Here is a 57,671-nt window from a genome sequence, read left to right as displayed (position 1 = left end):
ACCTGCCGGCTCGAACTTGATGGCGGCGACAGTGGCGTAAGCCTGGGTCTGTGCCTGTTCGCGGGTCAGCTTGCCCGCCTTTTCCAGTTCGTAGTAGCTCTGAAGAATGGAGATCGCCGATTCCACCTGCGTGCGCAGCATGTCGTAGCGCTCGGCGTAGATCGAGGCGATCGAGGTGCGGATCTGGTAATAGGTCACAGTGGCGAAGGCCACCATAAGGACCGCCACGACGGTCAATAACTGATGAGAAATTTTTAGGTTCTTCATGTTCGCGCGCTTTCACCCGGCCGGATCTCCTTACGGAGCCGGGGCGGAGTAGATGGTCGGAGGGGAATTGCGCTTCCTGCGCTGGTCGCGTGCTCGCATTGCACGAAGCGACCATGCGTCTAAATGATTGAATAAATTTTAATTATCAGGCCAGGATCTGGCACTGGTAGATGGCCGCTGCATTCGACTCGCGGAAGGCGGTCTTGGCTGCAATCAGCGAAGCCGAAGTTCAAACCCATCAAAAGATAGGGGAACGGGAGCCATGGCTGCCTGATCGACTTTCTGTTGATCTGGACCGATAACCGCCCCGGTTGTCGCCTCGATATCGATGCCATCCTTGGAAGCTTCGATCGTGGCGAGCTGGGTTTCCGTCGAAACCTGGGATGTGGTCTGGAGCGTGGCTGCGGCCCTATCTTCGATCATCCATTCTGGAAGTTTGCTGACATGGATGACCGGCGAGCCGCCCAACCAGGCTTCGGTGCGAACGAGCTTCTTCTCGCCGTTGATATCGACGATTTCCATCTTCTGGGTCCCCTGCGCGAGCTCAGGCACCTTGTAGGTGGGCTCTTTCGCTTTCCGCGTAACGTCCGGGCAGTCGGCACAGCGTTTCTGGATAATGCTGGGGCTGGATGGATGCACACCGCCGACGGGCGTAATAGAAGATGCAAAAGTTGCACTGCTGGCAAACACGAGAGCCGTAGTCAGAACAAAACGCATAACCGGAATCCTTCCCTGATCGGCGGGAGGGTAGCGCGGTTTCCTTTCGATCCCGTCAGGACAATCGGTAAATTTTGAATGAATCCCGGGGAGGGGGCGGGCTTAACTCTCTTCGCGCGCCACGGCCTGCCAGCCGATATCGCGACGGCAGAAGCCGTTTTGCCATTCAGTTCGGTCGACCAGCGAATAGGCTCGCGCCTTGGCTTCGGCGACTGTTTTGCCCATGGCCGTCACATTGAGAACCCGTCCGCCGGTCGCAACCAGCGCGCCGTCCTTCAGAGCCGTGCCTGCATGGAAGACTTTTTCACCGGTAGATGTCTGCGGCAGCCGGCTGATCGGTGTGTTTTTTTCGTAGGCTCCGGGATAGCCCTTCGACGCCATGACCACAGTCAGAGCGACGTCATCGCTCCACTCGGTGGAGACCTGATCGAGCGTTCCGGTGGCAGCGGCATAAAGGAGCTCAAGCAGGTCGCTTTTCAGCCGCATCATCAGCACCTGGCATTCCGGGTCTCCGAACCGCACGTTGTATTCGATCAGTTCCGGACCCTTTGCCGTAATCATCAGTCCGGCGAAAAAGACGCCCGCGAACGGGTAGCCGCTTTCCGCCATGCCGCGGATGGTCGGCTCGATGATCTCCTTCATCGTGCGGGACACCATCTCAGGCGTCATCACCGGCGCCGGCGAATAGGCGCCCATGCCGCCGGTATTCGGCCCCGTATCGCCGTCGCCAACGCGCTTGTGATCCTGCGCGGTTGCGAGCGCCAACGCCGTCCTGCCGTCGGAGAGGCAGAAGAAGCTTGCCTCTTCGCCATCGAGAAAGGCTTCGACCACGACTTCCGCGCCGGCTGCGCCGAACGCGCCATCGAAACAGTCGTCGATTGCGGCAAGCGCTTCATCGACCGTCATGGCAACGGTGACACCTTTGCCCGCCGCAAGGCCGTCCGCCTTGACCACGATCGGCGCGCCTTGCTGCTGCACGTAGGCCTTGGCCTCGGCGGCATGTGAAAAGCGGCGATAGGCGCCTGTCGGAATGTCGTAGCGCGCGCAAAGATCCTTGGTGAAGCCTTTCGAGCCTTCCAACTGGGCGGCAGCAGCCGATGGACCGAAAACCATGATGTTCTCGGCGCGGAGGGCATCGGCAAGGCCGGCGACGAGCGGTGCCTCAGGACCGACCACGACAAGATCTATCTTCTTTTCGTGACAGAAGGCTGTCACGGCTTGGTGATCGTCGATATCGACCGCCACGATGGTAGCATGTTCCGCAATGCCGGGATTGCCGGGAGCGGCATAAAGTTGGGTAAGTTTCGAGGATTGGGCAAGCTTCCAGGCCAGCGCGTGCTCGCGTCCACCGGAACCGATCAAGAGAACCTTCATGTCTCGCCCTCGTTTTCTAACCTGACCGGCGGTTAAGGGGCGGGACGGCAAAGGTCAAGTGCCGGGCCACGAGATGCTCTATCATCTCGTGGCCCGGCCGCTGCGATCAGCCTCTAACGGCGCGACGGTGTCGAGGCCTTGCCTCGCCGAATGTTCAACGTCGTCTGGAAGATCATTCGGTTTCGGTACGCAAGGAAGGGTACCGGCTCGTCTCTTGAGGACGCATTGGCGAGTTTTTCGTCCAGATAGGAAATGGCGGCCTCGAGCTCTTCATCCGCAACCGCCGTGTCGAACGCCAGCACTCTGGCAGCTTTCTTGGGCATTCATACCTCCATTCCTGGCCGCATCATGCGGCGGCTGGAATTTAGGTGCTGATTGCGGCGGGTGAGAGAGTCCCCGTTCTTTTCCACAGGTCCATGGTTAGCGGTCTTCCAACGCCCGTCCCGCTTTGGCACATCCTCGGCAACTTGTGGACCTGTCGCGGCCCACGTTGCCTTGCCACAAACTTTCACTATGGTCACGCCTCCAGTTTTCAAAGAGGACGTTCATGGCCGCCGATATCCGATTCCTTGCCGCCGCGATCGCTGCGGAGATAAACGCCCGCCCCGAACAGGCCGCCGCCGCAATCGGGTTGATTGACGATGGCGCAACCGTGCCCTTCATCGCGCGGTACCGCAAGGAAGTGACCGGGGGGCTCGATGATTCGCAGCTGCGGACACTCTCCGAACGTCTGGTCTACCTGCGTGAGCTGGAAGCGCGCCGATCATCGATCGTCGAATCGATCACGTCACAGGGCAAGATGACGGAAGAGCTTGGCGCGAAGATTGCAAAAGCCGCGACCAAGGCCGAGCTCGAAGACCTCTATCTTCCCTACAAGCCGAAGCGCCGCACCCGCGCCGAAATCGCCCGCGAGCGTGGTCTGGGGCCGCTCGCCGATGCGATATGGGCCGATCGGACCGCCGATCCCGCAAAACTGGCGGAAGCCTACATAAAGGGTGAGGTGCCGGATCTCAAGACGGCGCTCGACGGTGCGCGCGACATCGTTGCCGAAACGATTTCCGAAAATGCGGACCTGCTCGGAAAGCTGCGGCAGCATATGCGCAATGGCGCGACGTTGAAGGCCAAGGTGGTCGACGGCAAGCAGGAGGCCGGCGCCAAGTTTTCCGATTATTTCGATCATTCCGAACGCTGGGCAACGGTTCCCAGCCATCGCGCGCTTGCCATGTTGCGCGGCTGGAACGAGGAGGTTCTGACGCTTTCGATCGAAGTGGATCAGGACGATCCGTCGCCGGTGAAACCTGCCCAGCGCATCATTGCCCTGGCTTTCGATATCCGCGACCGGGGTGCTGCGGACCGTTGGCTGATGGAAGCCGCCGGCTGGACGTGGCGCGTCAAACTCTCCGTATCGCTGTCGCTGGACCTGATGCGGGAATTGCGCGAGCGTTCCGAGGAGGACGCAATCCATGTCTTCGCCCGCAACCTAAAGGATCTGCTGCTGGCGGCTCCCGCCGGTTCACGTGCGACGATGGGGCTTGATCCCGGCATCCGCACCGGCGTCAAGGTTGCCGTGGTCGATGGCACGGGCAAGCTGCTCGAAACGACGACGGTCTATCCTTTCCCGCCGAAGAACGACATTCGTGGCACTCAGGCCGAGCTTGCTTCCCTTGTCCGCAAGCACAAGGTGGAATTGATCGCCATCGGCAACGGCACCGGCAGCCGCGAAACGGAGAAACTGGTGGCGGATATGCTCGCCAGCCTGCCGGCGCCAAAGCCGACAAAGGTGATCGTCTCGGAAGCGGGCGCATCGGTCTATTCCGCCTCGGAAACCGCCTCGGCCGAATTTCCGAACCTCGACGTGTCGTTGCGCGGCGCAGTTTCGATTGCCCGCCGCCTGCAGGATCCGCTTGCCGAACTCGTCAAGATCGAGCCGAAATCCATCGGTGTTGGCCAATATCAGCACGATGTCGACCAGACGAAGCTATCGCGCTCCCTGGACGCAGTTGTCGAAGACGCGGTGAATGCGGTCGGCGTCGACCTCAATACGGCCTCGGCCCCGCTGCTTTCACGTGTTGCCGGCCTTAGCCGGTCGATTGCCGAGGCGATCGTCCTGCATCGGGATCAGAACGGCGCGTTCGAGAGCCGCAAGGAGCTCCTCAAGGTCGCCCGGCTCGGCAACCGCACATTTGAGCAGGCCGCAGGTTTCCTGCGCATTCCAAACGGCAAGGAGCCGCTGGACGCCTCTGCCGTCCATCCGGAAGCCTATGGTGTCGCCAAGAAGATCGTCGCCGCTTGCGGCCGTGATCTCAGAACCCTGATGGGCGACAGCGCAACGCTCAAGAGTCTCGATCCCCGTAGGTTCATCGACGAGCAGTTCGGCCTTCCGACGGTCAAGGACATCATTGCCGAACTTGAGAAGCCGGGCCGCGATCCGCGCCCGGGCTTCAAGACGGCGACTTTTGCGGAAGGAATCGATGAGATTGGCGATTTGAAACCCGGCATGCTGCTGGAAGGCACGGTTACCAATGTCGCCGCCTTCGGCGCCTTCGTGGATATCGGCGTGCATCAGGATGGGCTCGTGCATGTCTCGCAGCTCGCAGATCGTTTCGTCAAGGATCCGCATGAGGTGGTCAAGGCCGGCGACGTCGTGAAGGTTCGCGTGGTCGAGGTCGATGTAAAGCGCAAGCGCATCGGGCTGACCATGCGAAAGGACGGCGGCGAGGCACCCCCCGTTTCCGGTAGCGGCGCTCGCGACAAGCCGGTCAATTCCAAATACGCGAAGACTGAAAAACAGGCCTCTCAAGGTGCATTCGGGGCGGCTCTCGCGGAAGCGTTGAAGCGCAAATAGAAGTCGCCAGATGCCTGCAGCCGGATTAAGGCCGTCAAACAAGATTTGACGGCCTATCTTTTTGTGGCATTTTTGAGGTTCCAATGTGCTTGCATGTTGCGAGGAAAGTACTATTTTTCAAAAATCATAAGGCAGCCTTAGTATCTTTGGAGGTGAGTCTATGGCCTCGTCCCTTCACAATCTCTTCAGCAAGATCATCAGGATAGGAACGCTTGTCGTCAGAGGCTCAGGCGGTGAGCAGCGTTATGGCGGAGGAGGGGGGCGGTCCGTCACCATCCGGTTTACAGACGAGGCAGCCGAGCGGGAGCTTGTCGCCGACCCGCAGCTGAAGCTCGGAGAGCTCTATATGGATGGTCGGCTTCTTATCGAAGAAGGCGACATCTACGAGTTCCTGGCGCTCGTCAAGGACAACACCCTGAAGGAAGGGCTGACCTTCGGCATCCTGTTGCGCTCTTTGGCGCGGATCGCAATAACGCAGTTTCGCAATCGCGTACCGATCAACCATAACCGGCGCAACGTCGCCCACCACTACGATCTCAACGCCAAGCTCTTTTCCATGTTCCTGGATGAGGACTGGCAGTATTCCTGCGCCTATTTCAACCCGCCTGGGATTTCTCTTGACGAGGCACAGGTCGCCAAGAAGCGCCACATCGTGGCGAAACTGCGGGCCGAGCCTGGCCAGCGGGCTCTTGAAATCGGCTCCGGCTGGGGCGGCATGGCGATGTATCTGTCCGAGTTCTGTGGGGTCGACGTCACTGGCATCACGCTGAGTGAAGAGCAGCTCAAGGTATCGCGCGAACGAGCGGCCAAGCGTGGCCTCGCCGGCAGCGTCCGGTTCGAGCTGCAGGATTATTATTACCTGCCGCCGCGCAAATATGACCGTATCGTCTCCGTCGGCATGTTTGAGCATGTCGGGCGGCAGAACTACCGCAAGTTCTTCAACAAGGTGAATGACGTGCTGGCCGATGACGGCGTCATGGTGTTGCATTCGATCGGTCAGCCCTATCCGGCGCTGATCAACAACCCGTGGATCGAGAAGTACATTTTCCCGGGCGGCTACATTCCCTCCATCGCCGAAGTCATGCCGGCGGTCGAAAAGGCGGGCCTGCTCGTCTCCGACATCGAAATCCTGCCGATGCATTATGCCTACACGCTCCGTCATTGGCGCGAGCGCTTCATGGCTCACAAGGCGGAAGCTGCTGCCCTTTATGACGAGCGCTTCGTTCGGATGTGGGAATTCTACCTCGCAGGCTCGGAAATGGCCTTTACCCACGAAAACTTCTTCATCTTCCAGATGCAGATCGTCAAAAAGCGGATGGCGGTCCCGGACAACCGTAACTATATCCAGGGACGGGAGGCCGAGTTGAAGGCTTTCGAAGCGAGCCGGATGCCGCTGGACCAGATCGCGGGTTAGGGAAACGAGGAGCCAGCCGGGGTAGCCCTGCTTGACCGCCGGCTCGGTCGAGAGCTAGAACCTCGGCCATGACGAACGCCGACAATTTCAGCGGCCGCGTGGCCGATGCTCCTTCGGACAATTGGGTCTACCGCGTGTTGCCGCGGTCGGCCTGGCCCTATGCGCAGCTCGCTCGCTGGGACCGCCCGATCGGCTGGCAACTCCTGATGTGGCCCTGTTTCTGGTCGGCAGCGCTTGCCGCCAATGCCGCGCATGACGAGGGCGTGTTTTCGGCCTCGCTTTTCCTGTTCCACCTGATCGTGTTTTTCATCGGTGCGGTTGCGATGCGTGGAGCCGGCTGCACATATAATGACCTCGTCGACCACGACATCGATATGGAAGTGGCACGCACCCGTTCGCGACCTTTGCCGTCCGGCCGCGTGTCCCGCTTCGAAGCGAAGACATTTCTGGCCGTGCAGGCCCTGGTGGGTCTTCTTGTCCTGATTCAGTTCAACACCTTCACGATCGTGCTCGGTATCCTGTCTCTGGCAGTCGTTGCGGTTTACCCCTTTGCCAAGCGCTTTACGGATTGGCCGCAGTTTTTCCTTGGCCTCGCCTTCTCATGGGGGGCTTTGATGGGATGGGCCGCGGTATTCGGCAGCCTTTCGGCGGCGTCGATCTGGCTCTATCTCGCCGCGATCGCCTGGACGATCGGTTACGACACGATCTATGCCCATCAGGACAAGGAGGACGATGAGCTGATCGGAGTACGGTCCACGGCCCGCCTCTTTGCCGAGAACACCAGGGCCTGGCTCGTCGGCCTTTATGGCTTCACTCTCGTCTTCCTGTTGTTTGCTTTCGCCGCCGCAGGCGTCGGATTTTTCGCTTATGCCGGCCTTCTGGCGGCGGCCGTGATGTTCGCCTGGCAGGTGGTAATCCTCGATATCGACAATGCCGACCAGTGCCTGAGGCTTTTCAAGTTCAACACCCGCATCGGCGCCATCCTGTTTCTTGGGCTCACCCTCTCGATAGTCCTATAGCTCAAAAAGCAAGAAGCCCGATCGGCTGACGATCGGGCTTCTTCGTTATCGCGAGAAGCGGTGGACAAAGGGACAAACAAAGCCCTAGCGGCGCGCGATAATTTCCTTGCCTTCGATCTTCATCGAGATGCCCAGGCTGCCGGTCGTCCTGCGAACCAGGAAGCGCGGCCGGCGGGCTGCGAAATAGGAGTGGCGGCGGCGCGGCTTGGCTCCTTCGGAGCGAATGTCGCCAAGGTGGGTTTCCAGCGGTCGGGCGACGCCGTCGGCCTCCACCATCAGCATGGGTATGCGGAAGGCATTCGCCCAGCTGCGCCAGTCTGCGGCGATGTCGCAGAGGTCGTGGGCGACCAGAAGCGGGATGCAAAGATCCGGGTCTTCATGGTGCAGTTCGAGCGTAACGGTCACTTCTCCATCACCGTGATCGATGGCTCTTGCGGCGACGCCTTTGAAAGCCCGAGCGGGAAGTGCGACGGACAGCGGCAGGCCGCTGGCCGGAAGTATTTTGCGGAGAACGGCACCGCGCTTGTCGATGGTAATGGTGACATCTCCTGATGCCTCGCGCAGCGCATAGGTAACCTGCTGCGGGAAACGAGACGGATCGAGCCTCAGTGTCGACCCTGCCCATACGGGCTTCAGAACTGTATTGTTCATCGATATGCTACCCTTGTTTTACCTGAGAGCCGTTGCCGGTTTCTCCACGGGACTTTTGTCCTCTGATAGCCAAAGCATAGGGCGGGCCTGTTCGAGACTGCTTAAAAATTGCGGTTAAAGAAGGTTTGCCTGACCTGATGGTTAGCGAAAACGAACCGCTTTGGGTTTCCGGAATGTGAATCGGCAAAACCTGTGCGGAGGCGGGACAAGAAACGGGTGGCGAGGGAAAAGCCCCGTGCAAGGCAAGTCGGGGATGATTGCACGAGCATCATTCCGACTTGCGGGGCCAGCCCATGGTATCGACCTATCTCACCTTCGATCTCGTCAATCGCGATATCCTGAAGAGCCTGAAGCAGATCTCCGGACAGACGACGGTCGCAAACGATACCAAGTATTACCAGGACAATATCGGCAAGGTGAAAACCGTCGATGAGTTCCTGGACAACTACCGGCTCTATTCCTATGCGATGACGGCCCACGGCCTTGACGAGATGATCTACGCCAAGGCTTTCATGAAGCAGGTGCTGGAAAGCGATCTCGGCGACGAGAACAGCTTCGCAAACCGCCTGACGGATGATCGTTACAAGAATTTCGCGGCATCCTTCAATTTCGCTTCGTCCGCGTCGGATACCGCCGTTGCCCAGTCGGGCGGCCAGATGGACGAGCTTTTCGAAACCTACGATCAGACGATCGCGGCTCAGGAAGAGCAGATCGAGGACGACACCCGCTACTTCAAGGTCATGCTGAGCGAGACGGGCAACATCAAGAACGTCGACGAATTTCTCCGCAACGAACGCCTGCGCAATTATCTCTTCACCGCCTATGGCATAGACGGAAGATACTACAACTACACAGCTATTCGAGGAGTTCTCGTCAGCGATCCGAACGATCCCGCGAGCTACTACAACACCGCCTATGGCGGTAATCTTGATCAATACAATGCGGCCAAGACGGAAGACACCGAGCTGACGGAACGGCTAAGCCTGAACGGGACGGTTCCCCAGCTGCAAAACTCCATAACGCTCGGTCAGGAAAAAAAGGCCGATCTGGAAAGTCAGATAGCTGCCAAGCAGGCGGAGCTCGATAACGGCGGCGATCCGGCGGTGCTACAGCCCGAAATAAATACCCTTCAGACGCAGTTGACCACCACCAACAACCTTCTGCAGGAGGATCAGAACAAGCTCACGACGCAGCAGACACGGCTCGATGAACTGAATGCGAGGCTCGTCCCTGTGGATCAGACGGCCCAGCGGCGTGCAGAGCTTGCTGAAATCATTAATGGTACCAAGGCCGACGCAGCCTATCTCGGTGTCATGAAGGCGTTGGCGGAAGATTTCAACTTCAATGCCGACGGCACTGTGCCGGTCGGGGGCGCCGTCACCGAGGACAAGCTTGAAGCGATCATAGCGGGTTTTTTCAACAAACAGACGCGGGTGACTCATGCCGAAGCCATGTTCAATCAGCAACTGTTCGAAGAGAAAATCGCGACCGCAACGAATGTCACCGACATCACGAGCGATCCGCGTCTTCTGAAATATATCAAAGTCGCATTCAACCTCGACAAGGCGACGGTCGTCAAGTCCACGATCGAGCAGATCCTCACGAGCGATCTGGATGATCCGAACAGCTACGCGAACAAGTTCGGAGCAAACAACCCGCAATATCTGGAGCTGGCCAATGCCTTCAACTTCAACACCGACGGCACGGTCGCAGCTGGAGATGCGCAGACGACGCTGCAGAGCAGCCGCACGCGCGACTACTACATGAGCCGTTGGGACGACAAGCAGGAAAGCGACTACGAGAAGGCGGTCAGGTTCTACAAACTGGATCTGGCGGCCGTCAAATCCCTCAATGACTTCCTGAGCAGCGATGCCCAGACGAGCTATGAATTCGCACTGACCGCAGTCGGCATAGACCCGTCGTCGGTCTCCAAGCTGACTGTGAAGAACGCGCTGAAGAGCGACCTGTCCGATCCCAACAGCTATATTTACAAGTTGAAGGACGAGCGGTTCCTGACGCTGGCAAGATTGTTCAACTTCAGCAAGGACGGCGAGGTCACGGCACCTGTTCTGGCCCAATCGAATTCAGCAATCACCAATGTGGCCAAGGATTACATCCTACGCCAGACCCGCTTCCTCGAGGGCGATGAGCTGGAGGCCAAGAAGAAGAAGGCCCAGGAGGAAGCCAAGTACTACACCGACACGATACAGCGCATCGACAGCCGCGATGAGCTGCTTGCCGACCGCAAGCTCCTCGATATCCTCCTCATCTCCAAGGGCATCGATCCTGCCACGATCACCAACGATGTCCTCAATAGGGCGTTCAATTCCGACCTCAGCGATCCGAACAGCTTCGTCAACAGCCAGCCCGACAAACGGTTGGCCCAGATCGTCGGCACTTTTAATTTCGACGCGAAGGGCGATGTCGATCGCAGCACGGCCGGACGCGCTCAAAACGGCGGCGAGGTCGCGGCAACCCAAAGCCTCTATGTGCGACAGCTTCTGGAGACCCAGCAGGGCGAGGAAAATGCCGGCGTCCGCCTGGCGCTCTATTTCCAGCGCATGGCCGACACCATCACCGATCCCTACGTGATCCTCGGCGACGAGGCGCTGATGGAGTTCTTCCGCATCACCTTCAGTCTTCCTTCGGAGATAGGCAACATGGAGGTCGATCAGCAGGCAAAGCTGATCGAAAAGAAGCTCGACCTGAAAGATCTGGCGGATCCGGAAAAACTGGAGAAGTTGGTCAAGCGCTTCACGATCATGTACGACATAGAGAACGATACATCGGCAACGGCATCGGCGGCGAGTATTCTCGGCGGCAGCTCAGGTGGAATCAGCGCAGACACGCTTTGGGCGCTATCCCAGATCAGGATGGGTTAATCCGAGTTCTCAGCGACGCTTTGCGCATCCACGTTTGTTCCCAGGGCTTCGAAATCCGGATCGGTATTGGCGGCCAACCAGTCGAGGTCCTTCTGGATGCTGTTCCGGCTTTCCTCTTCCATCCGTCGGTAGCGTGAAAGCAGTTCCTGTCCGAAGTCCGTAAGGCCGGCGCCGCCGCCGCTCTTGCCGCCGTGGCGGGTGAAGATCGAAGGCTCGCGAAACATTCGGTTGATCTCATCGCCAAGCAGCCAGGCGCGTCTGTAGGACATGCCGATCGCGGCTCCGGCGGCGCGGATCGATCCATGCGCGGCAATGAGCTCGAGTAGCTGCGCCTTGCCGGGCCCCAGCCGCACGCCGTTGTCGAGATCGATGCGGATCGTGATTTTCGGTTTCGGGCTCAAGGGATTGCCACCACCTTGTCGGGGTTCATGATGCCGGCCGGGTCGAAAGCTCTCTTGATCCGCCGCATCAGATCGAGTTCGATCGGGGAACGGATGTGAGCGAGCTCGTCCCTCTTCAACTGGCCGATACCGTGTTCGGCCGAAATCGATCCGCCCGCTGCCAGTACAATGCCGTGGACGATCTCGTTGATCTCGCGCCAGCGGCCGATGAAGGCAGCCTTGTCGGCACCCATGTTGGCACTGATCGGCTGCGAGATGTTGTAGTGGATATTGCCGTCGCCCAGATGGCCGAAGGCGCAGATGCGTGCGCCCGGAATAGCTGCCAGTACAGCCTTGCCCGCTTCTTCCATGAAGGCTGGAATTCTGGAAACGGGTACGGAAACGTCATGTTTGATAGAACCGCCCTCCGGCTTCTGTGCATCCGAGAGGCTTTCGCGCATATGCCAGAGCGCCTTCTGCTGGGCGACCGACGAGGCGATGACCGCATCACGGATGAGACCTGCCTCAAAACCCTGTTCCAGCAGCGATTGCACCATCGACTGCGCGGTTTCTGCCGAATCTGAGGTGGAGATGTCGATCAGCGCATACCACGGATGCGGTTCGGAGAGCGGATCGCGAACGCCTTCGATATGGCGGGTGGTGAACTCGACGCCGATGCGGGGCATCAGCTCGAAACCGGTCAATGCCGTGCCGCAGAGGTTGGAGGCCCGTTCGAAGAGCTTCAGCGCATCCTGCGGCGAATTGATGCCTGCAAGCGCGACCTGATGCCCGACCGGCTGAGGGAAAAGCTTCAACACGGCCCCGGTGATGATGCCGAGCGTGCCTTCAGCACCGATGAAGAGATCGCGCAGGTCATAGCCGGTATTGTCTTTCTTGAGACGCCTGAGGCCGTCCCATATTTCGCCGGTCGGCAGCACGACTTCGAGGCCGAGGCAGAGCTGGCGCATATTGCCATAGGCAAGCACCGCGGTGCCGCCGGCATTGGTGGAGAGATTGCCGCCGATGCGGCAGGATCCTTCCGAACCGAGAGACAGCGGGAACAAGCGGCCCACGGCTTCGGCGGCCCTTTGAACGTCGGCGAGGATCGCACCGCCATCCGCGACGAGGACGTTGGCAACCGGATCGACGTCCCGGATGCGGTTCATGCGCTCCAGCGAGACGATCAGATCGCTGCCGCCGCTGCGCGGCGTCTGGCCACCGACAAGCCCTGTATTGCCGGTCTGCGGCACGACCGGCGTGCCCGTCTCGCTCGCAAGCTTGAGGATTGCCGAAACCTCCTGCGTCGTCCCCGGCTTCAACAGCATCGGCGACGAACCGACATAGAGCCCCCGGCCTTCCACGAGATGCGGAGCGAGGTCCTTCTGGTCCCGCAGGACGTGGTTGTCGCCGACGATGGCCGCGAACCGGTCGAGAAGCTCTGGCTTTGGCCCGGAAATATCCATCGGCGTCTCCTCCTCCTAGTCCCGCGGTGCCGCTGCGCGGGCCAGCCGGTCGTTGATCGCTTCGCCAAGCCCGTGATCGGGTATCGGGGTGACAGCAATGCGTATCGCACCGGTTGCGTCGGCGCGCTTCAGATAGTCGAACAGATTTGCCGCCGCCTGCGCAAGATCGCCGGAGGGGCTAAGATCAAAGACTTCCTTTGCAAGCTCGATGCCTTTTATCGGGGCGGAACCCAGCCGGATCAAGGCTTCTCCGCTTTCCACATGCTCGGCATTCAGCCGCACTGCGGCTCCCGGAGCGTAGTGGGAGGCGAGCATGCCAGGCGCCTCGATGATCGCTGACGGGCCATCCGGCCGCATCACGGCAAGGCCGGTTGCCTTCTCGATCTCTTCGGCTGCAACTCCGCCGGGCCTCAAGAGGCGGATCATGCCGTCCTCGACCCGCACGATGGTCGACTCCACCCCGACGGGAGCTGCCCCGCCGTCGATGATCAGCTGCAACTTGTCGCCCAGATCTTCGGCCACGTGCTTCGCGCTGGTCGGGCTGACCTTCCCGGATGTATTGGCGCTGGGGGCTGCAAGCGGTTTTCCAAAGGCGCTGATGAGGTCGGCAGCAAAGCCTTTAGGAAGGCGGATGCCCACTGTGTCGAGCCCCGCCGTCGCCAGCGAATGAATGCCGCTCTGCGGCTTCAGTGGCAGGATCAAGGTCAGCGGCCCCGGCCAGAATGCAGCTGCGAGCTTTCGCGAGATGGGATCGAAAACGGCGTAGCGCTCCGCCATGGCGACATCGGCCATATGGCAGATAAGCGGGTTGAAGCGAGGCCGGCCCTTGGTTTCATAGATGCGCGCGATGGCGGCGGGATTGGTGGCATCCGCTGCGAGCCCATAGACCGTCTCTGTCGGGATCGCTACGGGAAAGCCGTCCGCCAGCACCGCGCAGGCGCGCGCTATGGCGTTCTCGTGGTCCGCGGTGATGTCGATGATCTCTGCCGTCATGTCCGCTCGTCAATAGCGCGGACAGCGACCTGCTTCAAAGCTTTTTGATGATCTCGCGAAGCGCATCGTTCGACGCGCCGAGCAGAAGCACGTTCTTGATGGCCTCCATCGGGTCGCTGGTCTGGAAAAGCAGCCCATTCTTGCGGATCGTCCGGCTGACCTGAAATGGTTGGCCTGGCTCACCTTCGATCGCGACGGCGAAATACATGCGCGAATAGGAGGTGTGGATGCGCTCGAAGAATCTCTCCTCTTCCCCGATTTCGGAAAAGAAGTTCGCGATATAGAAAGACCAGCTGACAGGCACGCGGCGTGCCAGAAGGGTCCGCGCGGCCGTCACGTGGCAATAACCGAGATGCGGGCTTCCTTCGAGCGTTCGATGGAAAACGATCTTTGGAAACTGAATGGAACGGTGAAAGGCGTTGATGCGCTCGTGGCTTTTTTCGCCGGCGGCTTCAAGCCGCTTGCCGGTTCGCTCGGCGACTTCCTCATGGCTGATATAGCGGCGTTCCTGCGGCAGCCAGATGGGTTTGTGGCGGACGATCCGTCCGGTTCTCAGAAATTCAGAATGAGCAGCGGATTTCGTTGCCGCCGGCACGGGAGGGCTTGGCGGGGGAGCTTCGAAATAGCGGATTTTTTCTTTGGCCTGCACTGGCTCCGCTCCGGTTGATGCCGGTATTTTAGAATTTAGCCGTTAATGACAGGTTTCCCTTATGCGAGGCTGGAAGGGCTTTTGGCGTCGTCGTCAATGCGGTTGTCGATGTCGCAATGTCGCCTATGCGACAGCCGGGGCGGATGCTTATATCCGCATCAAGCTCAAGGTGCCGCCTGGCTAGGGAGGGCGGAGAATTGGGAAGCCGGTCAAAGCCCGGCGCTGCCCCCGCAACGGTGGTGGAGTTTAAAGGTTTGGCTAGAGCCACTGGGAAAGAGCCGCAAGGGCCGCCCGGGAAGGCGCCGGACCAGCCCCGAAAGGGGCAACTCCTGAGCCCGGAAACCAGCCTTGGGGAAAAAAACGTTACCGATCGCGGCGGGCGTTCGGGGCAGGAAACTGGCAGGCCTGAGCCGGCCCGTTTTTCCATGTCCTTCCGCATGCCCGCAAGACAAGGAAGGCAAGATGGACATTCGCAACCAGGCGCTGCGACAGCTCAAGAACCGCCGCGAAGGCTTCAGTCTCGAACAGGCGTTTTATACTGATCCCAACTATTACAAGCTCGATCTCGAGATGATCTGGTATCGCGACTGGCTATTTGTTGGCCATGATTGCGAGCTGCCGAAGAACGGCAGCTATTTCACCCTTCAGATCGGCGATTATCCGGTTGTCGTGGTGCGCGGCCGCGATGGCCAGATTCGCGCCCTTCACAATACCTGCCGCCATCGCGGCAGCCGCGTCTGTACCAAGGAAAGCGGTTCGGCGGTACGGCTGGTCTGTCCCTATCATCAATGGACTTACGAACTCGACGGCTCGTTGTTGATCGGGCGCCATATGGGCAAGGAATTCGACAAAAGCCAGTTCGGAATGAAGAAGGTGCATTGCGAAAGCGTCGCCGGCTACATCTTTATCTGCCTGGCTCAGGAAGCGCCGGATTTCGCACCGGTCCGCGCCGCGATCGAGCCCTATATGGCGCCGCACCGCCTGTCGGAAGCTAAGGTTGCGCATCAGTCGACGATTATCGAGAAGGGCAATTGGAAGCTCGTCTGGGAAAACAACCGGGAATGTTATCATTGTGCCGGAAATCATCCGGAGCTCTGCCGCACCTTTCCGGAGGCGCCGACGGTCACGGGCGTTGCCGGCGCGATCGATGATCCTGTTATCATCGAGCACTGGCAGCGGTGCGAGGCGGCCAATCTGCCGAGCGAGTTCCGGATCTCACCCGACGGGCAGTTCCGTGTCGCCCGCATGCCGCTGATCGAGGGAGCGGAGAGCTACACCATGTCCGGCAGGAATGCCGTGCAGCGGAGGCTTTCCGACGACGTGAAAATCGACGGCATCGGCACCATGCTGCTCTTCCATTACCCGACCACCTGGAATCATATGCTGGGCGACCACGCGATTTCCTTCCGCGTCACGCCGCTCGGGCCGGAGGAGACCGCTGTTACCACCAAATGGCTGGTCCATAAGGACGCGGTCGAGGGCGTCGATTACAATCTCGAAGAGCTGACGCATGTCTGGAACATGACCAACGACCAGGACCGCCAGATCGTCGAGGAAAACGCCTTTGGCATTCGCTCTCCGGCCTACGAGCCGGGACCGTATTCGGCCGAGCACGAGGGCGGCGTCATGCAGTTCGTCGAATGGTATTCGAACTTCATGGTCAACCGTCTGCAGGGGGATCAGGCAAAACTTTCGATCGTCGCCTAGCTCAACGAGCGGCCGATCTCCTGTTCGTGATCGGCCGCATCGCATCCTTGCCGGGGATCCTAGGAACAAAGTCCTCGATCTGGCGTTGCTTTGCTCACCAACGACAGAGGAAACACCATGATGAGGTACCGTCTTCGCTTGACTGCATTGGCCGTTGCCCTTGCTTCCACGTTGACCAGCTTTGCCCCTGCCCAGGCACTCCAGATGCCTTCGGCACCCGCCTTTTCGGCGCATTCCGCCGTCACGGATGTCCAGTATCGCGACCGCCGCGACTGGCGCCGTGATCGTTACGGCTGGTACAGGGGACATCGCGGCTATCGTGAACGCCGGCCCGGATATCGTTACTACAACGGCTTCTGGTTCCCGCTTGCCGCCTTTGGCGCGGGCGCGATCATCGGTGGTGCTATAACGGCCGATCGGGGCGGTTATAACAGCCGTCATTATGCCTGGTGCGAAAGCCGTTATCGCACCTACCGTGCATCGGACAACACTTACGTTGCCAGTGCCGGTGTGCGTCGGATCTGCCGCTCACCTTACTGACCCGGTAGCATCAAGTTATCGGTCGCGACCTGGTCTCGGGCATGACGCCCGAGACCAGGTTTTTCATGCCTGAAACGTTAATCGCCTATTCAGGATCAATTTCCTAAAGGAGTGTCGAATATCCGGTCTGTCCGATATGGAAATCATCGGCTGCGGCTAAGAATTCGATGCACCGACTAAGGAATGGGGCTCAATATGACGTTCAAGAAGATGGCGCTTGCGGGAATCTCCGCCGTGGTACTCATAGTGTCGCTGACGCCGGCCCATGCCATGCCCCTTCCGGCCGGGCCGACGGTGGCAAATTCTGCCGTCACCGAGGTCCAATACTGGGAGCGCGATCGGTGGGAACGTCGCGAGTGGCGCCGTGATGCCTATCGGGATGGATATCGCGACGGCTATTACAACGGCCACCGTGGCTACCGGGAACGCCGACACGGCCATCGTTATTATAACGGTTACTGGTTCCCCTTGGCCGCTTTTGGCGCAGGCGCCATCATCGGCGGGGCGATTGCCGCTCAGCCGCGTTATGTAGAACCCGCGCCGCGATATGTCGAACCTGGTCCGGCCTATGTCGAGCGCGGCGACATCAATCCTCGCCATTACGAATGGTGCGCCGACCGCTACCGGTCCTATGACAGTTATTCCAACACGTTCCAGCCGAACTACGGCCCCCGCCGGACCTGCTTGTCGCCCTACTACTGATAGGCAGCTTTCTCTGCGGGCGATCAGAGAATGCCTGCCCGTCTCAACAGCCACCAGGCGGCGAAAACTGAGACGCCCATCAAGCTGAATGCGTAGACCGTACCGTCGCTTCCTTCTGCAAAAGGAAGCGACGAGGTGTTCATTCCGAAGAAGCCGGTGACCAGCGATGGCGGCAACAGGAATGCCGTCATCAGTGACAGGATGTAGAGGTGCCTGTTCGTTTCCGACGACAGCTTCGAGTCGATTTCCTCATGCAGCAGCCGCGCACGCTCCTGCAGGGCATAAACGTCGTGATCCACGGCCTCGAGCCGCGAGATGAGCCGTGAGGCCGCATCGTCGAAACCCGGCGGCATCTCGTCGTCATCGACAGCCGCTGCTCGTCGCATCAGCGTCAGCACGGTCCTCAGATGGCGATGCAGCCTAACGACCGTCCGCCGCACCGGTGCCAGTCTGCGGCGCTCGTCGCGTGGCGCATTGTCGTAGACGAAGTCCTCGATCAGGTTCAGCTCTTCCGTCAGCTCCATCACCAGGCTGATCATCGTCCGTTGGAACTCGGCGAGGAGCGTCTCGAACACGTCGATAGGCTTCTGGTAACGCGACGCGTTCTTCTCGATCGCCGCCCGCACCCGGTCCACCGATCGCAGCGGTTGGAGACGCGTGGTGATGATCACTTTGCCGGACGCGAAGAAATGCAGCCAGCCGATGTCGCGCGTCTCGCTGTCGAACTCGCGCTGGAAATCGACGAGGGTTCCGTAGACGACCTGTTCGTCGAGAGTGACGGCCGCATGCGTGTCATGGGTCGTGAGTGCGGCGACCGCGGGCGGCGGGAGGTCGGGAAAACTTTCCAGGAAGGCAGCGACCCGCGAGTCGGCGAGGTTCAGGTGGAGCCAAAGGAAACCATCGGTTACTTCAAGATCGCTGCGGCCCGCATCAAGCGGCAGTCGGGTGCATGGCGCACCAGGCCGGAAATGGTAAGCCCAGACGAGACCGGGTACGACGGGCGCTATAAGAGACATCGGCGTGGCATCCGGAAGCATGAAAATCACTCCATAGGTTCCTTTTGTAACGCCAGTTCAACAAAACTTTCTGAAGCGCCTTCGCACAAGCAGGAACCTAGCAGCAATTGACAATCACATTTACGTTTACGTAAAAAGCAAACAGGCATGCGGCCGTGTTGGAATCGGGTAGCATCAGGCAGGCGGAGCTGCCGTGGGAGGAGAGCATCATGTATAAGGCACCGGTCGAAGAGATCGCTTTCACATTGAATCACGTAGCAGGCCTAGCGGAGGCGGTGGAGATGAGCAGATTTGGCGATCTCAGCGCCGATCTCGTCGAAGCCATCCTCGAAGAAGCAGGCCGTTTTGCTGGCAACGAAATGGCGCCGCTGGGAGAGATCGGCGACAGGCAGGGCGCGCGGTTGACCGACGGGAAAATTAAAACGCCGGACGGGTGGCCGGAACTCTACCGCCACTGGCGGGAAGGGGGCTGGAACGGGCTGACGGCGCCGGAAGCCTTCGGCGGTCAGAACCTGCCGCATATGCTGAACGTGGCGGCGCTCGAAATGTGGAATTCCGCTTCCATGGCTTTCGCGCTTGCCCCGACGCTGACCATGGGCGCGATCGAGGCGCTCGTCACGCACGGCAGCGACGCGTTGAAGGAAAAATATCTCGCAAAGATGGTGTCCGGCGAATGGACCGGCTCGATGAACCTGACCGAACCGCATGCGGGCTCGGACCTCGGCGTCCTGAAAACGCGCGCCGAGCGTCGCGACGACGGCACCTACCGCATTTTCGGCCAGAAGATCTTCATCACCTGGGGTGAGCATGATGTGGCCGACAACATCATTCATCTGGTCCTGGCGCGGCTTCCCGACGCACCGGCGGGCACGCGCGGCATCTCGCTTTTCCTCGTCCCGAAATTCCTGGTGAACGAGGACGGTTCACTTGGATCCCGAAACGACGTCTTCTGCCACTCGATCGAACACAAGCTCGGCATCCACGGCTCGCCGACCTGCACGATGATCTACGGTGATGGCAAGTTCGGTGACGAAAAGGGAGCCATCGGCTGGATCGTCGGTGAGGAGAACAAGGGGCTCGCCTGCATGTTCACGATGATGAACAATGCCCGCCTAGCGGTCGGCATGCAGGGTGTTGCCATCGCCGAAGCCGCAACCCAGAAGGCGCTCTCCTATGCCCATGAGCGTACCCAGGGCAAGGCTCCCGGCTGGTCCGGTTCCGGCATGAGCCCGATCATTGAACATCCCGACATCGCCCGGACGCTGATCACCATGAAGGCGCTGACGCAAGGCGCGCGCGCCATCTGCTATGCCTGCGCCCATGCGACCGATATGTCGCACCACACCGAGGGTGATGAGGCCCGCCATTGGGCCGAGCGGGCAGCACTTCTGACGCCGATTGCCAAGTCCTTTGCGACCGACATCGGGGTCGAAGTCGCTTCGCTCGGCATCCAGGTACATGGCGGCATGGGCTTCATTGAGGAAACCGGAGCTGCCCGCTACCTGCGCGATTCTCGTATCGCTCCGATCTACGAAGGCACCAACGGCATCCAGGCGATCGATCTGGTGACACGCAAGCTGCCGCTCTCTTCGGGTCAACAGGTGCAAGGCTTCATCGGCGAATTGAAGCAGATCGCCGAGAGGATCTCGGCTTCGAACGACACGGCTTTCGGTGAGACCGGCGACCGGCTGCGTGCCGCGATTGCGGCTCTTGAAACCACGACCCATTGGCTGCTGGAGACGCAGGCTGCCGGAAATGCGGCTGACGCTCTGGCTGGCGCGACCCCCTATCAGCGCCTTTTCGGCCTGACTTTGACCAGCTGCTATCTCGCCAAGGGCGCGCTTGCCAATACCGGGGACGGCGGAGTTGAAAAGCGCGTCGCGCTATGCCGCTTCACGGCGGAGAACCTCCTCGCCGAAACATCGGCCTTGAAGGACCGCGTCGTTTCCGGCGCTGCAAGTCTCCAAGCTGCCCGCGCAATCCTCGCCTGAAGGAGCTTTTCCGTGAGCGACAACCATATCCTCGTCGAGCGTCCGGAAGCCCAGCCGGGCGTCATGGTCGTCCGGTTTAACCGGCCGGAAAAGAAGAACGCCATTACTTCGGCCATGTATAACCGCATGACAGCAGCGCTGAACGAGGCAAACGAGGACGAAGCGGTGAGAGCCGTTGCATTCCTCGGCACGGAGGGGTGCTTTTCTGCCGGCAACGACATGGGCGACTTCCTTGGCTATGCCATGTCCGGTTCGACGGAACCGCCTGCTGCCGCCGTCTTCATCAAGGCGCTTGCGGTTGCGGAAAAGCCTTTGGTGTCCGGCGTGGACGGGTTGGCGATCGGCATCGGTACCACGCTCAACCTTCACTGCGACATGACGGTCGCCTCCTCCCGCAGCCTGTTCAAGACGCCTTTCGTCGATCTGGCATTGGTCCCGGAAGCAGCTTCCAGCCTGCTCGCTCCGAAAGTGATCGGCCATCAGCGCGCTTTCGCCATGCTGGTGGCAGGAGAGGGCTTTTCGGCCCAGGCAGCGCTCGACGCCGGACTGATCTGGAAGATTGTCGAGCACGATGCAGTGGAAACGGAAACGCTGTCACTCGCCGCAAGCCTCGCAAAAAAACCGCCGCAGGCCTTGAAGATCGCCCGCGATCTGGTGCGCGGGCCGCGGGAGGCCATTCTTGCGCGCATGGACGAGGAACTGGTGCATTTCTCAGCACAGTTGAAGAGTGCCGAGGCGCGCGCCGCCTTCCAAGCCTTCATGCGGCGTTAACGCTGACAATCAAGAGAACGGGCGTCCCGACTTCTTTTGGGGCGCGGCCGGGAATAGATTGTGCCGCAAGGAGGACTCATGCGCACTATCTTGCTTGGTCTGATGATCCTGTCGGCTGCCTGTTCAACGACCTCTGCCGGGACGTCGCCGCTTGCAGGCTCTCAGACGCCATGGAGCTTCGCCCAGTATCAGGGTGACACCCATACCCGGACTGATGACCGGCCTCAACGGCCTCAGCGCTACGTCTGCGTGGTCCCGCCGCCACAGAGCGATGATCGCGACCGGCCCTATGTTTGCCGCGTCGACGCCGGACGGGTGGGTGGACGCTGCCGCTGCCCGAATGTTGTCGGCAATGGGCGTCTAGATCTCGACTATTGAGCAAGTGTCGGTTTTCTAAATTCAATTAAATCTTAATAAGCCATCCCTAACTCTTGCTGTAGTACAAGAATCGGGGACGTGCATGCGTAAGAGAACGAATCTGATGACCCGCATCCTCATTGCGGCATCGGTTGTTGTAATGGTCGCGTTGGCAGCTTTTTCGGCGCATATCTATTGGGTTCAGCAGACTGCGACGACAAGGGCGGTCCATGACAACATGAGCTCTTCGGGCCGGCAGGCAGCGGAAAGTCTTGCAAACTGGATGAATGGCCGCATCGTGCTGACAAGCATGGTGGCCGATGCCGTTGCGGCAAATTCCGCAGACGTTCTTAAGGTCCTCGACAATCAGGTGCTGACGAAGCAGTTCGTGAGTACCTATTTCGGCGACGAAGCAGGCGTGTTCACCATGTGGCCGAAACTGCCGATGCCGGAGGGTTACGATCCGCGCAAGCGCCCGTGGTACAAGGACGCGGTCTCAGCAAACGGACCGGTGTTGACCGAGCCTTATGTGGACGCCTCAAGCGGCAATCTGATCGTCAGCGCCGCAGTGCCTGTCAAGGCGGACGGCAAGTTGGCCGGTGTCGTCGGAAGCGATTTTGCGCTCGACGCCATCGTCAATCTCATCAAGTCCGTCGATGTCGGGGTTGAGGCCACAGCCTTCCTGGTCAACAAGAACGGCACCATCCTTATTCATCCCGACAGCAAGCTGATTGGAAAGACGCTTGCCGACATGTTCCCGCAGGATACGCCGAAGCTTGGGGCTGATCTCGTCGATACCCGCCTTGCGGGCAAGGACGTGCTGGTGAGCTTTGTCCCCGTCGCCGGCCTGCCGAGCGTCGAATGGTCCCTCGGCTTTGCGGTCGACAGCGACGCTGCCTATGCGTCGTTGCGCGATTTCAGAAACAGCGCGATTGTCGCGACCGTTCTGGCGGTCGCCTTGATGATGGCCGCGATGGCTTGGGTCCTGAACCAGTTTGTGGTGCGCCCCGTAACCGATATGACGAAAGCCATGGAAATGCTCGCGGCAGGACAGCTGTCCATCGCCGTCCCGGGCGAAGAGCGCCGTGACCAGATCGGCGCCATGGCCGCTGCCGTCGCAGTCTTCAAGGCCAACGCGATGGAACGCGAGCGGCTGGAAGGTGAAGCGGAAACTGGCCGCCGTCTGACTGAAAGCGAACGGCGTGAACGGGAAGCGCAGAGGGCCCGCGAGGAAGCCGAGATACGTTCTGTCGTCGAAGGTTTGGCCGAGGCGTTGAAGGCGCTTTCTGCGGGCGATCTTGCCTATCGGATCGAAAAAGCATTCCCGCAGCATCTCGATCGCCTGAGGGACGATTACAATACCTCTGTCGCCCAGTTGCGTTCGGCTCTTCAGACGGTCGGAGCAAATGCCCGCACGATCGATGCAGGTGCGGCGGAAATTCGCCATGCGGCCGATGGGCTTGCTCACCGCACGGAGCAGCAAGCGGCCTCCGTCGAGGAGACCGCCGCTGCTCTGGAGGAAATCACCACCACCGTCCGCGATACCGCTCATCGAGCCGAAGAGGTTGGTGCGCTGGTGACGCGAGCCCGCGACGGTGCTGAGCAATCCGGCAATATCGTTGCCAAGGCAGTCTCGGCGATGAACGAGATAGAGGAATCTTCCGGCAAGATTTCCAATATCATCGGAGTGATTGACGATATCGCCTTCCAGACGAACCTTCTGGCGTTGAACGCCGGCGTCGAAGCTGCCCGCGCGGGAGAGGCCGGCAAGGGTTTTGCCGTTGTCGCCCAGGAAGTGCGCGAACTTGCACAGCGCTCGGCTCAGGCCGCCAAGGAGATCGAGGCCCTGATCAGCGCATCCAATATGCAGGTCCGTTCCGGCGTGACGCTGGTCGCCGATACCGGCACTGCGTTGAAGAGCATCATGACCCAGGTTCAGGAGATCAGCCGGCATGTCGGCGCGATCGTCACGGCGACGCGCGAACAATCCACCGGCCTCAACGAGATCAATCATGCGGTCAACGCCATGGACCAGGGTACGCAGCAGAATGCCGCAATGGTCGAGGAACAGACGGCGGCAAGCCATGGCCTGGCGGCGGAAGCGGCCAAGCTAATGGAATTGCTCTCGCAATTCAATCTTGGCGGTAGCGAAGGGGCCGGTACAAGGTCTCAGGTTAGTCGCTACGCGGCCTGATTGTCGACTTGAGATTGGTGCCCGCCCGGTGAGGCGGGCATTTTCATTTCCGAAGTAGCGCCACCGTTTCGACATGCGGAGACCAGAGGAACTGATCGATCGGAGTCACTGAGGTGATGCGGTAGCCCCCATCGACGAGGATCCGAAGATCGCGGGCAAGCGTGCCCGGATTGCAGCTGACGGCGGCTATGCTCTTGATGCCGGAGCGGGCAAGTTCCTTGACCTGCGCCTCGGCTCCGGCGCGCGGCGGATCGAAGACCACCGCGTCGTAGTTCTTCAATTCCAGGAGCGTCATCGGCCGGCGGAAGAGATCGCGTTTTTCCACGCTTACCGGCTTCAGGCCTTGTGTGTTTCGAGCGGCATGATCGAGGGCCTTCAGCGATTTTTCCTCGCCTTCAACCGCATGTACCTTGGCCATGCGGGCAAGCCTCAGGGCAAAGGTTCCGGAGCCCGCGAAGAGATCGAGCACGCGTTTGGCCTTTGGCAGATGGGAAAGCACCAGATCGGCCATGGCGTCTTCGGCGGGTTTGGTCGCTTGGGTAAAGGCTCCCGGCGGCGGCGAGACCTTGACGCCGCCGAAGTCGATCAGCGGTTTTTGTGGCTCGATGAGGACCTCGCCATTGACCGAGACACGAGCGATCCCCTTGAGGCCCAGGACGGTTTCAGTCGCGGCGCGACGCTGCTTGTCGGAAAGCGGCTTCAGGTCATGGGCGGCGAGATCGAGTCCGGAAAGCGTTTCCAGCACCGTAATGTGAAAGGTATCGGAGCCGACCGCCAACGCTTGTCCGACCGCCCGGATAGCTTCGAGCCGCGCCATGATGCCGGGTGAGGCGATCGGACATTCCTCGATCGAGACGATATGGTTGGTCTCGGCACGGTTGAAGCCGAGCAGAAAATCCTTTTCTGTCTTGCGGGCCGAAAAGACCGTCCGCCGCCGCTCGCCGGGCTGCGCGACGACAAGCTCGCCCACCTCCGGCGCAAGACCCTTGGATTTCAGCGCCTCGACCACCAATTCACGTTTGAAATCGCGATAAGGGGTCTCGGCCAGATGCTGAAGCGAACAGCCGCCGCAGGCGTCCCGGTCAGGGTCGAAATGGCGACAGAGCGGCGTGATGCGGTCCGGCGAAACCTGCGCGATCGACATCAGTGAACCATGGTTGCCGTTGCGGGCGATTGCCACCGTCTCGCCTGGCAGCGTATGCGGCACGTAGACCGGGCCTTGATCGCTTTCCGCAATGCCATGGCCCTGCGCACCGAGCCGCGTGATCTTGACTGTTTCTGTGCTCATTCCGGTTTCTTTCCTGCGAGCAGGAATTCCTGATTGCCATCGCCGCCCGCTATTGGGGAAGGGATCAGGCCAAGGCTCGTCCAGCCCATATCTTCCGTCAGCCAGCGTTCCAGTTCGGCCGCAACCTGGGGCGCCGTCTCAGGCTCCCGCAGCAGACCTCCCTTGCCGATCGCCTCACGGCCGGCTTCGAATTGCGGCTTGACAAGAAGCACGCATATGGCCCCTGGCGTTGCGAGGTTCAACGCCGGCGGCAAGGCAAGCTTCAGCGAAATGAAAGACACGTCCGAGACAACGAAATCGATCGCACGGCCGCCGATATCGTCCGCGGTGAGATTGCGTGCGTTCAATCCCTCTATATTCGTCACGCGCTGATCGTCGGCAATCTTCTCGTGCATCTGCCCGTGACCGACGTCGAGCGCGGTGACATGGAACGCGCCACGTTCGAGCAGCACCTGCGTGAAGCCGCCGGTGGAGGCGCCCACGTCGAGGCAATTCGTGCCGCGTGGGTCAAGCGAGAAATGATCGAGCGCTGCGACGAGCTTGAGGGCCGCCCGGGATACGTAATGCTTTGCGGGGTCATCGACAGCAATCCTCACATCCGGTGAGAGCAGCTGGCCCGGTTTGGTCACCACCTGGCCGTTCACCGTAACCGTGCCGCGTGCAATTGCGTCGCGCGCCCGGGAGCGGCTGTCGAACAGTCGAAGGGACACCAGGAGTTGGTCGAGGCGTTGGTTTTCTGCGGTTTTGGACATGATATTATGTCAATGCCCGCCCCGCATGTTGCTGGCAAGGCCATCGCCTATGAAAACTTGGGAGACGGTTCAACGTAATTTTAATCGACTTGCGGTTTTCTGCGGATGGAGGAGACGCCCAGGCTGTGTCATCCGGAAAAAGCGAAAGTCGTCATGTCACTAAAAAATCTCTCCCTCAATAAAAAACTGATCATTACCTTCGTGGCTCTGATGTCGGTCTGCCTGCTCGCTTCGGCGGGCGTCTACTGGCAGTCCTTGAGGTCTAACCGCGCCTCCGTGCAGCAGATCACTGCGCAGGAAATCATGATGAACGTCGATGCGGCGCTCGAGGCGATGCTGGAGCAGGCTGTCAACCAGCGCGGCTTCCTGCTCTTCAAGAGCGACAGCACTTACAAGGATGTGTTCGTCAACCGCGACAAGATGATTGCCGCCATCGACGCTGCCAAGAAGGCAGCCGCAGGCATCCCGGACCTCATCGCTTCGCTCGACGCCATGCGCGCAGCCGCCGACGTCTTCCACACCCAGCTGACCGAACCCCAGCTTGCCGCACGAAAGAATACCGATATGCCGATCGATCAGGTGATCGAAATCGGCCGCAACCAGGCCAAGGGCCAGCTCGACGGCTTCCGCGACGCCGCGGCTAGAATCAAGAAGCAGGCGATGGACCTGACGACGGGTACGCGCATCGAGCAGGCCGACGCGTTTGGTGACTTGCTGATGGCGCTCCTCCTAGGTGGCGGCCTCGCCGGCGCGATCGCAGCGGGCCTGGTCTGGGCTTTGTCGCGGGCGATCGTCACCCCGATCATCGGCATGACGGAGGCCATGACCTCTCTCGCCGGCGGCAACCATAACATTGATGTTCCCGCTCTCGATCGCGGTGACGAGGTGGGCCTGATGGCCAAGGCCGTTGCGGTCTTCAAGGATGCCGCGATCGAAAAGCAGCGGCTTGCCCATGACGCCGACGCGCTGCGTGAGACCAATGAGCGCGAACGTCTCTCCAACGATGCGCAGAAAGCCAAGGAAGCCGCCGAGATTGAATTCGCCATGGACTCGCTCGCTTCGGGCCTCGCAAGCCTTGCCAATGGCGATGTCGCCTATCGGCTTGAAAAGCCGTTCTCCGGCCGTCTGGACCGGCTACGGACCGATTTCAACCAGGCGCTCGAGAAGCTCCAGGCAGCCCTCCGCGCAGTTGGCGACAACGCATCCGCAATCAGCGCGGGCGCCGTCGAAATCCGTGCCGCTGCCGACGACCTCGGCCGCCGTACCGAACAGCAGGCGGCTTCTGTCGAGGAGACCGCGGCCGCACTCGAAGAAGTGACGACGACCGTCCGGGAATCGGCCCGTCGCGCTGAAGATGTCGGCCAGCGTGTGCAGCGCGCCCGGATCGGTGCCGAGAAATCGGGCGAAGTGGTTCGTCGCGCCGTCTCCGCCATGGAGCAGATCTCAAAGTCCTCCGGCGAGATCATCAATATCATCAGCGTCATCGACGACATCGCGTTCCAGACGAACCTGCTTGCCCTGAACGCCGGCGTCGAAGCCGCCCGTGCGGGGGATGCCGGCAAGGGCTTTGCCGTCGTCGCGCAGGAAGTTCGCGAACTCGCCCAACGTTCGGCCAACGCGGCAAAGGAGATCAAGTCGCTCATCACGACCTCCAGCCAGCAGGTCGATGCCGGCGTGGCTCTGGTCGGGGAAACCGGTCAGGCGCTGGAAGCGATCGTCGGCGAGGTGCAGCAGATCAACGAGCATCTGAGTGCGATCGTCATCTCCACCCGCGAACAGTCCACCGGGCTGCAGGAGATCAATACCTCCGTCAACACCATGGATCAGGGCACGCAGCAGAACGCGGCCATGGTGGAAGAGCAGACTGCCGCGAGCCACAAGCTCGCCCATGAAGCCGAGGCATTGGATGCGCTCCTGAAGCAGTTCAATCTCGGAGGACCTTCCACTGGCCGCATCGCACGACCGATGGCCGCTCCTGCCGAAGCCCGCCCCGCAGCATCGCCCGTCAATGCATTGCGCTCGACGGTCGCCCGTGCCTTCTCCGGCAAGACGGCAACCGCAGCCGCGGTGAGGGAAGACTGGTCGGAATTCTGATCCCCGAACAATAAAATGCCAAGGCAGGCCGGAATGCTTTTTGGCCTGCCTTTTCTGTTTAAAGGTTCCGGTCTATCGTCCGGCCCAACCAGGCTGGAGGGATGGAAATGCGGTGGACCTTTTTGTTGGGCGGGCTTTTATTGGCCTCCAATTCGGCCTTGGCCAATGATACGACCGCCGAACTGACGACCGGCGGTCTCATCTACTCCCAGACCTCCGAAGTGACCATGGAAGAGGAAAACCTCTACATTTCCCAGGACGAGGTTCTGGTGGACTATGTCTTCAGGAATAGCGGCAAGAGCGATTTTGAAAGCATCATCGCTTTTCCCATGCCGGATGTCGTCGGCGGTTCGCAAAGCGACATTGCTTACGGTGATCCGGAAAGCGACAACTTCCTTGGTTTTTCGGTCATTCAGGACGGCAGACAGATCACGCCGCAGCTGCAGCAGCGGGTGATCGCGATGGGCATCGATCGCACCGAGGAATTGCTGGCTCAGCAAGTTCCGTTTCTGCCCTATAGTGAAAAGACTGGCGAGGCGCTCAAGAACCTGCCCGAGGACGTCAAGAAGCGTTGGATCTCCGAGGGCTTGGTCTATGTCGATCGCTACGATGCCGGAAAGGGCTGGCAGGAGGATCTGCGGCCGGTCTGGACGTTGCGTTCCGTCTATTGGTGGAAAACCACGTTTCCCGCCGGGAAACCAGTACGCGTCAGCCACCGCTACAAGCCGAGCGTCGGCGGCACGGTTGCCATGAGCTTCATCGAGGATGGCAAGCCGGGTTTCAACTACGACACCTACGTGGATCGCTATTGTCTCGATACCGGCTTCATGAAGACCGCCGCCAAGCTGGAAGCGGCCGCAGGCAAATCCGGGCCGCACTATACCGAGCAATGGGTGTCATACATCCTCACCACCGGCGCCAACTGGAACGGACCGATCGGCAAATTCAAGCTGACCGTCGACAAAGGGCGTCCGCAAAACTACGTCAGCTTTTGCGGCAATGGCGTGAAGAAGGTCGGTCCCACGACCTTCGAGATGACGGCGACGGATTTCTATCCGGAAAAGGATTTGCACATCCTGTTTCTGACGACGGCCGACAACTGAGTAGATCCGTCACCCCGCGAAACCGACGCCGATCCGGGTTTGGCCGAGCGCGTTGAAGACGGTGGAGACGATGCCGGCGCGGTCGAGGCCGGCCTTGGCATACATGGCATCCGGGCTCGCCTGTTCCATCCAGATATCCGGCAGGACCATGGAGCGGATCTTCAACCCGTTGTCGAGCAATCCCTCGGAGGCGAGGAATTGCAGCACGTGACTGCCGAAGCCGCCGACGGCGCCTTCCTCGATGGTGATCAGCACCTCGTGATGGCGGACGAGCTGACGGATCATGTCGTGGTCGAGCGGCTTGGCGAAACGGGCATCCGCGACGGTTGTTGAAAGTCCGGCTGCGTCGAGATCTTCTGCCGCCAGCAGACAGTCCTTGAGCCTTGTGCCGAAGGAGAGGATCGCAACCTTTGCTCCCTGCTTCACGACGCGGCCCTTGCCGATTTCGAGGATCTCACCGCGCTCCGGCAGTTCGACACCGACGCCTTCGCCGCGCGGATAGCGAAACGAGATCGGGCCTTGGTCATAGGCTGCGGCAGTGCGCACCATGTGCTTCAACTCGGCTTCATCGGCGGCAGCCATCACCACCATGCCAGGCAGGGTGGCGAGGAAGGTCGTGTCGAACGATCCCGCATGGGTCGGCCCGTCGGCGCCGACGAAGCCGGCACGGTCGATCGGGAAGCGGACGGGAAGGCCCTGGATTGCCACGTCATGTACGACCTGGTCGTAGCCGCGCTGCAGGAAGGTCGAATAAAGGGCACAGAACGGCTTGTAGCCTTCCGCGGCCAGACCGGCCGCGAAGGTCACCGCATGCTGCTCGGCGATGCCGACATCGAAGGTACGCGAGGGAAAAGCGTCAGCAAATTTGTCGATGCCGGTGCCGTTCGGCATGGCGGCGGTGATTCCGACGATCTTCTCATCGAAACCTGCTTCCTGCACCAGTGCTGCGCCGAAGACGCTGGTATAGCTCGGCGCATTCGGCTTCGATTTTGCCTGCGCGCCGGTAATGACATCGAACTTGTTGACACCGTGGTATTTGTCGGCTGCGGCTTCCGCCGGGGCATAACCCTTGCCCTTCTGCGTGCAGACATGGATCAGGACAGGGCCCCGGGCATTGTCGCGGACATTGCGCAGCACGGGAAGGAGGTGGTCGAAGGAATGGCCGTCGATCGGGCCGATATGATAAAAGCCCATCTCCTCGAACATGGTGCCGCCGGTGACATAACCGCGAGCATGCTCAACGGCGCGGGTTATCGCCCGGTCGATCCCGCGGCCGAGATAGGCGGTCAGTTTCTTGCCGAGGTCGCGGAAGCCCATATAGGTGCGGCCCGAGGCAAGCCGCGCCAGGTAGGCGCTCATCGCGCCCGTCGGCGGAGCGATCGACATGTCGTTGTCGTTGAGGATGACGATCAGCCGGGCATCGAGCGCGCCGGCGTTGTTGAGAGCTTCATAGGCCATGCCCGCAGACATCGCGCCATCGCCGATCACCGAAATCACGTTGCGCTTTGACTTCGAAAGATCGGCTGCCACCGCCATGCCGAGGCCGGCGGAAATCGAGGTGGAAGAGTGCGCGGCTCCAAACGGGTCGTATTCGCTCTCGGCCCGCCGCGTGAAGCCCGAAAGCCCGCCTTCCTGGCGGAGTGTCCGGATACGGTCGCGTCGGCCGGTGAGGATCTTGTGCGGATAACATTGGTGGCCGACATCGAAAATCAGCCGGTCGTCGGGCGTGTTGAACACCTTGTGGATGGCGATTGTCAGCTCCACGACGCCGAGACCCGCACCGAGGTGCCCCCCGGTCCGCGACACCGCATCGATCATCTCATCGCGCACTTCACGGGCAAGCTGCGGCAGGTCGCGGTCATCGATCTCGCGAAGATCAGCGGGAAGCATGACCTTGTCGAGCAACGGCGTGATAGGCGTTGATGTCACAGGGGCTGGCCTTTTCTGCTCTTGTCCGGAAGTCTGTCCTTCCACAAGATGAGAAGAAAACAGGCTTTTTCAAGTTGTCGAAACCCCGGTTCTAACCGATTTTAACCCATCGGCAAGGGGACAAACTCCTCCTCGTCGCCCGGCACGATATCAAAACGGCCCGTACGCCATTCCTCCTTTGCCTTTTCGATTCGCTCTTTCGAGGAGGAAACGAAGTTCCACCAGATATAGCGTTTGGAATTGAGAGCAGCGCCGCCGAACAGCATGAGGTGACAGCCCTGCGGGCCGCCGTCGAGCGTGATCGGGTCGCCGGGGCGGAAGACCAGAAGCTGATCGGCAGCGAACCGGTCGCCGGCGACGACAAGTTCGCCGGACAGGATGTAGATGGCTCTTTCCTCGTGCTGAGCGGCGAAGGGAAAGCGACGCCCGGCTTCCAGCCGCAGGTCGACATAGAGCGTATCTGTAAACATCGGGACCGGAGAACCAAGTCCTTCAAACGAACCGATCACTACCCGTCCCCTGGCGCCGGCCGCATCGATCACGGGCATGGCTTCTTTGCCGGTGTGGGCAAAGGCCGGGTCGATCTCCTCCTTGTCGTCCGGCAGCGCCAGCCAGGTCTGCAGGCCGGACACCGAAAGCGGATGGCCGCGCAGGTTTTCCGGCGTGCGTTCCGAATGGACGATGCCGCGGCCGGCCGTCATCAGGTTGATGTCGCCGGGACGGATGACGAGTTCGGTGCCAAGGCTGTCACGATGCTTGATCTCGCCGTCGAAGAGATAAGTAACCGTGGAGAGCCCGATATGCGGGTGCGGCTTGACATCCAGAGCCTCGTCGGCGCGCAGCAGTGCAGGCCCCATCCGGTCGAAGAAGATGAACGGCCCGACAAGTCGCCGCTGCCGGGTCGGCAGGGCGCGCCTGACGGCAAAGCCGCCAATATCGCTGGTCCGTGGAATGATCAGGTTCTCGATCGCATCGCAGGCGAAAGCATCACCGGCAACCGGGTCTGTTCCGGGAAAGAAGGACATGGGCTGATCTCCGTCTCGATTGATGGAGAAGCTAGCCCGAGATTGAGTATTCGAACAACCGAAACCGGAGAAACAGTGTGTTTCTCATCCGAGGGTCTGGTTTACCCGAAATGCCCGCCGATCAGGCGGCTCCATTGTTCGCCTGCCAATCCGTTCAGAAAACCGTCCCCGGACTGGATGGCCTGCCGGATGTGGGGGTCTCGACAATGAAGCACGCTTGATGCGCTGTTGATGAATGCGATCCGCTTGCCGAGCATCGCTTCCATCAGGAAAGGCTGCGTTCGCCCGCGCACCGCATTTGCGCCCTTGGTTGCTGCATGGGCGATTACCGCATCCACAACTGTCTCCTCCTGCGAAGGGGCGGCAAGCATCTGGACGATCCGGGCGGTGATCTGGGGGCGCCAATGGTAAAAGAAGCCTCCGATAGGCTCCTCCACGCGATTGAGAACGGCGCAAAACGCCGGGTGCCCGAACTCGGGTTTCTCCAACGTCTTCGAAATCACCCTCAAAACCTCCTCGCGAGACCAGCCGGGCCTCAGGAGAAAGCGTTCGGTCATCATTGCAAAAAGGTCTGCAAAAGCCTCTTGACCGATTTCCCGGATGGAAATCCCGCCCTTTGTGGAAAGCGTGGCTGAGACACCAAGCCAACGCAGCCGGTCGGGCGACGTACGGCGCTGGAAGAGATTGTCCGCGCGCGACGCGATCTGCTTGAAAAGGCCGAGCCTCGGGTAACGGCGCTCGGCATTCTCCAGCGCGAAGGCGGCGGGCCGGATGACGCGGACCCAGTCGAGACTGTAGGACGGCAAGGCAATTCCGCCGAGATGTTTCCACATCCGCATCGAGACTTCGCTGGCGGTTTCACTGAAAGAGAAATCCTGCGGGCCGTTCAAGGCTGCTCTGAGCATCTTTGCTCCAGCGAGGGGATTGCCGGAGCGCTCGTCCACCATGATGGAGGTCAGGAGCGCGGCTCTGACAGGCCGATCTTCGAACCGCATGGGTAGAACATGCCGTCCTACAAACCCGGAAATCTCGCCGCCCTCGGCAACGTGGACGAGAGAGGGAAGGTCGGCTGCACAGGCTTCATCCTCGATATAAAGTTCCTGGAGGTATCCGATCAACTCCGGTGAGGGGTCATGGCCAGACTGGCGGAATATGCGCTGGAACAGCGCAGCCACGACTGGAATATCGGTGCCCGTCAGCGGGCGTATATGACCCATCCTGTTTCTCACGCCTGCGCCGGCATCCGATCGGCCGCAGGCCCGTTATGGGCAGCCGGCACGTCCTCAGCATATTCATAAGGCCGGTGATAGCGACATCCGGTGAAAAGAGGTTCAAGCGGGAGGCTAAACCTTTAAGGAACTGGTTCTTTTCAGAGCGGCCTCAGATCATCCATCATGGACAGGGCGAAAGAACCGCCGCCTCTCCAGACGTCGCACCGATCGTCAGGCAGCCGCGCTCATGGCACAGCAACCATCCGCCGCCCGTCGCTCCGGATGCGGCGAGCATAAGGCGCGGCTGAGGCGGTAGCGTCGGATGCCACACCCACCAGCCGTCCTGCAGTCTGGCATCCGGTCCTGGTTCCATCCCGGCACCGGAACCTTTGATGGCTGCTTCGCGAATCTCTAATCCGTCGGGCGTCACAGCCCAAGTCTCACGCCATTCGGTCTTCTGGACCGAATGGCTCCAGGACAATGTAAAAAGCATAGCGGCGACGGTAGCCAGTTTGCCGCCGGCAAGGATGCAGAGGCTCATGTAAGCGCTGGTGCGGCGGGCGCTCCGCGATTGCGCCACCAGTGCTGAGCGACCACGATGATGCCGAGCGCCCAACCCAGTTCGTCTGTCCAGGGCAGAGCCATGACGAGGCTCGCGCCTGCGACAAGCAGCCGCTCCCAGATCGCCATGCGCGCGAAAAGAAAGCCGACCACCGCCGTGCCCCACAACGCGATGCCGAAGCACGCCTTCAGGAAGACGTAGATCACCTCTACCGGATACCCCCAGGTGGCTGCTATCGTCCCGGGATCCTGCAGCATCAAAGCCGGGGTATAGACAGCCATGAAGGGTACGACAAAGCCTGACGTAGCGAGTTTTGTCGCTTCGATCGAGATCTTGAAGCCGGAGGTTTTTGCCATGGGGGCTGCAGCAAAGCACGCAAGTGCCACCGGCGGTGTCAGGTCAGCCATGATGCCGAAATAGAAGACGAACATGTGGCTGACGATCAGGGGCACTCCGAGTTCCAGGAGCGCCGGACCGGCAAGCGACGAGGTGATGATGTAGTTCGGGATCGTCGGAATGCCCATGCCGAGGATCAGGCAGGTGATCATCGTCAGCACCAACGACAGGAACATGCTGTGCTCCCCGACACGGATGATGGCGCCGACGAAAGTCGACGCGATGCCGGTGAGCGTCAGTGTACCGATGACGATGCCGACGATGGCGCAGGCAATGCCGACGGGAAGCGCATTCTTTGCGCCTTCCGCCATGGCATCCCGGCAGATGGCAAGCGTTTCCTTGCCGCCTTTCACGAAAAGACAGCCTGCGATCAGCGCCAGGATGACGATCGCCAGAAAATCGACCCCGTAGCGCAGGAAGGACGCGGCGGCGAGGCCGAGAACAATCCAGAAGACGATCCGGAAGGCCAGTGGACCGATACTCGCAGCCAGCGGCATTCCAAGGATGAGCACGATGACCAGCGCCAGCCCCATGGTTCCGGCGAAGATGGGCGTATATCCCGCAAAAAGCAGATAGACGAGTGCGGCAAGCGGAAGAATGAGCGGCCAATGTTCCCTGACTGCCGCCCAAGGGTTCGGGAGATCTGCTCTGCTCATCCCTTTCAGCCCGGCTTTGCCGGCTTCCAGGAAAACCATCCAGAAGCAGACGCCGAAATAGAGGATCGCCGGGATGATCGCCGCCTTGACGACTTCCGCATAGGAAACGTTCAGGGTTTCGGCCATGATAAAGGCAACCGCGCCCATGACAGGCGGCATGATCTGCCCGCCCATCGAGGAAGTTGCCTCGACACCGCCCGCAAAGGCGGAGCGGAAGCCGAAACGCTTCATCAGCGGGATGGTAAACTGCCCTGACGCCACCACGTTGGCGACGCCGGAGCCGGAGATCGTGCCCATTAGCGCTGACGACATGACGCAGACCTGTGCCGGTCCGCCGCGCCAGGTGCCGACCAGGCCCAGCGCAAAGTCGTTGAACAGCGCCAGCATGCCGGCTCTCTCGAGAAAGGCGGCAAACACGACGAAGATGAAGATATAGGCGGCCGAAACGTAGATCGGCGTACCGTAGATGCCTTCGGTGCCGTAGGCGAAGTTTTCGACGATCTGCTCGAAATCGTAGCCGCGGTGGACGAAAGGTCCCGGCGCGTATTGACCGAGGAAACAGTAGGCAAGGAAGATGCCGGCGATGATCGTCAACGGCAGGCCCATCAGCCTTCGCGCGGCTTCGAACACGAGGATGACGAGTGCAGTTCCGACGATGAGGTCCGGCGTCGTCAGGAACCCGGCCCTTTGTATTAGATCCTCGTAGAAGACCCAGTTGTAGACCCCTGTAAGGAAGCCGAGAACACCCAGAGCCCAGAACCAGATTTTACCGGCCTTGGTCTTGGCGACGAGATTGCCGAAAAGCACGAAGCCTAGCAGCAGCAGGAAACCCACATGCATGGCGCGGACGATCTGGCTGGCGAGCGTGCCGTAGGCGGCTGTCCAGAGCTGGAACAGGCTAAAGGCGAAGGCGATCCAGAAGGCTGCGCGTCCTGTCCAACCTTCGCCGAAGCCTGCCGGCAGCCCCTCTATCGCTTCCTCGGCGCTTTGCGGTGTCATTGGATGATGCGTTGCGGATTGGGACATCGTCTCTCCGGAATCGGCCGACTAGGGCGAACTCCCCACGGTCCCCGAACGGGGGGAACTGGGAGCGAATACAAGGCGATAGGAGCGAGGCAAACGCTTTGCTCGCGGCTTGGCTTCTCGTCGCCCCTCGATCCGCCTTCTCCCCATCGGGGAGAAGGCGGATGCGCCGCTCTTACTTCAACAGGCCGGCTTCCTTATAGTAGCGCTCGGCACCGGGGTGCAGCGGCACCGGCATGCCGTCTAGCGCCTTCTTCGCATCGATCGCCTTGGCGGCGGCATGTGCCGCGGTAAGCTTTGGCAGGTTTTCGAAGAGAAGCTTGGTCATCTGGTAGACCGTCTCGTCGGAAACGCCGGAATGGGTAATCAGGAAGTTTCCGACCGCTGCGGTTTCCACGTCAGCGGTCTGGCCTTCATAGGTGCCCGCCGGAATGACGGCGGAAAGATAGGGCGCGCCGATTTTCTCGACTTCTGCCTTCGGGATCGCCACGACATTGATCTTGAGTGAGGTGGCGAGGTCGCGGATGGAAGCTACGCCAAGGCCCGCCGACTGCAATGTCGCGTCCAACTGCCGGTTCTTGATAAGCTCGACAGATTCGGCGAAGGGCAAGTATTCGGTCTTGCCGAGATCCTTGTAGGACATTCCCGCTGCCTCGAAGATCGCCCGCGCATTGAGCTCGGTACCGGATTTCGCCGCACCGACGGACAGGCTCTTGCCCTTAAGATCGGCAAGCGTCTTCACGCCGGAGTCGGCGCTGGCAACCACCTGGATATAGTTGGGGTAGATGGCGGCGATGCCGCGCAGCTTGTCGAGCTTGCCGGGAAAGCCTGCTTCCTTGTTGCCCTTCCAAGCTTCCTGCACCGAATCTCCAAGCGAGAATGCGATCTCGCCGCGTCCGGCCTGTAGCAGGTTCAAGTTTTCGACCGATGCCTTGGTGGCCTGCACCTGCGTGCGGACATCCTTGATGTTCTGGCCGTAAATCTCCGAAAGCGCGACGCCGAGCGGATAATATACACCCGACGTCCCGCCGGTCAGCACGTTGATGAATTCGGCAGCCCTCGCGCCGGAAGCCGAAAGCACCGTCGACATGGCCATCGTTGCGGCAAACATCAAATTGATTTTGTTGGATTTCACGCCAAACGTCACGATTGTCTCCTCCCAAAGCAACCCTTCAGATGACGGCTATCATGGGGAGGCGGCCACGGGGCGTCAATCGCTTTATGACGTGATCGCGGCGATGGTCGTAAGACTTTGGTTTTAGAGTGCGTGGTCGTTTCCGAGGCACGCAGCCACCTCAAGGATATCCAAAACCCGGACCAAGCCCGGCCTTTACCCGGTCGATGAACGCGCTTTTGAGCTCATTGTAACGCGCCCGGCTGTCGGGGGCGCTGGCAACAGCATTTTCCTTGATGGCGATATAGCTTTCACGCAGATTTTGATCGCTGCGCAACGCATCCCTGAGCGCCAGGTTCGAAACCCACGAATATCCGCCGAGTTGCACAAGATGGACGAGGTGCGTCCGCTCGGTGTGGTCCCGTCCCCGCCCGAAGATATGATGGCCCGGCACGCCGGCATGCGCCGCATAATCGTATCCGAGCGCCAGAAGCGGGTCATAGCAGGCTTGCCAGTCTGAAAGGGGGGCCAGGCCGATGATGATGTCGAGGATCGGTTTGGCGCGCATGCCGGGTACGGAGGTCGAACCGTAATGCTCTATCTCCTTCGCCAAACCGCCCAGTGCAACAGAAATTCGCTGATGTTCCGCCGCGAATTCCACCGGCCATTGCGGATCGTAATCGACGAGGACGTTCGTGTTGTGCTTGAGGCCAAGCACCATGTCCTCTCTCCGCAATTATTCGCCGTCAAGCGGCTCGACGCCCTGCGGCTTGCCGGCGCGGTCCAGGCGGATCTTTTCAATCCGGTTCTCGGCAGCGGCCAGCAGCTTTTCGCAATGCTTTTTCAAGGCTTCGCCGCGCTCGTAGATGGCGATCGATTCATCGAGCGCCACATCGCCGCGCTCGAGCCGCGCGACGATGCTTTCGAGCTCGGCCACCGCCTTTTCGAAGGAATAGCCGCTCACATCGACGGTCTCGTTGCTCTCGGTCATTTCTATCCCCTCATCAGTCTGCAGATATGCATGCCGGCCGATTCGGCCAGTCCTTCCAGATCATAGCCGCCCTCCAGCAGGCTTACGACCCGGTTGTTTGCGTATTTGCCGGCGATCTCCATCAGCCGTCCCGTCGCCCAGTCGAAATCGTCGCCGACGAGGTTGATCTGCGCCAGCGGATCGCGGTGGTGGGCATCGAACCCCGCCGAGATCAGAATGAAATCCGGGCGGAAGTTTTCGAGTGCCGGCAGCACCCGGCTCTTGAAGGCTTCGCGAAAGTGCTCGCTGCCGGTGTCGGGCGAAAGCGGAGCGTTGACGATATTGCCGTCCTTGCCGCTTTCGTCCTTGGCGCCGGTGCCGGGATAAAGCGGCATCTGGTGCGTGGAGCAGAACAATACCGACGGGTCGTCCCAGAAGATGTCCTGAGTGCCGTTGCCGTGATGCACGTCCCAGTCAACGATCGCGACGCGTTCCAGCCCATATTTTCGCTGCGCATGACGCGCGGCGATCGCGACGTTGTTGAACAGGCAGAAGCCCATATATTTGTCTTTTTCGGCATGATGGCCCGGCGGACGAGCCGCGACGAAGGCATTGTCCACCTTGCCGGTGAGCACGTCGTCCACGGCCGCCATGGCTCCGCCGATGCCGGTCAGTGCCGCCTGCAGGCTCTTCGGCCCCACATAGGTGTCCGCCTCGATCTGGCGAATGGTGTCTTCCTCGGGAATTTCCCGCATCACGGCGCGCAGGTACCTTTCGGGATGGGCGAGCAGCACCGTATCCTCGTCCGCCTGAGGGGCCTGCTTGCGATCCAGCTTTTCGAAATTCGGGTGCTGCAGGGCGATCGCCAGCGACCGCAGCCGGTCTGCACGTTCCGGATGCCCTTCGGGCGTGCGGTGTTCGAGGAAGATGTCGTGTTCGTAAAGGCGCGTGGTCATGCGGCGGCCTCATGAGGTTGTCTGCCCGACATGGCGCAGATGGCGTGATTTTTCAAGCATGCTCCTTTTGTCTCGGAGCTTGTTTCGAATGAAAGAATGGTCTTACATGGGAATACAAGCGAGGAAGTAAGGTGGCCAAGGACACAGTAAAATCGCAGGAATTCCGGGTGCCCTTTCGCGATGTGGACATGAATGGGGAGATGTTCCGTGCTGCCTATGTCGTTCGCGCCGAGGAAGCGCTCACCGAGTTCTGGCGGCGGCGTAAGCCGCAGAAGGACGATCCATTCTTCGCGATCGGCAAGATTACCTGTACGTTCCACGCTGCCCTGAAGTTCGGTGATCTTGTGCATACGCATGTGGGGGTCAGCAAGATCGGCGGAAAATCGGCCGGCTTCCTGGTGCATATGTTGCGTGGCGATGAAGCCGTGGCGGAGGCTGAAGTCGTCTGGATCGCCTGCGATCGGGAAAGCAAGGAGCCGGTCGCGCTTCCGGAAGACCTGCGCGACTGGCTCTACGGTTTCCTGGATTGATCAGGCCCTCTGCGGCAGCAGCGGATAACCGACCATTACCGCGCGGCCTGCAAGTGCTGCGATCAGCGCCTTGAAGCAATCGCCCGGGATGAAGGCAAGCGATCCGAGGAAGGCCTTGGAAAAGCCAAGCCCGGTGACGAGCGCCAGATAGGTGATCCCGAAAGCATAGAGCACGACGACGCCGCCGATCAGCGCAGCCAGGAAGAAATTCACGCCCTGGACGAGGCCGGTCTGGCCCCGGTCCACGAAATGTTCGGCGATGTAGCCCGTCACGAACGCCGCGAAGACCCAGCCGATGAGATAGCCGGTGGTTGGCGCCGCAAAGACTGCAAGACCGCCGCGGCCGCCGGAGAGCACGGGCAGGCCGATTGCGGCAAGCAGAAGAACCAGGAGGACGGCGAAGGTACCGCGCTTGGAACCCAGAACCACGCCCGCAAGCATGACGCCGAGCGATTGGGCGGTGATCGGTACCGGAATGAAACCGAGCGTGATCGGCGGCAGCAAGCCGAGCGATACGATGATTGCGGCGAACAAGGCGGCCAGGACGAGATCCCGCGTGGTCATGCTTTGTGATTCCTTAATACCGGATAACGGGTCATCTCTGCGCACGAATACCCCGTGCGTCAATGGCTGCGGCGATCTCGTCGGCATTCTTGAGCGTCAGAATGATCAGCGGAACCGCGAGCGTCAAGACGCGAGGCTTCAGCCCGCGGGCTCGATGAGCATCCTGAATGGCATGGTAGCGGTCCAGTATTTCCGGCACGAAACGAATGACGAGGCCGATCGACAGGCCGATGTCGGCTGCCTTGACGAGGCCGAGACGCTCCAAAGGCCAGGCGGCGAGCGTGATTTCGTCGATAAACTCGCCAATCCCGGTCGTAGCCGTCACCGCTGCCGCGAGCAGCATCAGGCTCGTCAGCCGAAGCAGCACGGTTGCAGCCTCTTCGACAGAGCCGACGAGCAGCGTGAACAGGGCAACGACGGCAATGGTCAGGAAGATCGGGCGGAGACGGGCGAGCGACTGACGTAGGCCGATCCCGAGCGATGCATATATCGCGACACTTATCACGGCGGCCAGCGCCAGCGGCGGGATCGACCTGAACAAGAACAGAGCAATGCCGGCGGCAGCGAGGCCGAGAAGTTTGGTGCGCGGCGCAAGCCGATGCAGCAGGCTGTCGCCTTCGACGTAAAGCGTCTTCATCGGGTAAGCTCCCGGTAGCGCCTGATCGTATCGGCAGGCCGGCCATCGGCGGCAAGCCGGCCCTCGTGAAACAGCAGGACGCGGTCGAAATCTTCGATCAGCTCCAGATCATGGCTGATCACCATGATGTTCTCGTCCAGGCCTTCGATAGTCCGCCTTACCAGCTCGCGGTTTTTCAGATCGAGCTGATTGGTGGGTTCATCCATGATCAGGATGTCCGGCTCCGTCACCAGAACCGAGGCCAGCGCCGCAAGCTGCAATTCGCCGCCGGAAAGCTCGTGAGCCCGGCGGCCCGCCAGATGACTGATGCCGAACCGTTGGAGCACTTTGGCCACGGCGACGTCGGTCTCCTGTCTGGAAAGCTTTCGGTTTTTGAGACCTAACGCGATGTCTTCCTTCAGGATCGGCAGGATGATCTGGTTTTGAGGGTTCTGAAAGATGAAGCCCGTTTCGGCGCGGACCTTTTCACCATCCTTGCTCGTGTCGAAGCTGTTGACGACGACGTGACCTGAGGAGGGGATGACAAGCCCGTTGATCATCCGCGCAAAGGTCGTCTTGCCTGAACCATTGAGGCCGATGATCCCGATGCGCCGCTCGCTCAGCGAAAGGGTAAGGGGATGGAGGACGATACGCCCATCGAAACGCGCTTCTGCTTCCTCGAAACGAATATCCAAGCCGGTCCCTCGCTTTGAGCCGTCTATAGACCGGAAAATGAGGGAGGGGAATGCAGAACCGAACGTGAACATTGAAACGGCGGCGAGCGCGGTCTACTCTGCCTTTCATGGCGATTCTCATTCCGAACGATCTAGCCCGAAAGATATTCCTCGAGCGGCAGCGGCTTTCCCAGCCGCCCGGCCGCGCTCTTACCAAGGCGGGGCTCCTGCAGCTCATCGATGATCTTGGCTTCGTTCAGGTCGATAGCATCGCGACGGTCGAGCGCGCCCATCACATGATCCTCTTCTCGCGCAATCAGACCTACAAGCGCGACCATCTGACAGCGCTACTGGAGAAGGACCGCGAACTTTTCGAGCACTGGACCCACGACGCTTCGATCATTCCGTCGCGGATGTTCCGTTACTGGAAGCATCGCTTCCGCCGTCGCGAGCCGATCCTTGCGGAACGCTGGAGGAAGTGGCACGGCGATGGGTTCGATTCCGCTTTCGAGGAGACTTTCCGGCATATCGCGGAAAACGGCGCAATCATGTCGCGGGACATGAAGGTCGAGGATCACAAATCCGGCGGTTGGTGGAATTGGCATCCGAATAAGACGGCACTGGAATATTACTGGCATATCGGAAAGCTCGCGATTGCGGGTCGGGTGAATTTCCAGAAGATCTACGACCTCGCTGAAAGGGTCATTCCGCCGCATCACCATGAGCCGGAGGTGAGCCACGAGGAATTTATCGACTGGGCTTGCCGCAGCGCGCTTGAGAAGCTCGGCTTTGCAACATCGGGCGAGATTGCCGCGTTCTGGGATATCGTCACGCCCCAGGAAGCCAAGGAATGGGTCACGGGCCATCGCGACGAATTGACGGAAGTTCTGGTGGAACCTGCCGACGGCGGCAAGCCGCGCGCCTCCTTTGCATTTGCAGGGTTTCCCGAAAATCTGGGTGATCTTCCCGAGCCGCCTGCCCGGGTGCGCGTGCTCAGCCCATTTGACCCGCTCCTGCGGAACCGGGACCGCGCAGAACGCCTTTTTGACTTCTTCTACCGCATAGAGGTTTTTGTGCCCGAGCCGAAACGGCAATACGGCTATTATGTCTTCCCGCTGCTTGAGGGCGAGCGGATGATTGGCCGGATCGACATGAAGGCCGACCGAAAATCGAATATGCTGGACGTGAAGCGCCTGTGGCTGGAAAAAGGCGTTCGCCCGTCTGCCGGCCGTCTGGAAAAGCTCGAGGCCGAGCTTCTCCGGGTCGCGCGCTTTGCCGGCGTGGAGAAGATTTCATATCAGCATGGCTGGCGCGGCTAGCCTTCCGGGCGGCGCGTCAGCCTTTCCATCGCAAGAAGACGGTAGCGAGCGGCGGGAGCGTCAGAGGAATCGAAAATTCCTTTCCATGTGAAGACTGCCTCTCTGTCCAGACTTCCGTCTGTCCCAGATTGGCGCCGCCGTAGAGGCCGGCATCCGTGTTGAGGATGACTTCCCAACGCCCCTCCGCGGGTACGCCGACATGGTAGCCATGACGAGGCACCGGCGTCATGTTCGACATCACCAGAATATAAGAAGACCTGTCCGCGGCGCTGCGCAGCATGCCGTAGATCGAGTTTTCCGAATCGTCCGCAACGGCCCATTCGAAGCCTTCGTGGTGTAGGTCGCTGTACTGCAAAGCCGGTTCCTGCCCATAAAGCCGGTTCAGGTCGGCGATCAATTTCTGAACACCCGCATGCTCGGGCCGATCAAGCAGGTCCCAATGAACCGAGCCGTCATGGCTCCACTCCGTTTCCTGGGCGATCTCGCATCCCATGAACAGCAGCTTCTTTCCGGGATGCCCCCACATGAAACCGTAGTAGGCGCGAAGGTTCGCAAACTTCTGCCAATGGTCGCCCGGCATCTTTCCAAGCAGCGAACCTTTGCCATGCACCACTTCGTCGTGGGAAATGGGAAGCATGAAGCGTTCGGAATAGGCGTAGATCATCCCGAAGGTCATCGCGCCGTAATGATATTTGCGATAGACCGGATCATCCTGCATGTAATGCAGAGTGTCGTGCATCCAACCCATGTTCCACTTGAAGTCGAAGCCGAGGCCGCCGTCTTCCGGCTTCTTCGTGACGCCCGGCCAGGCTGTCGATTCTTCCGCTACGGTGAAGGCATGCGGGCAGCGATCATGGATAATGCTGTTCAGGTGCTTGAAGAATTCCACCGATTCCAAGTTTTCCCGGCCGCCGTATTTGTTGGGTATCCATTCGCCTTCGTTGCGGCTGTAGTCGCGGTAGAGCATGGAGGCTACCGCATCCACGCGCAGCCCGTCCACGTGATAGTGTTCGAGCCACTCAAGTGCCGAGGCGATCAGGAAGCCCTTCACTTCGTTGCGGCCGAGATTGTAGATGAGGGTATTCCAGTCCTTGTGGAAGCCCTCGCGCGGATCCGCGTGCTCGTAAAGCGCAGTGCCGTCGAAGCGTGCGAGTCCCCAGACATCGGTAGGGAAATGCGCCGGAACCCAATCTAGGATGACCCCGATGCCGGCTTCGTGGCAACGGTCGATGAAATAGGCGAAATCTTCCGGAGTGCCGTAACGGCCGGTCGGGGCGAAGAGCCCAAGCGGCTGATATCCCCACGAGCCTCCGAACGGATGCTCCATGATTGGCAGCATTTCGATATGGGTGAAACCGAGGTTTTGCACATAGGGAACCAGCCGTTGGCTGAGTTCGACCCAATCCAGCACCCGGTTGCCCTCTTCGCTGACCCTTACCCACGAACCGAGATGGACCTCGTAGACGGACATCGCGCCTTCACCGGAACGGTCGGCGCGGCGTGCCCTCATCCACTCATCGTCGGTCCAGCGGAAGGGCTTGGAGGATGCCACGATGGAGGCGGTGGAAGGTGCCGCCTCGCTGGCGCGCGCGACCGGATCTGCCTTTTGAGGCAGCAGATTGCCATGCGCGTCAATAAGCTCGAATTTATACCGTTCGCCGTGGGTCAGGCGCGGGATGAAAAGCTCCCAGACGCCAGCTTGGGGGCGAAGCCGCATCGGGTGACGGCGCCCGTCCCAGGTATTGAAGTCGCCCACCACGGAGACGCGCTGGGCGTTGGGAGCCCAGACCGAAAACCGCACGCCCGCTGTACCCTCGATCTCCATCGGGATTGCGCCGAGCGTTCGCCCGAGGTCGTAATGCGTGCCCTGGCCGATCAGATGCAGATCGAGATCGCCGAGCAGCAGGGGAAAAGAATAGGGGTCTTCCGTTTCCTGGACCGTGTCCGGCCAGGTGATGCGAAAGAAATACGGAGCTGTGCTGCCGGTGACGCCGGCAAACAACCCGCCTTCATGAATGGATTCGAGCTGCGCCAGTATTTTGCCGGTTGCCGCTTCTACAACCTCCACCGCCACGGCGCCGGGGAGCAGGACGCGGACAATCGTCAGGTCGCCATATTGGTGGCGGCCCAGAATGGAAAACGGGTCGCCATGCCGCCCTTCCACCAGGGCCTGCAAACCCTCGCGGACAGTGCCGATCATCAGGTCTGTACGCTCGTATCTCATCAGGGGTTCTCCAGAAGTCTTGACGCGATCGCCGAGAAGCCGGCAAGGGGAAGAGGCAGCCAGTGCGGGCGGCTGCGCACCTCGTAGGCAATTTCATAGGCCGCCTTTTCGAGCAGGAAGAGGTTGAGAATGCTGTTGCGGGCCTCATCGGGAATCCGCAATGCATCAGATGCTTCGGTGGCGTCGAAATATGCCTGCAGGAAGGCCGGTTCTGCCTTCTCCATAAAACGGGTGACGAGCGCATTGTGGCGGTGGTGGTCCACTTCGTTCACCACTTCCCGGTGGAGATCGGCGGAAGCGGCCAGATAGCTCAGCGAGCGCAGCAGGCCGGCGACGTCGCGCATCGGGTTGGTCTTCGCGCGGCGGCCGGCAAGGTCCCGCGTCGGTTCGCCTTCGAAGTCGATGATGTAGGCGTCGCCTTCCGCCACGAGGATCTGCCCTAGATGGAAATCTCCGTGATTGCGCGTCATCACCGTGTCCTTGGCCGCTTCCGCCAAGTTTGCCGCCAGGTTCAGCAGCTCGTCCTTGCGTTCGAGCAACATCTTGGCTTCCCGCTGTGCCTCGCCCTCGAGCAGCTCTGCCTTTGCTTCGAGCAGCTCCAGGCTTTGAGAAATCTGACGTGTTGCCGCCTCGCGCCATTGCAGCACGTCCTCATCCGTGGCTCTCACCGGCGTAAACGCTTCGTCGTCGGTCTGCTGGGCCAGGACCACATGCAGCTCGCCAAGCCGTCTGCCGATCATGATCACGAAATCGATGAGCGGCTTAAAGTAGTCGTCGGTGGCCTCGCCATCGAGACCGGTGACGACGATCTCGTCTATCACCCGGCGAAGGTTGCTTAGCATCCAGTTCCAGGCATCACCCTGGTTGCGGATCGCGGCTTGAACGATGATCAGCGTGTACCGGTTGCCGTCCGGCGCGATCCGCGCCACCTCGCCAAGCAGTTGGGCAGTGTTTTTGTAGCCCGCGAGCGTGAGATATCGCGTCATCTCCACCTCCGGGTGAATGCCGGGGAAGATGTGGCGGATGAGTTTAACCATCGCCATGTCGCCGAGGATGAGCGAACTGTTGGACTGCTCCGCTGAAAGCCAGTGGACTTGCATATCGTCGTTGACATTCACGCAGTCGAGATGGTCGGTCCCCAGGAACTCGAGCGTGCCGCCCCGGCCGGAAATCACCGCTCGCTCGCAAAGCCCCCGTATCACGCCGCGAGCCAGGGTCTCCATGGCAAAACCGTCTGTCAGGAAGCCGACGCGGCGGCCCTGGCGAATGCGGGCAAGGGCGAGTTGCTGCGCAAGTGCGCTGGGCTGGTTGTCGTCCCAGGAGACGGCCAGCGGCAAAAGATAGGTATCCTTGCGCCCTCCGAGATCGACCTCGAGTTCTCCGAGCAAGATATTGTTGGCGAAGGCGATCGGAGTTGCGGTCGTCAACCTAGCGGAGTGCAGGATCTCACCCTTCGAGCCGAACCAGCGGCGCTTGCCGAGATAGGGCGGCAACACGTCCTGCGACAGCGTGTTTGTCAGCCTTGGTTCGTCCATCAGCTCTTGCAGGTCGCGACGGATCACCATCGTTACCATGTCCTGCATCTGCTCGGGTGGCTCCGTTCGCCACACCGGCCCGTCAGCCTCGGTGGCGAGCTGGAACCAGAAGAAGCCATAAGGCGGCAGTGTCAGCAGGTAGGTCAGCTGGCCGATCGGAGGAAACGGCGACATGCCGGTCAGCTCGATCGGCACGCGGCCTGCAAATTGGGCGAGGTCCAGTTCGACCGCCTGCGGCAGCCGCGAGAGGTTGGCGACGCAGAGGATCGTCTCGCCGTCGTGTTCGCGAAGGTAAGCAAGGATTTTGCGGTTGCCGGGCGCCAGGAACCTTAAGGAGCCGCGGCCAAAAGCCATGTGCTTGTTACGCAGCGCCAGCATCCGTCGCGTCCAATTGAGAAGCGAATGGGCATCGGCTCCCTGCGCCTCGACATTCACCGCTTCATAACCGTAAAGCGGGTCCATGATCGGCGGCAGGACGAGGCGGGCAGGATCTGCCTTGGAGAAGCCGCCGTTGCGGTCCGGCGACCATTGCATCGGAGTGCGAACGCCGTCGCGGTCTCCCAGATAGATATTGTCGCCCATGCCTATCTCGTCGCCATAATAGACGACCGGTGTGCCGGGCATCGACAGCAGCAGCCCGTTCATCAGTTCCACGCGACGGCGGTCCCGTTCCATCAGCGGCGAGAGCCGGCGTCGGATACCGAGGTTGATGCGGGCACGTCGGTCCGCGGCATAGATATTCCAGAGATAGTCGCGTTCTTCGTCCGTCACCATTTCCAGCGTCAGCTCGTCATGGTTTCGAAGGAAGATGGCCCATTGGCAGTTTTCGGGAATTTCCGGGGTCTGCCGCATGATGTCGGTGATGGGGAAGCGGTCTTCCTTGGCGATCGCCATGTACATGCGGGGCATCAGTGGAAAATGGAAGGCCATATGGCATTCGTCGCCGTCGCCGAAATATTCCCGCGTATCCTCCGGCCATTGGTTGGCCTCGGCGAGCAGCATTCGGCCGGGATGGGTGGAATCGAGCGCCGCGCGGATCTTTTTCAGGATCGTGTGGGTCTCCGGGAGGTTCTCGTTGATCGTGCCTTCGCGCTCGACGAGATAGGGAATAGCATCCAGTCGGAAGCCGTCGATGCCGGTCTCGAGCCAGAAGCGCATCACGCCCAGCAGTTCCTCCAGCACCAGCGGATTGTCGAAGTTCAGATCCGGCTGGTGCGAATAAAAGCGATGCCAATAATAGGCGCCGGCGACGGGGTCCCAGGTCCAGTTCGACTTTTCGGTATCGAGAAAGATGATCCGGGTTTCCGGGAATTTATGATCGGTGTCCGACCATACGTAGAAATCCCGTTCCGGCGATCCGGGCGGCGAATGCCGCGCCCGCTGGAACCACGGGTGCTGATCTGAGGTGTGGTTGATGACGAGTTCGATGACGACCCTGAGGCCCCGTTGATGGGCGGCTTCCACGAACGCCGTGAACTCCTCTATCGTGCCGTAGTCGGGGCTGACATTGGTGTAGTCCGCGATATCGTAGCCGTCGTCTCGGCGTGGCGAGGGGAAGAAGGGTAGAAGCCAGATCGTGTTGGCGCCGAGCGATGCTATATGATCGAGCTTTTCGTGCAGCCCCTTGAAATCGCCGATGCCGTCGCCGTTGGCGTCGAAGAACGATTTGATGTGAAGCTGGTAGATGATCGCGTCCTTGTACCACAGTGGATCGGCCTCATGAGAGTGGGCCTGGTTCTGCGATTGGCCGCGGCTGCCCGTCATATCCATCTTTTCGTTCCTCCCTTACCTCACGCGCCAGATCGCAAACGGCAGGCCGTGATGCGGATCGAGCCGGATGCGCTGGACCTTCCCGGTCAATGTGAATTTCTGGCCGGTAATCAGATCTTCGACATCAAGTGCGCCATGGTCCGGGAGGTTCCATGACCAGAGCGGAATTTCGACATCTGCCTCCTGGGCGTTATGAGGATCGAGGTTGACGGCGATGAGCAAAGCGTTCTCGCGCCCGGGGCTCGTCTTCTCATAGAACATGATGTTGTCGTTCCAGGCGGTGAGAAGTTGCAGACCGAGATGCGAATGGAGCGCAGGGTTCTCGCTTCTGATCCGGTTCAGCATGGTAATTTCGGACTTGATATTGCCCGGACGGTCATAGTCCCAGGCGCGGATTTGGTACTTTTCAGAGTCCGCGTATTCCTTGCGTTTGGCATCCGGCCGGCCTTCGCAGAGTTCGAAACCGTTATAGACACCCCAGAGCCCCGAAAGCGTCGCGGCGAGCGCTGCCCGGATCAGATAGGCAGGGCGCGGGGCGTTCTGCAGGAAGTCCGGGTTGATGTCGTGGGTGTTGACGAAGAAGTGCGGCCGGAAGAAATCCTTCGGCTCTTCTGTGGTGATCTCGCGCATGTACTGCTCGAGTTCCCATTTCGCGTTCCGCCAGGTGAAGTAGGTGTAGGATTGCGAGAAGCCGATCTTCGCCAGCCGGTACATGACTTTCGGCTTGGTAAAGGCTTCCGAGAGAAACACGACATCGGGATGCCGCGAGCGTATGTCGGCGATCAGCCACTCCCAGAAGGGGAAGGGTTTGGTGTGAGGATTGTCGACCCGGAACAGCTTGACGCCATTGTCGACCCACTTCTGCACGACATCGCGCAGTTCGACCCACAGGGAAGGGATCGCATTGCTGGCGTAGAAATCGACATTGACGATGTCTTCGTATTTCTTGGGCGGGTTTTCGGCATATCGGATCGTGCCGTCCGGCCGCCAGTCGAACCACCCGGGATGCTGCTTCAGCCAGGGATGATCGGGCGAGCATTGGATAGCCAGATCGAGCGCGATCTCCAGGCCTTCGCCCTCGGCGGCCTCGACCAGGCGCCGGAAATCGTCGAATGTACCAAGCTCGGGATGGATTGCGTCGTGGCCGCCGGCATGCGAACCTATCGCATAGGGGCTGCCGGGATCATCCGGCCCGGCGTTCAAGCTGTTGTTCTTCCCTTTGCGGTTGGTCTTGCCGATCGGGTGGATCGGCGGAAAATAGAGAACATCGAAGCCCATCGCCCGGATTGCCGGCAGGCGGCGGATGACATCGTCGAAGGTGCCGTGTCGGTTCGGGTCGCCGCTCTGGGAGCGCGGGAAGACCTGGTACCAGCTCGCAAAGGAAGCAGCGGTCCGCTCGGCATCGACGGGAATGACCTGGGAACGGACGCGATGAGGGCGGCGGTCCGCCTCGGCCATCAGCTCGGCGGTTTCCGGCGCAAGCAGAATTTCGGTTCGCTGCTGGTCCTGAGCCGCCGTCAGTTTGTCGAAGAGGGCCTGCAGGCGGGATCTGACCTTGCCCTCTGCATAGTCGAGCGCGTCCAGGACGAGATTGATTCCTTCCTGGATTTCCAGCCGGAGATCCAGTCGCGCCTCATGTTTCTTGGTGAACTCGTAGCGGAAGATGGCGAAAGGATTGCGCCATCCCTCGATCGCAAATTCGTGCCGCCCAACGCGCTTTAAGGGGAATTCCGCCTGCCAGCGATCGTTGAGTATCAGTTGCATGGGCACCTGCTGCCATGCCGTATCGTCCGCGGCGCGCCAGAGCAGCGCCGCTGAAAGCGGATCGTGTCCATCGCCGAAAATATCGGCTTCCACCTTGACCGTTTCGCCGACCACCCGCTTCACCACAAAGCGGCCCTCGTCGACGCATGGCGTAATTTTCTCAATGGCAAGTCTTGGGGACGCCGCTGCCGTGTTGACATCCGGTACGGGGGCCGCATCGATGATGGGTATGGACGCCCGCCCTTCGAAGACCCGCAATTCTCCCGGCTTCAGCTTGAGCTGAGGAGCAAAGATTTCGTTCTCGTTTTCGCGCGATGTCAGCGGCAGGAAAGGGGCGGCTGCCTCTCGCAACACGTTGTATGGCGCGTTCGTGACCCGACGCAGGTCCCGGTTCAGAACCACGACCCTGATCCTCTCGGAGGTACGCGGATCCTCGCTGTCGGTCTGCAGCAGCGCGACGGCAGGTGCCTGGCTGGTGGAAATGAGCCGGAGCGGCTGGCGGGCAAAACCGGCGGCGGTCTTGTTTGTGCTTGCGTTGGTCGCGCGGATCTCGCCCGAGAGATCGAAGGATCCTCGTTCCCGCAGCCCCCGCAGGCCGAGCCCGTCGCCGTGCAGCGGATCCAGGGGAATCGCTGCTCCGTATTCGAAGCCCATAGGTACCATCAGGCCGCTGGCGAAGGTCGATGCCAGCTTCAGCGCCCGGATTGCCTTGCGCTGGAGTACCTCGCAGCTGTCCGTCCCGTGCGCCATGCGCTTGGCGAACGGAGCCTCGGGGAAGGTGATCTGATAACCGAGCTCCCGCTGGATCTGGTATTCGTCCATGATCCAGCGCTCTTCCAAATTCCACCACGCAAACGAGGAGAAGCTGCCGTCGAAACCGGTTCCCTGCAGAGCCTTGCGGTCCCCGAATGCACTGCCGGGCGTCCAGGCAAGGAAGGTGGTTTCCGGCGCGGTCTTGCGCGTTGAGAAGATGAGATCATACCAGGCTTCCGGAGCAATCCGGCCGATGCCAAGGCAGCGGAAGCCTACAATCCCGATTTCCGCCAGCCAGGCAAGCCGGCTCCGCCAGTCTTCGATATGCCGGACTTCACTCAAAAAATCGATGCGGCGGCTGCAGCTTTCCTGCGGCGCGAGGCGCGGGTCTGCGATGACCGGCCTCGCCTCGTCGGCACCGACAGCCACGCGATCGATCACGACGTCGAGCATCAGCTTAATGTTGTTTTCGCGTGCGGCGGCAACGAGAGCCTTGAAGCCGTCTTCCGGTGATTGTCCGAGGCCCAGACGAGTATCCAGGCGACCGAAATCCTTCGTCACGAAGACGCTTGTATTCGCGCCCCGTTCGAATAAAGGCGCCGTCAGCACCGTGTCAAAGCCCAGATCTTGCGCATGGGCGAAGACTTCGCGCCACGCATCAAGCCCCTTTAGCATCAATGGGTGGACGTAGTAGATCTGGGGCGGCAACTGCGAGAGCGAGATTCGCGAAGCGAATTGGGGACGCGTATTCATCGGTGGGACCTCGCCGTGAAGGGTTTGCGGGGTCTAACTGCAAGGCAGGGCGGCTTGTTCCGCTAAAGTTGGCGCGATTGCCAACTTGCAAGCTTTTGCATGTCTGCATGTGGCTTCGTCGGGATAGACGCAGGCCGCCAGAAAACTTGCGATGTTCCTGCTTCGCAAAAGCCGCCCGCCTCGATAAACAGGTCCGGAGGAAGCGCGCTGGGAGGCACGGGATGGCAAAGCTGAAAGTAGCGATGATCGGGCTTGGAATGGCAGCAGGCCATCATGCCCGCAGCCTGCTCGACCTCTCCGACAGGATCGAATGTGTCGCGGCCTATAGCCCTACCGCGGCAAGGCGTGAGGCTTTTGCTGCCCAGTACCCCATCCCGACCAGCGGTGATCTCGATGCGATCTTCGAGGATGCAAAAATCGAAGCCGTGCTGATCCTGACGCCGCCGAACACCCATCTCGAACTTGTCCGGCGTGCCGCTGCCGCAAAGAAGCATATTCTTCTCGAAAAGCCGCTCGATATCACGTTCGAAAGATCCGAAACGATCGTTCACATTGCCAAACAGGCCGGCGTCCTGTTCGGCGTGGTGCTGCAGAACCGGTTCCGTGCAGCGGTGCTGGCGCTCGACGAGATCGTCAAGAGCGGTCGGCTCGGACATTTGGTCGAAGCGTCTGCCGCGATCCGCAACTGGCGACCCCAAAGCTACTACGATGTGGAAGGGCGAGGTACGCGGGCGCGAGACGGGGGCGGTGTCTTGCTGACGCAGGGCATTCATACCATCGATTTGCTGTTGAGCTTTGCCGGCCTTCCACAAGAGGTCGCATCCATTGTGAGGACCAGCCCCATTCATTCCATGGAAACCGAAGATCTGGTTGCTGCCACCTTCTCATTTCAGGGCGGGGCGATCGGCACGTTGAACGCCACGACCTGCGCCTATCCCGGTCTGCCGGATCGCATCGAACTGATCGGCACCAAGGGAACGGCCGTCTTTTCGGGAGACACGCTTCAGGCAGCCTTCATGGATGGTACGCAGATTGCTGCTGGCGGAGACAATTCCGGCAGCGGCGCAGGGGCCAACCCAATGGCCTTCGGGCACGAATTGCATCGCGCCCTCATCGAAAATTTTTGCGACGCGATCCGTGATGGAGCCCGCCTGCGCGTCACAGGCGAGGATGCACTGAACGCTCATCGCTTTATCGAGGCGATCTTGGCCGCCGGGCGATAGCGGCAAGCTCTCCGTTCAGCAGATGATGGTCTCGGCGATCTTGATTCCGAACCCCTCGAGACCGACGTAATGGCGCTCGCTGCGGGTCAGAAGCTTGATCGAGGTGACGCCGAGGTCCTTGAGAATCTGCGCTCCGAGGCCGATTTCCAGCCATTCGCTTTCACGCGCTTGAGCTTCCGCATGGCCCTCCTGATCCTGCCGGAGCTTGCGGCCGTGGTCCTTCTGGCCGACGCCGACCGAACCTTCCCGGAGATAGATGATCACGCCGCGGCCTTCTTCTGCGATCTTCGCCATATAGGCGTCAAGCGGCCGATGAGCACCGAATACGTCGCTGGCGACATTTTCGAGATGCAGGCGGACCGGAATTTCCTCGCCGTCACGGATGTCGCCGAAGATGATGGCGACATGCTGCATCGGGTCCCAGGGAAGCGAATAGGCATGCGCCTTCGCCTTGCCGTGAGGCGTGTCGATGTCGAACTTGGACTGCAGTTCGATCAGCGTTTCCTTGCGCTGGCGGTAGGCGATCAGATCCGCCACCGAGACCTGCTTCATACCGTTCTTCAGGGCGAAATCGGCAACCTGCTGGCCGCGCATCACGGTACCGTCGTCGTTGACCAGTTCTGAAATCACGCCGATCGGCGGCAGGCCTGCAAGGCGGCAGAGATCGACAGCCGCTTCCGTATGGCCCGAACGCATCAGGACGCCGCCCTCGCGGGAGATGAGGGGGAAGATATGGCCGGGCCGCACGAAATCGGAAGGGCCGGCATTCGGGTTGGCGAGGTTGCGGACGGTGAGTGTCCTGTCGTCGGCGGAAATGCCGGTTGTCGTGCCGTGCTTGAAGTCGACGGTGACGGTAAATGCGGTCGTATGGGCGCTGTCGTTTTCCGCCACCATCGCGTTGAGGTTCAGGCGCTTGGCCTCTTCGCGCGGCATGGGGGCGCAGACGATACCGGAGGTGTGGCGCACGATGAAGGCCATTTTCTCCGGCGTGCAATGCACGGCCGCGACGATCAGATCGCCTTCGTTCTCGCGATCGTCGTCATCCGTAACCACGACGATTTCCCCAGCCTCGAAGGCTCGGATGGCATCAACAACGCGTTTCTGGTCATAGGCCATGGGTGATTGTTCCTAAAGGGTCTGCCCGGTCTGGGCCCGATGGCGGAGGTAATGATCGGCGATCGCGCAGGCAACCATCGCTTCGCCGATCGGTACTGCACGAATGCCGACACACGGATCGTGCCGTCCCTTGGTGCGCACTTCGACATTGTTGCCGTCGGCATCGATCGATCGTCTTTCGGTGAGGATCGAGGAAGTTGGCTTGATGGCAAACCGGGCGATCAGGGGCTGCCCGGTCGAGATTCCCCCTAAAATTCCGCCCGCATGGTTGGAGAGAAATATCGGGTTTCCGTCGTTGCCCATGCGCATTTCGTCGGCATTTTCTTCGCCGGAGAGTTCGGCCGAAGCGAAACCCTCGCCGATTTCGACGCCCTTCACGGCGTTGATGGACATCAGGTAGCTTGCAATGTCCTGGTCGAGCTTGCCGTAGACCGGGGCACCGAGACCAGCTGGGACGCCTTCGGCGACGACTTCCACAACGGCTCCGATCGATGAGCCGGCCTTGCGAACCGCATCGAGATATTCTTCCCATACGGGCACGATCTCCGCGTCCGGAGAAAAGAAGGGATTGCGGCCGACCTGGTCCCAATCCCAGTTCGCCCGGTTGATCTTGTGCTTGCCGATCTGGACGAGCGCGGCGCGGACGTTGGCGCCCGGCACCACCTTGCGCGCCAGTGCGCCCGCGGCAACGCGAGCCGCAGTTTCGCGGGCGGAGGAGCGGCCGCCGCCACGATAGTCGCGGATGCCGTATTTGACGTCATAGGTATAGTCTGCGTGTCCGGGGCGATAGCGCTGGGCGATCTCGCCATAATCCTTGGAGCGTTGGTCGGTGTTCTCGATCAGCATGGAAATCGGGGTGCCGGTCGAGATCATGGTCTCGCCGTCGGCATCCATCATCACACCGGAGAGCACTTTGACGATGTCATCTTCGCGTCGCTGTGTGACGAAACGCGACTGGCCGGGCTTGCGCTTGTCCATCCAGGCCTGGATTTCGGCATGGGTGAAGCGGAGACCGGGCGGGCAGCCGTCCACGACGCAACCGAGCGCCGGGCCGTGGCTTTCGCCCCAGGTGGTGACGCGGAAGAGGTGACCGAACGTATTGTGCGACATGGCAATGCGGAACCGTTTGTGGCGGAGTAGGCCTCCCGCCGACTTCTGACGCGGTTGTCATATGGAAAAGGGCGTCAGGCGACAAGCCTTTCTTGTTTGAACGGTTAGCCAGCCGGGCTGGGCGCGGTCTATGCCGCCGCTTTGCGCCAATTCGTGAGCGCTGCCTGAGTGAAATCGTTAAAGGAGAGCGGTCGCGAGAAGGCATAACCCTGCAGGAGATCGCAGCCCAGCTCGCGCAGCAGCGCGGCGTGCTGCATCGTTTCGATGCCTTCCGCCACCGTCTCGACCCCGAGCGACCGTGCAATATCGATGATCGAACGGACGAGCGCGCGTTCCTGCGGTGAATCGAGGATCGGCATGACGAGCTGCCGGTCGATCTTCAGGCGCTTCGGCTTCAGCTTCAAAAGGCTGACGATGGACGTATGACCGGTTCCGAAATCATCGATTTCAATGTCGATCCCGAGCTCCTTGATGCGCTTCAGGTTGTCGATGACGACGTCCTCGCTTTCGTCGAGGAAGATCGATTCCACCAGTTCGAAGGAAATCTCGCCGGGAATGATCTCCAACGGCTTCAATCTGTCGATCAACCTCTCGTCGTGCAGGCGCTTGGAAGAGACGTTCACCGAGACCTTGGGAATCTTGAGGCCGCGGGCAATCCAGCGCAGCTTGTCCCTCATGGCGGTCTCGAGCACGATCTGGTCGAGCGTTGCCGAGACGTTCAGATCCTCTGCGATCTTTAAGAATTTGTCCGGAGCAAGGACCCCGTGATGGGGATGGTTCCACCGGATCAGCGCCTCGACGCCGACAAGCTCGTTGGTTTGCGCGTCGAACTGCGGCTGATACCAGCTTGTGAACTCGTCGTTGTCGATACCGGCAAGAACCTCGTCGGCGGTGCGCTTGTGGCTGACGATCTCGGCCTGAAGGTTCTGAGTGAAGAATTCGTACCGGTTGCGGCCCAGACCCTTCGCCCGATAGAGCGCGAGGTCTGCGTTGACGAGAGTGCGGCGGGCGTCGACATTCATGCCGTTTGCCTGCGCAATGCCGATCGAAACGCCGCAGCGGCAGGAAAAGCCCTCGAAATCGATTGGCTGATGAAATTCGACAATGATCCGCTGTGCAAGCTGTGCCATCTCCTCGGCGCTCGCATTGTCGACCGCCAGGATGACGAATTCGTCGCCGCCGATGCGAGCGACGATATCGGTGCCGCGGACGTTGCGCGACAGGACGCGTGAAGCATGCACGAGCATGGCGTCTCCTGCCGCATGGCCGAGCGTATCGTTGATCTGCTTGAAACGGTCGAGGTCGAGATGCAGGAGCGAGAATTTCTGCCGTTCGGTCTGGCTCGCACGGGAGAGCCGGTCCAGCTCCATGTCAAGCTTGCGGCGGTTTGCAAGCAGCGTCAGCGGATCGTGCAGCGAATTGTGCTCGATACGGCTCTTGGCAAGCTCGAGTTCGGCGTTCTTGGCGTCGGCTTCATCCTTGGCGGCCTTGAGCTGCTGGGTGAGGATCGCGTCCTGGGTTACGTCGAAGGCGATGCCGACCATCTTCCGCGCCCCGTCGCGGGTGACATGCAATTTCCCGATGGACCGGATGTAGCGAGAGGATCCGTCGGGCTGTAGAACGCGGGCGACGAGCGGCGGGGGCTGCAACCCCTCGCTCAAATGATGCGTTTCCTGTTTGGCAAGTTCCCGATCGTCCGGGTGGAGGAGGTTGATCCATTGATCGCGATGGATGATCCCGTCGGTATAGGGAATGCTGTGCAACTGACACATACGGGCATCCCATATTTCAGTTTGCGTGACCGGATCGGACTCCCAGATGCCGCAGTTGTAGGAGGCGAGGGCGAGATCGAACCTGGTGGAGAGCTCCTCGAGCTCCTGTTCGCGGTTTGAAAGTTCGTCGAGCGCGAGTTCCAGCTCCGCATTCTTGATGTCGGTATTTTCCTTGGCGCTCCTCAAGCGCTGCGACAGCTCCGTGAGGTTGAGTTCGCGCGCTTTCAGTATGGCGATGTGGCGATTGCGCTCCGAAATGAGCGACGCAGCGATGAATATCGGCACGATGACCATGCCTACCGCCAGAGCAATCCCAAGGCGGAAGCGCGACTGGTTCGGCGGTGTTACGTCCCAGCCGGAATGGGGCGCGGCAAGCATTGTCCAATTGGCACCCTTGAGGGGGATCGCCCATTCCATCGGGGATTGACCCTCAATGGAATCGTCGCCGTAGAAGGCGAAATATTCGGGCCTGTCGGCGTCGCGAAGAACGACGTTCAGCCAATCCAGATTGAGGAGGTTCGTTCGGGCAATCGGATTTGGCGAAAAGGTCACGCCGGAGGCTTCGATGAAGCCTCTTTCCTCTATCAAAATGGCAATCGCGCCCCACAATCCCCCTCCGTCTTCGCTTTTCGGTACAGGCATGACCAGCGTCAGGTGGTCGTCCTGTGTTCCGCTGAGGAAAGACAGACGGCCGCGGCCGTCCACCGATTTCAGGCTGCTTGCAAGACGTGAAAGATCGACGCTACCGATTTTTCCCGATGCGCCGTTGACGATCCCCTCGCGGGTAATGACCTGGGTCAGTTCGAAATTAGGCGCGACCGCGACCGCAAAAAAGTGCCGCCCCTTATACATTGAGAGGCCGGAGCGTCTGTTATGATGCTCCGGCCTCGTTTGTCATTGGGGTGATCGCAACACCGCAATGGCTGAGGGCAAAGCG

46 protein-coding genes and 1 riboswitch (1 of these 47 running past the window's edge) are annotated in these 57,671 nt (G+C 60.4%); of the genes, 16 read left to right on the top strand and 30 right to left on the bottom strand.

Going from position 1 to position 57,671, the window contains the following annotated elements; all coding sequences use genetic code 11:
• From EDE05_RS00230 to EDE05_RS00215, 4 genes are all read right to left on the bottom strand, one after another.
• Positions 1–267, bottom strand: partial view of a methyl-accepting chemotaxis protein gene (locus tag EDE05_RS00230; RefSeq protein ID WP_134099351.1) — the 5' portion only. Its footprint begins 1,569 nt before the window's first position; 267 of the gene's 1,836 nt are visible here — the first part of the coding sequence; the start codon lies at positions 265–267; its stop codon lies off the left edge, out of view.
• A gap of 213 nt (positions 268–480) precedes the next feature.
• Positions 481–984: a plant virulence effector HPE1-like domain-containing protein gene (locus tag EDE05_RS00225; RefSeq protein ID WP_134099348.1), complete on the bottom strand. Its 504-nt coding sequence runs from the start codon at positions 982–984 to the stop codon at positions 481–483.
• A 102-nt stretch (positions 985–1,086) separates the two neighbouring features.
• A complete protein-coding gene (purD, locus tag EDE05_RS00220; protein ID WP_134099345.1) occupies positions 1,087–2,358 on the bottom strand; it encodes a phosphoribosylamine--glycine ligase in 1,272 nt (423 codons plus the stop codon).
• 113 nt (positions 2,359–2,471) lie between these two features.
• Positions 2,472–2,681 carry a hypothetical protein gene (locus EDE05_RS00215; protein ID WP_105373296.1) on the bottom strand — a complete coding sequence of 70 codons (210 nt, stop codon included), beginning with the start codon at positions 2,679–2,681 and terminating at the stop codon, positions 2,472–2,474.
• 224 nt (positions 2,682–2,905) lie between these two features.
• Between EDE05_RS00215 and EDE05_RS00210 the strand changes: the two genes are divergently transcribed.
• The 3 genes from EDE05_RS00210 to ubiA all read left to right on the top strand — a co-directional run bounded on the left by EDE05_RS00210 (position 2,906) and on the right by ubiA (position 7,636).
• Positions 2,906–5,203, top strand: a complete 2,298-nt coding sequence (locus tag EDE05_RS00210; protein WP_134099343.1) for a Tex family protein — start codon at positions 2,906–2,908, stop codon at positions 5,201–5,203.
• A gap of 160 nt (positions 5,204–5,363) precedes the next feature.
• Positions 5,364–6,617 (top strand): cyclopropane-fatty-acyl-phospholipid synthase family protein, encoded by a 1,254-nt coding sequence (locus EDE05_RS00205; RefSeq protein ID WP_134099340.1) that lies wholly within the window; start codon positions 5,364–5,366, stop codon positions 6,615–6,617.
• A gap of 68 nt (positions 6,618–6,685) precedes the next feature.
• Positions 6,686–7,636, top strand: a complete 951-nt coding sequence (gene ubiA / locus EDE05_RS00200; RefSeq protein WP_105373293.1) for a 4-hydroxybenzoate octaprenyltransferase — start codon at positions 6,686–6,688, stop codon at positions 7,634–7,636.
• A gap of 84 nt (positions 7,637–7,720) precedes the next feature.
• Here the strand turns inward: ubiA and EDE05_RS00195 are convergent, their stop codons facing one another.
• Positions 7,721–8,287 carry a DUF6101 family protein gene (locus EDE05_RS00195; protein WP_105373292.1) on the bottom strand — a complete coding sequence of 189 codons (567 nt, stop codon included), beginning with the start codon at positions 8,285–8,287 and terminating at the stop codon, positions 7,721–7,723.
• Positions 8,288–8,580: 293 nt separating this feature from the next.
• On the opposite strand from EDE05_RS00195, the gene EDE05_RS00190 reads away from it, so the two are divergent.
• Positions 8,581–11,169 carry a DUF1217 domain-containing protein gene (locus EDE05_RS00190; RefSeq protein ID WP_134099337.1) on the top strand — a complete coding sequence of 863 codons (2,589 nt, stop codon included), beginning with the start codon at positions 8,581–8,583 and terminating at the stop codon, positions 11,167–11,169.
• Here the strand turns inward: EDE05_RS00190 and EDE05_RS00185 are convergent.
• From EDE05_RS00185 to EDE05_RS00170, 4 genes are read right to left on the bottom strand one after another with little or no spacing between them, the layout of a single operon-like run.
• Positions 11,166–11,570, bottom strand: a complete 405-nt coding sequence (locus EDE05_RS00185; RefSeq protein ID WP_105373290.1) for a LysR family transcriptional regulator — start codon at positions 11,568–11,570, stop codon at positions 11,166–11,168. The genes EDE05_RS00190 and EDE05_RS00185 overlap by 4 nt on opposite strands.
• On the bottom strand, positions 11,567–13,012 hold the full coding sequence (locus EDE05_RS00180; RefSeq protein WP_134099334.1) for an FAD-binding oxidoreductase: 1,446 nt from the start codon (positions 13,010–13,012) through the stop codon (positions 11,567–11,569). The genes EDE05_RS00185 and EDE05_RS00180 overlap by 4 nt, the downstream gene beginning before the upstream one ends.
• A gap of 15 nt (positions 13,013–13,027) precedes the next feature.
• Positions 13,028–14,005, bottom strand: coding sequence for an L-threonylcarbamoyladenylate synthase (locus EDE05_RS00175; RefSeq protein WP_134099331.1), 978 nt, complete (start codon positions 14,003–14,005; stop codon positions 13,028–13,030).
• Between the two features lie 34 nt (positions 14,006–14,039).
• Positions 14,040–14,636: a DUF6656 family protein gene (locus EDE05_RS00170; protein ID WP_105373311.1), complete on the bottom strand. Its 597-nt coding sequence runs from the start codon at positions 14,634–14,636 to the stop codon at positions 14,040–14,042.
• Between the two features lie 168 nt (positions 14,637–14,804).
• A riboswitch (cobalamin riboswitch) is annotated at positions 14,805–15,020 on the top strand.
• A gap of 96 nt (positions 15,021–15,116) precedes the next feature.
• Here EDE05_RS00170 and EDE05_RS00165 point away from each other — a divergent pair.
• From EDE05_RS00165 to EDE05_RS00155, 3 genes are all read left to right on the top strand, one after another.
• On the top strand, positions 15,117–16,361 hold the full coding sequence (locus tag EDE05_RS00165; RefSeq protein WP_112801487.1) for an aromatic ring-hydroxylating dioxygenase subunit alpha: 1,245 nt from the start codon (positions 15,117–15,119) through the stop codon (positions 16,359–16,361).
• A 117-nt stretch (positions 16,362–16,478) separates the two neighbouring features.
• On the top strand, positions 16,479–16,901 hold the full coding sequence (locus tag EDE05_RS00160) for a BA14K family protein (RefSeq protein ID WP_112801489.1): 423 nt from the start codon (positions 16,479–16,481) through the stop codon (positions 16,899–16,901).
• Between the two features lie 195 nt (positions 16,902–17,096).
• A complete protein-coding gene (locus tag EDE05_RS00155) occupies positions 17,097–17,603 on the top strand; it encodes a BA14K family protein (protein ID WP_134099328.1) in 507 nt (168 codons plus the stop codon).
• A gap of 23 nt (positions 17,604–17,626) precedes the next feature.
• Here EDE05_RS00155 and EDE05_RS00150 read toward each other — a convergent pair whose 3' ends face one another.
• Entirely contained in the window at positions 17,627–18,619 is a 993-nt protein-coding gene (locus EDE05_RS00150) for a transporter (protein WP_105373309.1), read from the bottom strand.
• Between the two features lie 209 nt (positions 18,620–18,828).
• Between EDE05_RS00150 and EDE05_RS00145 the strand changes: the two genes are divergently transcribed.
• The 4 genes from EDE05_RS00145 (at position 18,829) to EDE05_RS00130 (ending at position 23,932) form a co-directional block, all read left to right on the top strand.
• A complete protein-coding gene (locus tag EDE05_RS00145) occupies positions 18,829–20,610 on the top strand; it encodes an acyl-CoA dehydrogenase (protein WP_134099325.1) in 1,782 nt (593 codons plus the stop codon).
• Positions 20,611–20,622: 12 nt separating this feature from the next.
• Positions 20,623–21,381, top strand: a complete 759-nt coding sequence (locus tag EDE05_RS00140; protein ID WP_134099322.1) for a crotonase/enoyl-CoA hydratase family protein — start codon at positions 20,623–20,625, stop codon at positions 21,379–21,381.
• A 78-nt stretch (positions 21,382–21,459) separates the two neighbouring features.
• Complete coding sequence (locus EDE05_RS00135) at positions 21,460–21,759, top strand: hypothetical protein (protein WP_134099319.1); 300 nt, start codon at positions 21,460–21,462, stop codon at positions 21,757–21,759.
• 82 nt (positions 21,760–21,841) lie between these two features.
• Positions 21,842–23,932 carry a methyl-accepting chemotaxis protein gene (locus EDE05_RS00130; RefSeq protein WP_134099316.1) on the top strand — a complete coding sequence of 697 codons (2,091 nt, stop codon included), beginning with the start codon at positions 21,842–21,844 and terminating at the stop codon, positions 23,930–23,932.
• A gap of 43 nt (positions 23,933–23,975) precedes the next feature.
• On the opposite strand, the gene EDE05_RS00125 is transcribed toward EDE05_RS00130, so the two are convergent.
• Both EDE05_RS00125 and EDE05_RS00120 read right to left on the bottom strand, forming a co-directional pair.
• Positions 23,976–25,220: a class I SAM-dependent RNA methyltransferase gene (locus EDE05_RS00125; RefSeq protein ID WP_134099313.1), complete on the bottom strand. Its 1,245-nt coding sequence runs from the start codon at positions 25,218–25,220 to the stop codon at positions 23,976–23,978.
• Positions 25,217–25,972 carry a TlyA family RNA methyltransferase gene (locus EDE05_RS00120; protein ID WP_132408766.1) on the bottom strand — a complete coding sequence of 252 codons (756 nt, stop codon included), beginning with the start codon at positions 25,970–25,972 and terminating at the stop codon, positions 25,217–25,219. Before EDE05_RS00120 ends, EDE05_RS00125 begins: the two co-directional genes overlap by 4 nt.
• Positions 25,973–26,125: 153 nt before the next feature.
• On the opposite strand from EDE05_RS00120, the gene EDE05_RS00115 reads away from it, so the two are divergent.
• On the top strand, positions 26,126–28,066 hold the full coding sequence (locus EDE05_RS00115; protein ID WP_134099310.1) for a methyl-accepting chemotaxis protein: 1,941 nt from the start codon (positions 26,126–26,128) through the stop codon (positions 28,064–28,066).
• A 107-nt stretch (positions 28,067–28,173) separates the two neighbouring features.
• Entirely contained in the window at positions 28,174–29,169 is a 996-nt protein-coding gene (locus EDE05_RS00110; protein ID WP_134099307.1) for a DUF4424 domain-containing protein, read from the top strand.
• A 9-nt stretch (positions 29,170–29,178) separates the two neighbouring features.
• On the opposite strand, the gene dxs is transcribed toward EDE05_RS00110, so the two are convergent.
• The 9 genes from dxs to EDE05_RS00065 form a co-directional block, all read right to left on the bottom strand.
• Complete coding sequence (gene dxs, locus EDE05_RS00105) at positions 29,179–31,098, bottom strand: 1-deoxy-D-xylulose-5-phosphate synthase (RefSeq protein ID WP_134099304.1); 1,920 nt, start codon at positions 31,096–31,098, stop codon at positions 29,179–29,181.
• 101 nt (positions 31,099–31,199) lie between these two features.
• On the bottom strand, positions 31,200–32,123 hold the full coding sequence (locus tag EDE05_RS00100) for a pirin family protein (RefSeq protein ID WP_134099301.1): 924 nt from the start codon (positions 32,121–32,123) through the stop codon (positions 31,200–31,202).
• A gap of 101 nt (positions 32,124–32,224) precedes the next feature.
• Complete coding sequence (locus EDE05_RS00095; RefSeq protein ID WP_132408776.1) at positions 32,225–33,340, bottom strand: hypothetical protein; 1,116 nt, start codon at positions 33,338–33,340, stop codon at positions 32,225–32,227.
• Between the two features lie 175 nt (positions 33,341–33,515).
• Entirely contained in the window at positions 33,516–33,875 is a 360-nt protein-coding gene (locus tag EDE05_RS00090; RefSeq protein ID WP_105373274.1) for a DUF1850 domain-containing protein, read from the bottom strand.
• A complete protein-coding gene (locus EDE05_RS00085) occupies positions 33,872–35,974 on the bottom strand; it encodes a TRAP transporter permease (RefSeq protein WP_134099298.1) in 2,103 nt (700 codons plus the stop codon). Before EDE05_RS00085 ends, EDE05_RS00090 begins: the two co-directional genes overlap by 4 nt.
• A 172-nt stretch (positions 35,975–36,146) precedes the next feature.
• On the bottom strand, positions 36,147–37,082 hold the full coding sequence (locus tag EDE05_RS00080; RefSeq protein ID WP_134099858.1) for a TAXI family TRAP transporter solute-binding subunit: 936 nt from the start codon (positions 37,080–37,082) through the stop codon (positions 36,147–36,149).
• Between the two features lie 184 nt (positions 37,083–37,266).
• A complete protein-coding gene (locus tag EDE05_RS00075) occupies positions 37,267–37,806 on the bottom strand; it encodes a GrpB family protein (protein WP_132408778.1) in 540 nt (179 codons plus the stop codon).
• A gap of 15 nt (positions 37,807–37,821) precedes the next feature.
• Positions 37,822–38,076, bottom strand: a complete 255-nt coding sequence (locus tag EDE05_RS00070; RefSeq protein ID WP_105373271.1) for an exodeoxyribonuclease VII small subunit — start codon at positions 38,074–38,076, stop codon at positions 37,822–37,824.
• 2 nt (positions 38,077–38,078) lie between these two features.
• On the bottom strand, positions 38,079–39,011 hold the full coding sequence (locus EDE05_RS00065; protein ID WP_134099295.1) for a histone deacetylase family protein: 933 nt from the start codon (positions 39,009–39,011) through the stop codon (positions 38,079–38,081).
• A gap of 131 nt (positions 39,012–39,142) precedes the next feature.
• Between EDE05_RS00065 and EDE05_RS00060 the strand changes: the two genes are divergently transcribed.
• Positions 39,143–39,541: a thioesterase family protein gene (locus tag EDE05_RS00060; protein WP_245505057.1), complete on the top strand. Its 399-nt coding sequence runs from the start codon at positions 39,143–39,145 to the stop codon at positions 39,539–39,541.
• Here the strand turns inward: EDE05_RS00060 and EDE05_RS00055 are convergent, their stop codons facing one another.
• The 3 genes from EDE05_RS00055 to EDE05_RS00045 are packed head-to-tail and all read right to left on the bottom strand — an operon-like array spanning position 39,542 to position 41,416.
• Positions 39,542–40,105, bottom strand: coding sequence for a biotin transporter BioY (locus EDE05_RS00055; RefSeq protein WP_105373268.1), 564 nt, complete (start codon positions 40,103–40,105; stop codon positions 39,542–39,544).
• A gap of 31 nt (positions 40,106–40,136) precedes the next feature.
• A complete protein-coding gene (locus tag EDE05_RS00050) occupies positions 40,137–40,742 on the bottom strand; it encodes an energy-coupling factor transporter transmembrane protein EcfT (RefSeq protein WP_105373267.1) in 606 nt (201 codons plus the stop codon).
• The gene (locus EDE05_RS00045; RefSeq protein WP_134099292.1) at positions 40,739–41,416 is read right to left on the bottom strand and encodes an energy-coupling factor ABC transporter ATP-binding protein; all 678 of its coding nucleotides are present in this window, start codon (positions 41,414–41,416) and stop codon (positions 40,739–40,741) included. The genes EDE05_RS00050 and EDE05_RS00045 overlap by 4 nt, the downstream gene beginning before the upstream one ends.
• Before the next feature lie 107 nt (positions 41,417–41,523).
• On the opposite strand from EDE05_RS00045, the gene EDE05_RS00040 reads away from it, so the two are divergent.
• Positions 41,524–42,714 (top strand): winged helix-turn-helix domain-containing protein, encoded by a 1,191-nt coding sequence (locus tag EDE05_RS00040; protein WP_105373265.1) that lies wholly within the window; start codon positions 41,524–41,526, stop codon positions 42,712–42,714.
• Between the two features lie 16 nt (positions 42,715–42,730).
• Here the strand turns inward: EDE05_RS00040 and glgB are convergent, their stop codons facing one another.
• Genes glgB through EDE05_RS00025 form a run of 3 tightly spaced genes read right to left on the bottom strand, consistent with a single transcriptional unit; the run spans position 42,731 to position 51,513 of the window.
• Positions 42,731–44,938: a 1,4-alpha-glucan branching protein GlgB gene (glgB, locus tag EDE05_RS00035; RefSeq protein ID WP_134099289.1), complete on the bottom strand. Its 2,208-nt coding sequence runs from the start codon at positions 44,936–44,938 to the stop codon at positions 42,731–42,733.
• Positions 44,938–48,237, bottom strand: a complete 3,300-nt coding sequence (gene treS, locus EDE05_RS00030; RefSeq protein ID WP_245519848.1) for a maltose alpha-D-glucosyltransferase — start codon at positions 48,235–48,237, stop codon at positions 44,938–44,940. Before treS ends, glgB begins: the two co-directional genes overlap by 1 nt.
• A 21-nt stretch (positions 48,238–48,258) precedes the next feature.
• Entirely contained in the window at positions 48,259–51,513 is a 3,255-nt protein-coding gene (locus tag EDE05_RS00025; RefSeq protein ID WP_134099283.1) for an alpha-1,4-glucan--maltose-1-phosphate maltosyltransferase, read from the bottom strand.
• Between the two features lie 221 nt (positions 51,514–51,734).
• Here EDE05_RS00025 and EDE05_RS00020 point away from each other — a divergent pair, with 221 nt between their 5' ends.
• Positions 51,735–52,736: a Gfo/Idh/MocA family oxidoreductase gene (locus tag EDE05_RS00020; protein WP_134099280.1), complete on the top strand. Its 1,002-nt coding sequence runs from the start codon at positions 51,735–51,737 to the stop codon at positions 52,734–52,736.
• A 15-nt stretch (positions 52,737–52,751) separates the two neighbouring features.
• Here EDE05_RS00020 and ribB read toward each other — a convergent pair whose 3' ends face one another.
• The 3 genes from ribB to EDE05_RS00005 all read right to left on the bottom strand — a co-directional run bounded on the left by ribB (position 52,752) and on the right by EDE05_RS00005 (position 57,586).
• Positions 52,752–53,852, bottom strand: coding sequence for a 3,4-dihydroxy-2-butanone-4-phosphate synthase (ribB, locus tag EDE05_RS00015; protein ID WP_134099277.1), 1,101 nt, complete (start codon positions 53,850–53,852; stop codon positions 52,752–52,754).
• Positions 53,853–53,864: 12 nt separating this feature from the next.
• Entirely contained in the window at positions 53,865–54,962 is a 1,098-nt protein-coding gene (gene aroC, locus EDE05_RS00010; protein ID WP_105373259.1) for a chorismate synthase, read from the bottom strand.
• Between the two features lie 128 nt (positions 54,963–55,090).
• The gene (locus tag EDE05_RS00005; RefSeq protein ID WP_134099274.1) at positions 55,091–57,586 is read right to left on the bottom strand and encodes an EAL domain-containing protein; all 2,496 of its coding nucleotides are present in this window, start codon (positions 57,584–57,586) and stop codon (positions 55,091–55,093) included.
• Between the last annotated feature and the right edge of the window lie 85 nt (positions 57,587–57,671).

Source organism: Neorhizobium sp. R1-B, assembly GCF_004368875.1.
In the GTDB taxonomy this organism is placed as follows: domain Bacteria; phylum Pseudomonadota; class Alphaproteobacteria; order Rhizobiales; family Rhizobiaceae; genus Neorhizobium; species Neorhizobium huautlense.
The sequence above is the reverse complement of the archived record's forward strand: the minus strand, read 5'-3'. Positions and strand labels throughout refer to the sequence as shown.

Bases quoted from the DNA above. Each gene is read 5' to 3' on its own strand.
- EDE05_RS00225 (WP_134099348.1), bottom strand. From the start codon at position 984: ATGCGTTTTGTTCTGACTACGGCTCTCGTGTTTGCCAGCAGTGCAACT.
- purD (WP_134099345.1), bottom strand. From the start codon at position 2,358: ATGAAGGTTCTCTTGATCGGTTCCGGTGGACGCGAGCACGCGCTGGCC.
- EDE05_RS00215 (WP_105373296.1), bottom strand. From the start codon at position 2,681: ATGCCCAAGAAAGCTGCCAGAGTGCTGGCGTTCGACACGGCGGTTGCG.
- EDE05_RS00210 (WP_134099343.1), top strand. From the start codon at position 2,906: ATGGCCGCCGATATCCGATTCCTTGCCGCCGCGATCGCTGCGGAGATA.
- EDE05_RS00205 (WP_134099340.1), top strand. From the start codon at position 5,364: ATGGCCTCGTCCCTTCACAATCTCTTCAGCAAGATCATCAGGATAGGA.
- ubiA (WP_105373293.1), top strand. From the start codon at position 6,686: ATGACGAACGCCGACAATTTCAGCGGCCGCGTGGCCGATGCTCCTTCG.
- EDE05_RS00195 (WP_105373292.1), bottom strand. From the start codon at position 8,287: ATGAACAATACAGTTCTGAAGCCCGTATGGGCAGGGTCGACACTGAGG.
- EDE05_RS00190 (WP_134099337.1), top strand. From the start codon at position 8,581: ATGGTATCGACCTATCTCACCTTCGATCTCGTCAATCGCGATATCCTG.
- EDE05_RS00180 (WP_134099334.1), bottom strand. From the start codon at position 13,012: ATGGATATTTCCGGGCCAAAGCCAGAGCTTCTCGACCGGTTCGCGGCC.
- EDE05_RS00175 (WP_134099331.1), bottom strand. From the start codon at position 14,005: ATGACGGCAGAGATCATCGACATCACCGCGGACCACGAGAACGCCATA.
- EDE05_RS00165 (WP_112801487.1), top strand. From the start codon at position 15,117: ATGGACATTCGCAACCAGGCGCTGCGACAGCTCAAGAACCGCCGCGAA.
- EDE05_RS00160 (WP_112801489.1), top strand. From the start codon at position 16,479: ATGATGAGGTACCGTCTTCGCTTGACTGCATTGGCCGTTGCCCTTGCT.
- EDE05_RS00155 (WP_134099328.1), top strand. From the start codon at position 17,097: ATGACGTTCAAGAAGATGGCGCTTGCGGGAATCTCCGCCGTGGTACTC.
- EDE05_RS00150 (WP_105373309.1), bottom strand. From the start codon at position 18,619: ATGTCTCTTATAGCGCCCGTCGTACCCGGTCTCGTCTGGGCTTACCAT.
- EDE05_RS00145 (WP_134099325.1), top strand. From the start codon at position 18,829: ATGTATAAGGCACCGGTCGAAGAGATCGCTTTCACATTGAATCACGTA.
- EDE05_RS00135 (WP_134099319.1), top strand. From the start codon at position 21,460: ATGCGCACTATCTTGCTTGGTCTGATGATCCTGTCGGCTGCCTGTTCA.
- EDE05_RS00130 (WP_134099316.1), top strand. From the start codon at position 21,842: ATGCGTAAGAGAACGAATCTGATGACCCGCATCCTCATTGCGGCATCG.
- EDE05_RS00125 (WP_134099313.1), bottom strand. From the start codon at position 25,220: ATGAGCACAGAAACAGTCAAGATCACGCGGCTCGGTGCGCAGGGCCAT.
- EDE05_RS00120 (WP_132408766.1), bottom strand. From the start codon at position 25,972: ATGTCCAAAACCGCAGAAAACCAACGCCTCGACCAACTCCTGGTGTCC.
- EDE05_RS00115 (WP_134099310.1), top strand. From the start codon at position 26,126: ATGTCACTAAAAAATCTCTCCCTCAATAAAAAACTGATCATTACCTTC.
- EDE05_RS00110 (WP_134099307.1), top strand. From the start codon at position 28,174: ATGCGGTGGACCTTTTTGTTGGGCGGGCTTTTATTGGCCTCCAATTCG.
- EDE05_RS00100 (WP_134099301.1), bottom strand. From the start codon at position 32,123: ATGTCCTTCTTTCCCGGAACAGACCCGGTTGCCGGTGATGCTTTCGCC.
- EDE05_RS00095 (WP_132408776.1), bottom strand. From the start codon at position 33,340: ATGGGTCATATACGCCCGCTGACGGGCACCGATATTCCAGTCGTGGCT.
- EDE05_RS00090 (WP_105373274.1), bottom strand. From the start codon at position 33,875: ATGAGCCTCTGCATCCTTGCCGGCGGCAAACTGGCTACCGTCGCCGCT.
- EDE05_RS00085 (WP_134099298.1), bottom strand. From the start codon at position 35,974: ATGTCCCAATCCGCAACGCATCATCCAATGACACCGCAAAGCGCCGAG.
- EDE05_RS00080 (WP_134099858.1), bottom strand. From the start codon at position 37,082: ATGTTTGCCGCAACGATGGCCATGTCGACGGTGCTTTCGGCTTCCGGC.
- EDE05_RS00075 (WP_132408778.1), bottom strand. From the start codon at position 37,806: ATGGTGCTTGGCCTCAAGCACAACACGAACGTCCTCGTCGATTACGAT.
- EDE05_RS00070 (WP_105373271.1), bottom strand. From the start codon at position 38,076: ATGACCGAGAGCAACGAGACCGTCGATGTGAGCGGCTATTCCTTCGAA.
- EDE05_RS00065 (WP_134099295.1), bottom strand. From the start codon at position 39,011: ATGACCACGCGCCTTTACGAACACGACATCTTCCTCGAACACCGCACG.
- EDE05_RS00055 (WP_105373268.1), bottom strand. From the start codon at position 40,105: ATGACCACGCGGGATCTCGTCCTGGCCGCCTTGTTCGCCGCAATCATC.
- EDE05_RS00050 (WP_105373267.1), bottom strand. From the start codon at position 40,742: ATGAAGACGCTTTACGTCGAAGGCGACAGCCTGCTGCATCGGCTTGCG.
- EDE05_RS00040 (WP_105373265.1), top strand. From the start codon at position 41,524: ATGGCGATTCTCATTCCGAACGATCTAGCCCGAAAGATATTCCTCGAG.
- glgB (WP_134099289.1), bottom strand. From the start codon at position 44,938: ATGAGATACGAGCGTACAGACCTGATGATCGGCACTGTCCGCGAGGGT.
- treS (WP_245519848.1), bottom strand. From the start codon at position 48,237: ATGACGGGCAGCCGCGGCCAATCGCAGAACCAGGCCCACTCTCATGAG.
- EDE05_RS00025 (WP_134099283.1), bottom strand. From the start codon at position 51,513: ATGAATACGCGTCCCCAATTCGCTTCGCGAATCTCGCTCTCGCAGTTG.
- EDE05_RS00020 (WP_134099280.1), top strand. From the start codon at position 51,735: ATGGCAAAGCTGAAAGTAGCGATGATCGGGCTTGGAATGGCAGCAGGC.
- ribB (WP_134099277.1), bottom strand. From the start codon at position 53,852: ATGGCCTATGACCAGAAACGCGTTGTTGATGCCATCCGAGCCTTCGAG.
- aroC (WP_105373259.1), bottom strand. From the start codon at position 54,962: ATGTCGCACAATACGTTCGGTCACCTCTTCCGCGTCACCACCTGGGGC.
- EDE05_RS00005 (WP_134099274.1), bottom strand. From the start codon at position 57,586: ATGTATAAGGGGCGGCACTTTTTTGCGGTCGCGGTCGCGCCTAATTTC.